The sequence below is a fragment of the Hymenobacter amundsenii genome (genome assembly GCF_002204745.1).
GTDB lineage: Bacteria > Bacteroidota > Bacteroidia > Cytophagales > Hymenobacteraceae > Hymenobacter > Hymenobacter amundsenii.
Map to the genome: position 1 here is coordinate 57,672 of NZ_NIRR01000007.1, position 57,521 is coordinate 115,192.

The following is a 57,521-nucleotide window of genomic DNA, read 5'->3' on the forward strand; positions in this document are numbered from 1 at the left end:
GCAGCTCGCCCCACTGGTTCACGAAGCCGTCGACCTGCGGTTTCACCGGGTTCCAGAAGTACTGCTGGCGGGTGCTCTGGCGCTGGCGCCCGAAATTGATGCCCCACACCTGCTCGGGGGCGTCGCTGAAGCGGATGGCCGAGTAGGGAATCCGGATTTCGGCTATCCAGTCGTTGCCCCGCAGCTGGGTGCGGCTCATCCACACGGCGTTCCAGTTGAAATCTTCGCCCCCGGCCGGCGAGTAGCGGGCATCGAGCTGCACGCCGCCGGGCGTCAGGAAAAAGCCGTAGCCGTTGAGCTTGTCGTGATAAGTATCAAGGAAAACGGCGAAGTAATCGGTGTTGCCCAAGTCGTCGCGCTGGCTCAGCTCCCGGAAAATGGAATCCGGGCTCACGTCGTGCATCACGGCCCCAATGTAGAGGGCGTCGTTGTCGTAGAGCAGGCGTACTTCGGTGGGGTGCTTCTCGGGGCGGCCGGGCGTGGGGCGGGTTTCCACGAACTGCGTGGCAATCGGGGCCTCCCGCCAGGCGGCTTCGTCCAGGTCGCCGTCAATTTTAATGGCTTCGCTGATGCGCGTAGCCTGAAACTGCCGCTTCGGGGCCGGCGCGGCAATGCTGTCGGCAGCGGCCCGGGTGGTGGTGGCCTTCTGCGCCTGGGCCGGGCCCGTCAGCACCAACAGAATCAGTAGGCCCAGCAGGGCACGATAAGGCTTCACAACGAAACAATAAGACGTAAAATCAATCAAACCAATCACTTATTAAAAGCGCTCAAACAACTCGCCCCCATCACGCCCGAAGGTCGGGCGGCGGTACCAACGGCAACGACAAGCCACGCGCATCAGCAACCCGGGCCCATAGATGCGGCCCCAGGCACAACCGTTGCCTCACTACCTGGAAAGTTGCCCGTAAAAAAACCGGCCGCCGTTGCAGCAGCGGCCGGCTACAGGGCTCATCACCCCTTACTCACTCACGGAAATCTGGATGTTGCGGCGGGTCTTGCCGTCGGCGTCGGGTTTCACGTCGAGCAGGCGGCGGTACTTGTCGGCCACGGCGGCGGGCTGCTGCTGGCCGTTAACGGTCATTCGCTCGCCGTTGAGCTGAAACTGGAACCCCTTGTCGGTGGCCCCAAGCAGCCCGTCGCGGCGCAGCTCGGCCCGAATGTCGTCGGTATCGAGGCGGGGCGGCATGGGTGGGGCTGGCGGCGCGAGGGGCGCGAGGGGGCGCGAGGGGCGCACGCGGGGCAGGCGGCATGGGGGCCGTTGGGGGCATGGGTGGCGTACGGCGGCCGTTGGTCGTCGTCGTGGTAGGGCCAGAGGTCTGGTAGCTCAGGTTATAGGCGCCTTTGAGGGGCCCACCCTGTTGCTTTTCTACCAGGCGCAGGTATTTCTGCTGGGTGGCGGCCGGCTGCTTCACGCCATTCACACTCAGGCTGGTCGCCGTGAGGCTGAACTGCAGGTTATCGGTGTTCTTCACGATACCGTCCTGGCGCAGTTGCTTCAACAGCGCCTCGGTTGCAGCCTCATGGCGGACCTGCTCAGCATCGCGGCGGACTTGGTCAGCATCGCGGCGGGCCTGGTCGGCGTCGCGGCGGGCTTGCTGGACATCGCGGCGGGTCTGGTCGGCATCACGGCGAGCTTGCTCGGCATCGCGGCGGGCCTGTTGCTGCGCTTCCCGAACGTCTTGGTCAACATCGCGGCGTTGCGCTTGCACGTCTTCGCGTTGCTGTTGCTGGCGCTCCTGCAACTCCTGCTGCTGCTCACGTAAGTCCTGCATCGATTCCTGAATTTGCTCCCGTTCCTCGTCGGTGCTGGCATTTTTGGCTGCCGTGCGCAGCTGCCGTTCGGCCTGCTGAAAAGCTTCGCGGGTGATGCGGTCCACATCTACATCCTGGAGGGCATTGTTGGCTTCGGCCAGCGCCAAACTCGATAGTTCGCGGGCATCGGCGGCGCTGGGAGTTCTGCCGTTCAGGGCCCGCTGCTGCATCCGCAACGAGAGTTCTTCCAGGCGCTGCTCCCGGCCAGTAGTGGCCACCAACTGGCCCGATGGGCGCAGGCTGCCGGCCGCGCCGTTTAACTGCACTATTTCTACTTGCTCGCCTTTTTTGCGGGCCGGCGCAATTTCAATCTGCTCGCCATTCACGTACAGTTCCGTTAGGCGGCCCTTTTTATCGCGCTTGATGATGACCGTACCCTGCTCGCCCGCCGCGCTGTTGCGGCTGCGGCGGTTGGCCCGCGACCAGCGCATAAGCTGGGGGGCCCGACTCGTGTCGAAGCTCACGGGCGTGGCTCCGATACGCCCCTGGGCCTGCCCGTCGGCCGAAACACGCAGGATGCGCAGCGGCTCCTGGCTCCAGGAGTTTTCGGCCGGCTCTTCCGTCGTCGGTACTGCGGCCGTAGCCGCGGGCACTTCAGGTAAATCGAGCATTTCGGGTGCTTCGATGGCCGCCCAGCTCGGGTTGTGGGCTTTCAGAGCTGAAACCTGCGGCCGGGCCAGGGCCACGGCGGTGCTCAGCACCACCAAACCCACCAGCACCACGCAGGCGGCCATAAAGCCCTCGGCAAACGTGGGCATTTGCTGGCGCTGCACCAGCCGCCGGATGCGGCCCAGCACCGACCCATCGGGCCCAAGGGCCGACAGCGCCAGCCGGGTACCCGCAGGCTCGGGCGCAACCGTGAGTTCGGCCAGTGCGGCTAGGGCCCGGGCAACCGTGAGCGGATTACCCCCCACCAGGGCCGTGGCCGCGTCGTCGCAGCAGTTTTCGCGCTCGGTGCGCAGGCAGGCCGACATAAACCACACGCCCGGATGATAGAACAGCACGGTTTCGACCACCACTTGCAACAGGTTCAGCAGGTAGTCGCGGCGCTGCACGTGGGCCAACTCGTGGGCCAGAATAGCTTCCAGATACACCGTACTCAGGCCCGTAACGGTACCCAGGGGCAGCAGCACCATCGGGCGCAGGTGGCCCACCACTACCGGCGCTTTCACCAGCGCCGATTCGAGCAGCTCGACCCGTTGCTTCAGGCCGGCGCGGTCGGCCAGCACGGCCAGCCGCTGCTGCCATTCCTGGGCCAGCGGCTGCACCCGATAGCGGCGCAACCGCTGCACGTAGGCCAGCGACCCAAGCAGCCGCAGCCCCATCACCAGTAGCCCCATCAGCCAGACGGTAACCACTAGCGGCAGGTTAGCCTCAAAGTAGCGCGCCCAGTTTTGCTGCCAGGCCGGCGCGGCCTCAGAAGCCACTACGGCGGTAGTAGCCGGCGCAACGCTTCCCAAATCCGGCGTCGAAACCGCCGCCAGCTCATCCACTTCCTGGTAGGCCGTGAGCTGACTAGCACCGGAAACGGGAGCATCGTAGTAGCGCCCGAAAGTCAGGCCCGCCAGCAGCAACAGCAGCAGCATAGCGGCGGCGGCCGTGCGGTAGCGCACCTGGGCCGAATGCTGGCGTAGCAGCAGCAGCAACCCGGCCAGGGCCAGGGCCACAACTGCTCCTTGCCAGAGCGAATGAATGAGCGTCCAGCCCAAGGCCTGCATTAGAGCGGGAGGAAGTACTTGTTCGAGCCAGTTCATCGCGTGGGGTCGGTTGAGGGTGGCGTGGTATCATTCTGAATCTCGATATCGTTGAGCAGGCGGCGAATCTGGGCCACTTCCTCGCGAGACGTGCGGCGGTTGCCCAGGGCCTGCATCACCAGCTTCATGGCCGAGCCCCCGAAGGCGGCATCCACGAACTTGTCGAGCAGCAGGCCCTGGGTTTCCTCTTCCCGCACTGCCGCCCGGTACACGTGGGTGCGGGCATCGTCGTCGCGTAGGGCCAGGCCCTTGTCGAGCATGAGCTGGAGCAGCTTGAGGGTGGTGGTGTAGCCCACCTCGCGGCGCTGGCTGAGCTCATCGTTCACGAAGCGCACGGTGCTGGGACCGTGTTGCCAGAGCACCTGCAAAATCTCCAGCTCCGACTCGGTGGGTTTGGGAATCATCTTTCTAGCCATTGGTAATCAGACAATAGAAGGTACGACATTTTTCGTACTTCAAACATATACGAATATCATCGTACTTCCAAATATATAGTACGAATTAATTCGTAATACTTGATTATCCAGTCAAAATCGCCTCTTTCCCTGCTACTGCTGGCCGCCCTGCTGGCTGCCGCCGCCCTTCACATCGTCGTTGCTGATGGTTTTGCGCTGCCGCCCGCCCCCGTTCTTCGCATCGCCGAAACGGTAGCCGAAGCTGAGGCGGAAAGACCGGCTAAACGCCCGATACTCACTGGTTTCCCGGAAGAAAGGCGTTTCCAGGGTGTTGCGGTAGGGCCAGTAGCGGGTGAAGGGGTTGGCCACGTTCAGCGTGAGGTCGGCCCGCTTATCCCAGAACGACTTCTTGGCCCCCAGCGAGTAGTAGAGGTTGCCCGAGCCCAGGCCCTGAATCTGAGGGTCGCGCAGCGAACCGTACAAGAAGGCTTGCAGCACTACCTCCTTGGGGAGTTTGTAGGAGGTGTTCAGGTTGAGGCCAGCCGTGAACCCGCTCCGGTTTAGGCCCAGTGCGGCGCTGCGGCGCGTGATGTAGCGCACGTTGGGGCCACCGCTCAAGTCCCAGTCCTTGGCCGGCTTCACCGAACCATACACGTTCAGCTCGTAAAAGGCATTGGCCGCCACGTTCCGGTAGGTCTGCTCCGTAACGTTGGCCTTGGGGTCGATGAGCCGGCTCACCTGCTCGATGGCGTTACCGGTGCGCCGCATCGAACCCGACACGCTCAGGGAGGCCGTTTTAATGGTCGTGTTGTAGCTCAGCTCGTAGGAGTTGGTCAGCTCGGCGTTCAGGGTGGGGTTGCCGAAGCTGACGACGTTGGGGTCGGACGTATCGCGGAACGGGTTGAGGTAGTAAATGGAGGGCCGCGTGATGCGGCGGCTGTAAGCCAGGCGCAGGCTGCTGGCCTCACTGAGCGTGTATTGGGCGTTGGCGTTGGGCAACGGCGAATAGTAGCTGCGCTGGAAACCCGTGCCGGTGGTGCGGAAATCGGCGCTCAGGGCCGTGCGCTCCAGCCGCCCGCCCACGCTGGCACTTACCTTTTTACCCAGCCCGAACGAGTAGGTCATATAGGCCGCCTGCACGTTTTGTTGGTAGTCGAAGTCGGTGCCGCGCTCTGGCAGGCGCACCAGCTCGGGGTTGCGGCCCTCGGTGAGGATATCGACGTAGGCCCGCGAACCGGTGCCGCGCCAGATGGCTTTCAGGCCGGTTTCGAGCTTGGCTTTTTTGGTTAGCGGCTGCACGAAATCGGTCTGCACGGTGGTTTCGGAGCCGGGTTGGCGTCCCCGGCTCCGCTCGCGGGCGCTGGCTTGCCAGGGTTCCAGGGGCACGAGCTGGCCGGCGTACTGCTCGAAATCGTACCCGCTGGTGCTGGGGCTGGACGCGTACTGGGCCAGCACGCTCCACTCGCGGCCCGGCTTCACGAAGGTGCGGGTGTAGGTGCCGGTTAGTTCGGCGTTGGTACCGCGGAAGCGGTTGCGGTTGTCGCGCACGAAATCGTCTAGGGTGCTCGTCGTACCGCCGGGCCGGGTCGTGCGGCTTACCAGCGTCTGGTCGCTACGGCCGCCCCAGCCATTGAGCGAGCCCGCCAGCGAGAACGAGTGATGCTCGGCCGGGTCGAAATCAAGCCCCACCGAGCCGTAGTACCAGCCACCCTTGTTGTAATTGTCGCTATTTTGGCGCAGCAGGCTGGCCACGTCTCCATTGGCACCATCGAAATTGGTCCGCTCCCGCACCGATTCTCCGGGGTTGTACCAGAGCCCGCTGCCCAACGACGAAGTAAAGCCAACCTTGGCGGTGCGGAAGTTGAGCGACGCGTTCAGGTTGGAGTTACGGTTGCCGCCGGAAGCGCTTATCCGGCCGTTGGGCTTCTGCTCGGAGCCTTTCTTGAGCACGATGTTGATAATGCCGGCCGTACCCTCGCCGTCGTACTTGGCCGGCGGGGTCGTAATCAGCTCCACGCTCTGGATTTGCTCGGCCGGAATGCTTTTCAAGGCCTCGGCCAGGTTCTTGGCCAGCGTGGGCGAGGGCTTGTTGTTGATGAGCACCCGGAAGTTACCCGAGCCGCGCATTTTCACGTTGCCGTCGCCGTCCACGGCCAGCAGCGGGGCCTTGCGCAGCACATCGGCGGCCGTGCCGCCCGTGTTCGTAATGTCCTGGTCGGCATTGTACACCAGCCGGTCGGGGCGCACTTCTACTACCGGCTTGCTAGCCGTCACCAGTACTTCGCCCAGGGCTGTACCGGCGGCGGGCAGCCGCAGCGGCGGGGCTTCGGTGGTGCCAGTGGCGGCCACGGTTACCGGCCGGGTGCGGCTGCCGTAGCCCACAAAACTGGCTTGTAAGCGGTAGGCGCCCGGCGTCAGCTTTTCGAGCACGAACCGGCCCCGCTCGTCGGCGGCCACGCCGGTCAGGGGTTTATCGGGCGGGGTGGCGGGCAGCAGCACCACCGTGGCGTAGGGCACCGGGGCGCCCTTTACCGAATCGAGCACTACACCCGTCAGGCGGGCGGTGCCGGCGGCTGGGGCGGGCGCTTGCTGCGCTTGGGCCCCGGGGCCAAACCAGAGCAGCATCAGGAGTAGGGCGGAAGTGTAGCGGTATTTCATTAGCGGTAACAAGAATGGTCTAACGTGTAATCAAGAAGTGCAATGGCCCGCGTAAGGTTGCCCGGCAGCCAGGATAGTCGGCTCAGCCGCCGGCACATAATTATTCTACAAAGAAGCGACGCGTTAGGCCGACAAACAATCCGGCCCCGCCGCCCGGCCCCGATAATTCAACCAACCCTCGAAACACGTCTACCAACCCGCCCTTTCCTCAGTTGTCAGGCACCGATATTTCCTGTCATTCCCAAAAATCCGGGGCTTCCAAACGCACCACTCCCCCACGCAACAGCTTTCTTTTGAGCAATTGCATGGGGGAGTGGTGCGTTGTTGGCGGTCAAAACGGCGCTTTGCGCTACGGCCGGCGGCGCTCCAGCGTAACGCGGGCACGGTGGCAGATGCCGCCCAACGGCGGATTGAACTTGGAAACGCACACGCGTACCCCGTTCACGTAGGGAAATTCAGCCAGTATCCGGTCGAGCACGCGGTGGCCCAGGTGTTCGAGCAAACGGGCCGGGGCCTGCATCTCCTCGGCCACCACCCGGTAAAGCACCTCATAGTTCACCGTTTCGCGCAGCTGATCGGAAGCCCCGGCCGCGTGCAGGTCGGTATCAATGAAGAGGTCGATACCATACTTATTGCCGATTTTCTGCTCCTCGTCATAATATCCGTGGAAGGCGAAAAACTCCATGCCTTCAAGTGCAATCTGACCCATGAGGTGAACTGAGTGAATAAGTGAATGAGTGACTTTGTGAGCAAGGCGAAGCCGCCACTCGGGGCCGGAAACAACGAAGCCCGCCCAGGGAGGCAGGCTTCGTTCTCAGGAGCACTTACGGACAGTCCGAAGCTGTAATCCGGGCAATTCGCCTGATCCAGACAGTGAGCAGTTAGAGCTCGTCGAAGAACGATTTTTCACTTAGTGCGGCCGGGGTAGTAGCCATTCCTGGCTGGCCGGGGTGGATAGACGGGGCCGGTTGGTTGATTTCGGGGTGACTGGGGCCGATGGGTTGGATGTCGGGAGCCGGGGGCTCCACGCGGTTCGGCGCCGGGTCGGGCACCCGCATGGGGCCGGGTGGGTCGATGTGGGGCGCGGGCGAGATGCCGGGGTTCTCATTTGGAGAACCCGGACGGTCGATTTCGGGACCGGGCTGCTGGGCTGGGGCACCACGGTCGGGGTCGTTATGCTCGGGCTCGCGGCTGGGGTCGGGCTGCTGGCCGGGCTTGGGGTTGTAGCCAGTGGTGGCCGGCTGGGCCACGCGGGCATCGGGGGTGGCAGCCGAGCCAGCATGCGCGGAGTAGGCCGGCGCCGGGGCCGCAATAGCGGCGGCCGAAGCGGTGGCAGTAGTGGAAACGTGCATGGTAGCGGGGGCGTCAAGAGTAGAAGGTTCGTCGGCCGAAGCCGGACGATTTACCTTTACGCTGGCTGCCCGCGAAAGGATGGCCGCCGTGCTGGTTTTTGGGCGGGCGCGGGCTTTTTCCACTTTTTCGAGGGCATCGGAAGCCAGGTGGTGCAGGTCGCGGGTGAGGCCGTCGAGCAGGTTTTCGAGGCGCTGGCACTCCTGGCCCAGGCCGCCAACTTCCTTCTTCATCTCGGCCACCGTGCGCTCGGCCTGCTGATAAGCGTCATCAACTACACTGCGGGCTTTCTGGCGGGCGGTGGCCAGCAACTGCTCGGCCTGGAGCTGGGCCTCGCGCACGCGCAAATCGGCGTCGCGCTGGGCCTGCTCCGTGATGCTGTTACCGGTGTCTTCGGCCGTTTTGAGGGTGCGGTAGAGGCTGGTTTCCACCTCGCGCATCTTGCTTACGTCCTGGGTAGCATGCTCCAGCTTGAGGCGCAGCTCCCGATTTTCGTCGCCCATTCGCTCCCACTGCTGCGAAACGGTCTGTAAAAAGGCCTGCACTTCGTCCTTATCGAGGCCGCGAAAGGCTTTTTCAAAGGTTTTCTGCCGGATATCGAGGGCGGTAATCTTCATTTCTTTTGAGCTGTTAGCTGAAAGCTGTTAGCTATTAGCTCAGGGCTAATAACCTTGAGGCAACTGGGTAAGCCGGTGGAGTTTTGGCGCGGAAGCTAACAGCTAACAGCTCAAATCACCCCACCTGCCAGACCGCCAGACTACGGTCGTCGCTACACGAAACTAGCCTATTCTGGCCGCCCGGCCAAAATAACTTGTTCACCGACGTGCCGTGGCCGGCGTGGCGGGCGCGGTCGACCACGCGCAGCAACTGCCCGGTGGCCGCGTCCCAGAGCTTGATGCTCTTGTCCATACTGCAGGTGGCCAGCAGGCGGGCATCGGGCGAAAAAACCAGGTGGTTGATAGTGAACATATGGGCCACTACGGTGCGCAGGGGCGCATAAGCGGCGGCCACGTCCCAGGTGCGCAGGTGGGCGTCGCGGCCGGCCGTGAGTAGGTGACGGCCGTCGGGCGAGTAGGCGCAGGTGAACACCGAGTTGGTTGCGCCTTCGATGGTGTGCTTTACTTCCAGCGAATCAAGGTCGAGAATGCGCGTTTTCCAGTCGGAACCGCCCACCGCCAGCTCGCCGCGCGTTTCGTGCAGGGCCAGGCAGCGCAGGCTTTTATCGGAGATGCGCCGCAGGGTTTCCAGCTTGAAATCGGTAGTACGCAATACCGCCAACGTGCCATCGGCCAGCGCCACGTACAGGCGTTGCCGGGCCGCGGAGTATTGGATATCGAAAATGGCAACGGGCGGCAACGCGGTGGCATGGGCCAGCTTTTTATTGGCCAGATCAATCACCTGCACACCCTGGTAATTGTGGCCTAGCGCCAGCAGATTTCGGCCAGGAAGCGGGCACAGCGCGTACACCGAATTCTCGACCCGCGCCACCAAATCGCCGTCGTGTTCGGGCGCGGCCGTATCCCAGGCCACCACCAGTCCGTCGGCCCCGGCCGAGTACACTGTTTCTTCCCCTACGGTGCCGGACAGCGCATACACGCAGTCGCGGTGGCCAGCAAGGGTGGCAATTTTCTGAACTGTCGGGCGCGTGGTCAATGAGTGAATGAGTGAATGAGTTAGCAAAGATACGGTCATCTGCTATCTGACCCTACCTTCGTTCACTCATTCACCGAGTCACTCCTTCACCGCCATCCGTGCCCCTGCATTCCCTCTCCCCTGTTTCCGCCAGCGCCGTGCTCGGGCTATGGCACCTCACGGAGCCGGCCGCTGCCCTCTGGGAGCGGCTGCCGGCTCCCACGCACTACCTGGCCCAGTTTCCCGACGGCCGCGACGAGTTGCGGAGCCGGCAGTGGCTGGCCGCCCGCGCCCTGGCCCACCAGGTACTGCGTGAGCTAACCGATGCCCCCGCCACCCTCCAAAACGACGCCAACGGCCGGCCCCACTTCGCCGAACTGCCCGCCTACGGGGTGTCGTTGTCGCACTCGGGCGAGTGGGTGGCGGCCCTGGTTTCGAGCCAGCAGGCCGTTGGCACAGATATTGAACTGATCCGACCAAAAGCGCAAAAGTTGGCCCGCCGGTTTCTAGCGGAAACCGAGCAGGCCGATGCCGGCGACGATGCAACCAAGCACTGTCTTTACTGGAGTGCCAAGGAAACGCTCTACAAGCTGCATAGTCGCCGGGGCCTAGTGTTTAAAGAGCAGTTACTGCTCAGTCCGTTTGAGCGGCGGGAGGCAGGTGTTTTGACGGGACACCTGCTCGTAGAAAACCCCCGCCGCCAACACCAGGTCCATTATTTGTCGCCCGCTCCCGACTACGTCCTAACCTATTGCGTAGGTTGAAGTAGGGATATGGCAAGCTGAATGCGGCCTCAACGTCTTGCGCGTAGTTCGCTTTGGCCTTTGTCTTCCGCTTGCTTTTACCTTCACTTACCCACTCACTCGTTCCCCCGCCGCCATGTCTTTCCGCCGTATTTCCCTGCTTGCTGCCATCGCTTTGCTGCTCGGCACCGTTGCCGTGGGCACAGCACGCGCGCAGGGCCGCTCGGTAGCCGATTTCAGCCTTAAAAACGCCGCTAACACTGAAGTAACCCTCAAAGGCTACTCGGCCGATAAAGCCGTGGTGGTGGTCTTCGTGAATCCCAACTGCCCCTTCTCCAAGCTCTATCAAAACCGGTTGGCGGCTCTGAATTCCAGTTACGGCAGCCGGGGCGTGCAGTTTCTGTTTATTGATACGCCCATCAACATGGAAGCGTCCGTGGACGCGAACGAGGCGGAGAAAGTTAAAATCAAAGTGAGTGGCGGGGCCAGCTTGCCCCTGTTCACCGATGAGGGCCAGACCGTCAGCACCCTGCTCGGGGCCACCAAAACGCCCGAAGTTGTGGTACTGCAACCCGAGGGCGGCAGCTTCGCCGTCCGTTACCGCGGCGCCATCGACGACAATCCGCAGGTAGAGAATTACGTGAAGCAGAAGTACCTGGAGCAGGTGCTTGACAACCTGCTGGCCGGCCGCGCCGCCGGCGTACCCGACAAACGCGCCGCCGGCTGCCTGATCAAGCGGTTTTAGTTTTTAAGCACCAAGCAATAAGCCGATGTTCGAATTACTGGGACTAGTTCCGAGTAATTCGAACATCTGCTTATTGCTTGCCGCTCATCCTTTCCTATTCGTTCGGGTCCGCGTCGGTATCGGCTGACTGAGAATCATCGAGCAGGATAGCCAGTAACTGGGCCACTTCGGCGGCTTTAGCGGGCTCCTGAAGCTTTTCGAAGCTGACCTGCAGGTTGCGCAGGGCTCGGCGCACAATGTCGAGGTGGGAACACGGCTCGAAAAAGATGTCGTTGGGGGTGAGGTTGAGCTGCTGAATGTAGTGCTCGATATCGGTGCGCGAAAGTACGAGGCCGCGGTTGTAGCAGTTGATGTAGAAGGGCTCCAGCGGCGGCTCCAGCTGATAAGTGAGTACAAATAGGTTGGGCAGATTCACGCCGAACACCGGCAGCTTAAGGCGCTGGGCCACTAGCAGGTAAATTACGCAGAGCGTGAGCGGGTTGCCGCGCCGGGTTTCCAGCACCCGATGCAGCATGGAGTTGGCCGGGGAGTGGAAATTCTGGGTGTTGGCCGCGAATTTGTGCGCCCGAAACAACACATGGTTAAGAGTTTGCACCTGGTCGGCGGGGTGCATTTCGGGCTGCAGCAGGGTCCAGACCTCAAACCGCAACTGCTCAATAGCCCGGTTCAGGCTCTGAAAGTCGGCATCGGGGTATTGGTAGGAGTTCAGCAGCCACATGCCTTCGAGCAGGTTCTCGGCGCCCGACTCGCGCCACACCCGCAGGCGCTGCTGCAACCCCTCGAACTGCAGGTGATGGATTAGATCCTCCAGGCGCTGCTGCTGGCGGGGGTCGAGGCTTTCCTCCCAGCTTTCTTCCAGAAACGGAATGATGGTTTCGCCCAGGGTCTGAATCTTGTCCTGAATCTGGGGAGCAATTTCCGGGTCGTCGAGCAGGGAAATAAGGGCTTTGATTTCGCGGTTAGTCATGGAGCGGCGGGGCAGTGGCGGGCACCGGGGAAGGCAGTAAGAGCAAATAAACACAACCCACGCGGTTTTATCACCGCTGGTTGCCGGCTAGACAACAGGACGAATGGGTCAGTTTGTTCTTGATTGGAAGTGGTTACTCTATTTATCCTCCGTTGGCTGAACGCGGCGGCCCTTTCGGACCCCTAGTTTCTGCGGGGCCAACTGCTGGTCTCCAATCCCTGCTCCTCCCCCCGCTCAGCCGTGCAGACTGCCCGAAGCAGCAAGGTGGCCTACCCGCGAGTTGCTGCTCGTAATCGGTAACGGATACCAACTTCCGAAAGTGTGGCAGAAAGGAAGTAATAACTCTTTTTGCCTTTTAGTATAGCAGCATGTACTAATCCTCCGTTCCCGACCAGAGCTAAACTACAGCCTGCCGCCCGCCCCACCGTGGCGGTGGGGCGGGCAGCAGGTTTGATGAGCGGCGTGACTACAGCAGCGCCGTTCACCCGGTAGTATAATAACACGAAAGCCGCCCCAGAATTAACCGGGGCGGCTTTCGCATCATATAATATGGGATATCTACTTTAATTAGAGAACCGACTTTCGCCAACGAACAGCGGCTAAACCTGGCAGCAGAGAGGTATTATGCTATCATCACACACGAAGAATCACACACGATAGAATATTGGTTGCTAGTTGGCTATTCCCTCATCAGGGGCCAGGAAATGGCGTCGGTATCTGGGGTGGGTGGTTAAGAGTTGAAGGGAAGTGTTGAAAGTGGGCGAGCAATTCCGGGAACCCAACCGGCGACCCGACCAGCTTCTACTCGCCTAGCGTTTTCTATCGGCAGCCGGGGCACGTCATGGTTGCGGGTACCGCAGCGGATACAGGTACCACCTAAACCAGCATTCTCCCGATTGCAGCCAGAACATTTCATAGAACACCGAAATAAGTTTAGGCCTCAAAGATGCGCGGATACCCCCCAATCCCGCAAAGGCCAAAAATTTCTTTTCTTTAGCACCCAAATCTATCCTGCCCGTTAGTGCCCCGTCTTACCCCACCACTTCAAGCAGCTTTGCGTGCGGCTGTGGCCGCCCGCTTTGGGCAGCCCTTGCGCTACCCCAGCCACTGCGACGCCCTCGAAGTGGAGTTGCGCGAAGCCACTACCGATGGCCGGCGACTAAGCCCTAGCACCCTACGCCGGTTTTTTGGTCTTGTGGGCAAGGAAGGTGGCTACCACTTACACACCCTCGACACCCTGGCCCGCTACGCCGGCCACACCGATTTTGCCGACTTCGGCCAAGCTGTAACCCGGCAGGCCGAAGCTAACCCCACCCACCCAACCGACATTCCGGAATTACTGGCCATGGAACAGCTCGCTCACCCCGAGCGGCTGTTGCTGGGTTATTTTCTGGGTCGCATCACGCGCCCGGCCGTGCCCACCGCCCCGGCGGCACCCCTGGCGTTGCGGCTGGCCGCCCATCCGGCGGGGCAGCAGTATTTCGTGGAATCGTTCGTGGATCTGGCCTACCTCAATGGCGCTTATGGCCAAGTAGTAGCCGAGTATCTGCGCCATAAGCCTACCCCCCAAGCGCAGCTTTTCGGGCACTGCGCCCTGTTTCTGGGCGAATTTTTGGCTCAGAACGAACCGGCCTGGCGGCGGTGCCTGGCCCAGCTGCGGGCCCTTCCCGTACCCGCCGACGTGCATGCATTTCCGCGGGGGCGGCGGGCCTTTGCCGAACTAGTGGCCGCCTGGCACGATGCGCCAGCCAACCCGCAGTTGGGGCCGCTGCTGGCGCAGTTTCGGCAGGAAGCGGGTGCCCTACCCCGGCCGGCAGTACCCACCTCCCCACTTCCGGCCTTCTACAACCTGTTTCCGGCTGGTTTCCATTTTCTGGTCGCCGAAGCCCTGTTTCTGACCGGCCAGTTCGCTGATTTACGAGGTTGGGTTGAGCTGATCTGGGCCGACTACCCAGAGGTGGCCCACCTGGAGCACAACGTATACGCCGAGTTGCTGCACGCCTTCGGAGCGGTGGCCAACCAGCGCCTTGGCTTACCCGCCGTTGCGCCCACGCGCCTGCGAGGCCTTTTTGCGCTCGATAGCCACAGCTGGCTGCTCGACTACTACCGCGTCCACTTCTGGCTCGCGGAACTACACTTCGCTACCGAAGCCACCAAGCAGCAGCAGCTCCAGGAGCTCATCAGCACCTTCGCCCACGAGCACGGCATGCCGCTATTCCGAACTCTGGCCAACCAGTTGGTTCCAGCTTCCGGCCGCTAGAATCGCATCAGCAGCGGCCCATTTCCCGTCTTCAGAATTCGATAGGCTTTCAGGAACTCCTTGAGCGCTGCCGGGTCCTGTCCGCAACGCTCCACATCAGTTTCCAGGCGTTGCACCTTGGCCGTCAGGCCTGCCTTCATGTGCTGGAAATCCAGCTCCATGGCGGCGGGCGAGGCAGTGTAGTAGTAGGGCTTGCCGGTGAAGGCCGACAGCTCCCGCTGCTCCAGGGCCTGCTGCTGCTCCAGCTCGCGCACTTGTTGGCGCAAAAGGGTATTGTAGTGGCGCAGCTGGGCCTCGGCCAGGTTTTCAAGGTGCTGCTGGTCGATGCGGTTGAGTTCCAGCTGCAGGCGCAGCAGCGTGAGCAGCTCGTTGGCTTTGTAAGCGGTGGTTACGCGCTTGAGCAACTCGGTTTTACGGAGCTTTTCGGCTTCGTCGGGTTCCCGGTCGGGGTGCAGGTGCTTCACCAGGTCCATGTACAGGGTGCGCACCGACTGGGTGATGTTCTGCTCCTCGGCCTTTTTCTTGTCGGCGGCGGCCTGCTGCTTGGGGCTCTTCTTGCGCTTGGGGCGGCGCTCCTCGGCCGCCGCCGCCTGCCGTTCGTAGTCCTGCTGCCGGTCAGCCAGCTGCTGGTTCACGTAGTTTTGGAGCTTCTCGGGCGTACTCACGTCGGCCTCGGGGTCAAACTCGATGCCGTACTGCTCCTGGAAGAAGTCCTTCATCAGCTCGGCTTCCCGCGCGTCGGCGGCAGCGTTGGCGGCCTCAGCTTCGGCAGCTTCCTGATCAGTCAGGGGCGGGTCATATTTATCGAAAATGGCCTCCAGGTCGTCGTAGCCCCGGTCCAGCAGGTCAAAAAAGCCATTGAGCAGCAGGTTCACGAGCTTTTTCCGCTCGGTTTTGGTGAGCTTGTAGGTATCGTGGGCGCGGTCGAGCATCCGGACGAATTGGGCGCGCAGGTCGTTGTGCTGCTGTTGAAGCGGGCGGTATTCCTGTTGCACCCGCTGGCGCAGGACCGTGGCGGCGGTCCGGAAATCCCCAATTTCCGTTTCCAGCTTACCGATGCGCTTGCTGAGCCGATTAAAGGCTTTCTGTTCCTTGGAAAGCGCATCGGAGGCGGTAGTTGGGATGTGGACGAGGGCTGGTTGGGCGGCAGTCGGTTTCTTGGCCATGAACGGAGGCAGTCGGGATGAGCGGCCAAATTACGGCGGTTTTCGGTTTTCGTCATTCACCTTATTTGGCTCCTCCCGCGTTGCATTACTTCGGCAGTAGCCCTATGCCGCGACTAGTAGATACGCAGTTGCAACAGCATTGCGCGGTACTCCCCGAACCCGGTAGAAAGGTTCAAGCGTGCCTTTACCAGCTCCCAAAACGCCAGCGGCCCGCCGCCCCGGAGGGTACGAGCGGGCCGGAGGTAATAGTCATTCAGTTTTTATTTTCGACTATTTCGATAGCCTCATCTGAGAGAACGTAAAAGCAATTTGGAGCTTTGTCTTTTATGGTTTGCTCCGCTATACAGCGCAATACGGGCACTCTGTCAGATAACGGGCGGCTCGCTACTAACGTCCATTCCTCAACTGTTGGGACGTAAATAATAGCGACGCAATTACCTCCGCAAAATTCATAATTGAGCTTCAAACGGCCGACCTTATCCTTATACAGAATATAGCCCGTACGCCCTTGACTCAGGTATTCCTGCTGAGGTTCCATATTACTAATCACACCTGAATCACGCCCACGTTGTACGCCTTCTCAATCGGGGCGTGGTTGGCCATGCTGATGCCCTGGGAGATGACTTTACGGGTTTCCAGCGGGTCGATAATGGCGTCGACCCAGAGGCGGGCCGCCGCGTAGTAGGGCGAGAGTTGCTGCTCGTAGCGGGCCTTGATGGTATCGAGCAGCTCCTTCTCGGCTTCGGGCGTGATTTCCTGGCCCTTGGCTTTAAGGGAGGCCACCTGAATCTGGAGCAGGGTGTTGGCCGCCGCCGCGCCGCTCATCACGGCCAGCTGGGCCGTAGGCCAGGCCACAATCAGGCGCGGGTCGTAGGCTTTGCCGCACATGGCGTAGTTGCCGGCCCCGTAGCTGTTGCCGATGATGACTGAGAACTTGGGCACCACCGAGTTAGCCATGGCATTCACCATTTTTGCGCCGTCCTTGATGATGCCGCCGTGCTCACTCTGTGAGCCCACCATAAAGCCCGACACGTCGTGCAGGAACACCAGCGGAATCTTCTTCTGGTTGCAGTTCATGATGAAGCGCGCCGCCTTGTCGGCCGAGTCGGAGTAGATGACGCCGCCCATCTGCATGGCGCCCTTCTTGGTCTTCACGATTTTGCGCTGGTTGGCCACGATGCCTACGGCCCAGCCCTCGATGCGCGCCAGCCCGCAAATCAGCGTCTGGCCGTAGAGGTCCTTGTAGGGCTCAAACTCCGAGTTATCGACCAACCGGTTGATGATGTCCATCATGTCGTAGGGCTTGGCGCGGTCGGCGGGCAGCAGGCCCAGCATTTCCTCGGGGTTTTCCTTGGGCGCGGCGGCCTCCTTGCGCGAGAAACCGGCCGTGGCCTGGCCGCCCATCTTGTCGAAGATGTTCTGGATGTGGTCGAGGCACTGCTCGTCGTTTTCGAACTTGTAGTCCGTGACGCCCGAAATTTCGGAGTGGGTGCTGGCCCCGCCCAGGGTTTCGTTGTCGATGGATTCGCCGATGGCCGACTTCACCAGGTAGGAGCCCGCCAGAAACACCGAGCCGGTGCCGTCCACAATCATGGCCTCGTCGCTCATGATGGGCAGGTAGGCCCCGCCGGCCACGCAGGGGCCCATAATGGCGGCCAGCTGCACAATGCCCATAGAACTCATCACGGCGTTGTTGCGGAAGATGCGGCCGAAGTGCTCCTTATCGGGGAATATCTCGTCCTGCATGGGCAGGTACACGCCCGCCGAATCGACGAGGTAGATGATGGGCAGCTTGTTTTCGATGCTGATTTCCTGGGCCCGCAGGTTCTTTTTGGCCGTAATCGGGAACCAGGCCCCAGCCTTCACGGTAGCGTCGTTGGCCACCACCACGCACTGCCGGCCCTGCACCCAGCCAATCACCACCACCACGCCGCCGCCGGGGCAGCCGCCTTCCTCCTGGTACATGCCCTCGCCCGCAAAGGCTCCGATTTCTACGGTTTCCGCGTCCTTGTCCAGCAGGTAGTCAATCCGCTCCCGGGCCGTGAGTTTGCCTTTCTCCTTGTGCTTGGCAATACGCTTCTCGCCGCCACCCAGCGCCACGCGCTTCAGGCGCTGGCTGAGCTGGAAGTTGAGTTGTTTGATGCTGTCTTCGTTCTTATTGAATTCGAGGTTCATGGGGTGGGAATGGGTGGGTGAGGGTAAGCGAGGTGAGCGGGTAGGTAGTTCAGAGGTAAATAACTGTCATGCGCTACATGCTCAGCATGACGTTGTTGTTACCAGTCTTCAAACCAGCTAAAACCAAAAAAATCTGCCTGGAAGGGCAGATTTCAAAGGTAAGCAGATTGTCGAATAGCCCGCCGGGCTATTTCACAGTCGTTTTGGTTTCGGTTTCAATAACTGCGCCGTTAGGTTTCGTGAGGGTGGTTTCAACCTCTTTCTTGGTCTTGTCTTTACCGCCGCCGAACACCGAGAAATGCACGTATTTCTTGGGGTTGGCCTGCAAGTCCGAAATCAGGGCGTTGGAGCTGGCAGCCGTCGCGTTGAGGTTACGGTACAAGGTCGAGTCGTTGAGTAGCATGCCGAGCGAGCCATTCTGATCGGAGAGCGAGCGGTTGAGCGTGGTTATGGCGCTCTGGGCTTCGGTCATGGTGGCGTTGAGCTTACGCATGGCCGGCCCCACCGGAGCGCGCTTGAGCGAGTCGCTGAGCACGGCAAAGTTGGTGGCAATCCGGTCGAACTTAGCGCTGGTCTTGTTGAGGTCGCCCGTGAGCTTGGCCATGTTCGTCGTAATCTGGTTGATGTTGCGCTGGTTGGCCAGCAGCAGATTTTTCAGGGCCTCGGTGCTGCCCTGGGCGTTGAGCAGCGTGGCCTGCAGGCTCAGGCGGGCGTCTTTGCTCAGGAAGCTGTTCACCTTAATCAGCGTCGAGTCGACGGTACCGAGTACGGGCAGGGCCTTGGCCTGGAAAGCGTCGGTGATGCTGGCCACGGTGTAGGACTTGAGCTCCTCTCCCCCATCATACACTTTCGAGTTGCGGCCCAGAAACAGGGTAATCGTTTTCGAGCCCAGCAGCGAACCGCTCAGGCTGGCCACTGTCGAGTCGCCAACCGTGACGCCTTTCTGTAGTTCCACGGATACCTGCACACGGTTGCCTTCTTCGGGCAGCAGCTGCATCTGCTTCACCTGGCCCACCTTAATACCATTGAGGATAACCGGGTTGCCCACGGCCAGCCCATCGACGTTATCATACTTGGCAAAGTAAGTCCGGTCAGACGACAGGATATTACTGCCTTTCAGGAAGTTGAACCCCACAATCAGCAGAGCCACGGCGACGATGCCCAGTAGGGCTACTTTTATTTCTTTTGACACGGGAGGTCAGTGCTTAATTGGAGAGAGAGTCAGGAAAGAGAGCCGGCAGTTGCCGGCTCGGTAGCCTAGTCACCCGAGCCGGCTTCCAACTCGTGCCGGTAGTCGCGGAAGGCCTGGTAGATACCCGAGGCCATATACGACTGATTGGTTTTATCGTTGAGGTAAGCTTCTTCCTGGCGGTTGGTCAGAAAGCCCGACTCGATGAGCACCGACGGCATAGCCGATTTCCAAAGCACCAGAAAGCCCGCCTGCTTTACGCCCCGCGAGGGCCGCTGGAGCTTGGTGCGGAACTGCCGGTCGACCTTTTGGGCAAACCGGATGCTGTTGACCATGTAGGCGCTCTGAAACAGGCTGAACAGGATGTGGCTCTGGGGCGAAGTAGGGTCGAAGCCGTTATACTGCTCCTTGTAGTTGTCTTCCTGAAGAATAACCGAGTTTTCGCGCTTGGCCACGGCCAGGTTGGCGTCGGTTTTGTGCGGGCCCATCGTCCAGACTTCGGTGCCGTGGGCCGAGGGGCTGCTGGCGTTGCAGTGGATGGAGATGAACAGGTCGGCATTGTGCTTGTTGGCGATGCCGGCCCGATCTACGAGCTCCACGAACACATCGGTTTTGCGGGTGTAAATCACCTTCACATCGGGCATATTCTCCTCTATTTCCTTGCCCAATGCCAGCACGAGCTTGAGGGCCACATCGGCCTCGCGGGCTTTTACCCCGGCACAGCCACGGTCTTTGCCGCCGTGGCCGGCATCGAGCACCACCGTGCGCAGCTTGTAGCGCACGGGCGGTACGGCCACCGGTGCAGGGGCCGGGGTGAAGGGAGAGGTGAATTCGGCGAAAAGAATCAGGGCCGCCGTGCCCAGAGCGACAATATTCCGCACGGAGTTCGTTAGTTGAGGTAGCTACCCGCTACCTTTGCAAACAGCCACAAAATAAACGATAAATAACTACGTGGCCCCACTCGCGCCTGTGTTTCATCCCTTAACGCATTTGTTGGCGCTGCTTTTGCGGCCGGTTTTCGTGCTTACGCTGCTGTTGAGCGTAGGGTTGGCGCTGACGGCCCAGGCGCAACAAAAGCCGATACCCGCCCAGCAGGTCCCTCACCCTAACCCGCAGCCGGCCACCAAGGTTTCGCCAGCTACCCGCGTGGCCGGCGACGTGCGCCCGTTGCCCACCATCGTGAACCCGCCCAAACCCAACGGGACGGTGCGCGACACGGCCGGCCTGCGCCTGAGCGGCACGCCCGATTCGCTACAACTCGGGGCCGGCAACGGCAAGGGGGCCGTAGAAACCACCGTCAGCTACAAGGCCCAGGACTCGATCCGGTTTGAGGTGCAGAACAAGCGCGCCGTACTTTACGACAAGGCCGATGTGGATTACGGCGACATGAACCTGAAGGCGGACCGGATTACCGTCGACTACAGCCGCGACCTAGTAACGGCCGAGGGCGCGGCCGACTCGACGGGTAAGATGCAGGGCCGGCCGCTGTTCAAGCAGGGCGACGCTACCTACCAGGCGGGCCGCATCGATTACAACCTCAAAAGCCGCCGGGGCCGCATTACCGACGTGATTACCCAGCAGGGCGAGGGCTACATCCACGCCGAAACCATCAAGAAGAATGACCGCAACGAGCTGTTCGGGGTAAATGGACGCTACACCACCTGCAACCTGGAGGACCCGCACTTTTACATCCACGCCACCAAAATGAAGGTGATACCCGGCGAGCAGATCGTGACCGGTCCCTTCAACTTAGTTATTGGTGATATTCCGACGCCGCTGGGCTTTTTGTTTGGCTACTTTCCGACGCCAAAAAGCAACAAGCGGGCCTCGGGGCTCATCATTCCTACGTACGGGCAGGCTGCCGACCGAGGATTTTTCCTGCGCAACGGCGGCTACTACTGGGCCGCCAACGACCACATCGGGGTACGCCTGACGGGCGACATCTACTCGGGCAACGCCGACCGGTTTGGCGGCTGGGGCGGCACGGCCGAGATGCAGTACATCACCCGCTACAAATACCAGGGCCTGTTCACGTTTCAGTACGACTCCCGCCCTACCACCCGCCTGCTGGCCTCCAACGATGCCAATACCAACCCCACCTACAACCAGCCGCTTTCGTCGCGCTCCTTCCGCCTGGCCTGGAACCATACGCCGGTGCCCCGGCCGGGTGGCGGCCGGTTTTCGGCCAGCGTGAATGCCAGCAGCAGCAACGGCGCCTACTTCCGGCAGAACTCCTACAACGCGCGCAACTACCTGAGCCCGGCGTTCCAGTCCACTATTTCCTACTCCAAGCAGCTGCGCAACGCGCCCATCAACTACGCACTGCAGCTCAGCCAGAGCCAGAACACCCAAACCGGGACGATGGACTTTACCCTACCCGACCTCACGCTCGGCGTGGCCCGGCAGTACGTGTACGACCTGCTGAAAGTCCGGCCCCGCCCGGCCTACGAGCAGTTTGCCGTGTCTTACGACCTCACGTTTCAGAACAAAATCTCGAACAACATCCCGGCCCGCCTGCTCAACAACGGGGCTATTCCGCTGGTGGGCGGCTCGCGCGAGCCGTTTGTTACCCCCATCAGCCTGGGCAACCTGGGCAGCCTGCTGCGCACTTCCCAGACTGGTATGCGCCACAACTTCGGCCTCACGCTGGGCAGCTATACAGTCAAGCACATCAACATCACCCCCAGCGTTTCCTACAACGAAATCTGGTACTTCAAGCGCCTCGATTATAAGTATGATTCTACGGCCCGGCGTTGTTATCGACACCACCGTCAGCTTCAATCGCCTTTACACTACCTCGGCCAACCTGAACCTGACCACGACGTTCTACGGCACGTTTATCCGCAAGGGCACCCACAAAATCCAAGCCTTGCGCCACAAGGTTACGCCGGTGTTGGGCTTCAGCTACGCCCCCGGCACCGGCCGCAACGACCCCACCTTCCAGAACCTGGCACTCCCGGGCCTGCGCGACCCCGTTACGGGTCTGCTCTACGAAGACACCCAACTTTACAAGGATAATAGGGGCTTCCTGCTACCCCGTTACAACGGCTTTATATATGGTGCCCCGGTCAACCGTTCGGCCCGCCTACTGACATTCAGCCTCCAGAACGCGCTGGAAATGAAGGTGCGCGACGACCAGGACACGACCGGCACCACACCTTTCAAAAAAGTGAGCCTGATTGACGGGCTAGACTTCAACTCGGCCTATAACTTCGGCGACTCCACGTTCCGGCTCCAGGACCTGAACGCGGTATTCCGCACGCAGGTGGCCCGCAAGCTGAGCATCATCATCAACGGCAACTTCAGCTTTTACCAGCAGGATTCGCTGGGTCGCCGGATCAACAAGTACCTCTGGGAGCAACAGAACGTGCGCCTGTCCCGCCTGACCGCCGCCAGCCTGACGATGGGCTACCAGTTCAACCCCAGCCAGGGCGCCCAAAAATCAGTTATTAAGCGCGAGGCGGCCCCGGTAAACGATCCGCAGCTGGGCTTGCCCCAGCAAATCAACCCCTACGAGGACTACGTTAATTTTGCCATTCCCTGGGAGCTGAATACGGCCTTCACGGCTGCCTACGTTAACCAGGGGCCGCTGCCGGGCCGCCGGGCGGTGCCGCGCCGCTCGCCCTACACGTCGGCCTCGCTCAACCTCAACGGCTCGGTTAAGCTTACCGAAACGTTGCGCTTCGGCTTTAGCACCAACTACGATTTTATCAACCAGGCCCCGGCCTTCACCCGCCTCGACATCACGAAGGACCTGCACTGCTGGCAGATCAACGGCACTTGGAACCCGTTTGGCCCCACCCGCGGCTACTTCGTAACCATTGCCGCCAAATCGGCACTGTTGCAAAGCCTCAAGCTCAGCCGCAACCGCACCTTCCTCAATAATTAGGGGCTTGGGAGGACCTCTTGACCGGGGCAGTTTCCGGGCGTCTTTGGGCATATTTCTGAGCGGCAATTCGCGGGGGAGGCACAGGTTTTCTAAAAAATCCGCAGCTTTGGCCCGTGAGTTGGCCAAGTAGTCAGGCCGAGACCTCAGACGCTAAGTTCTCCAGTCCTTAAGTTCCTGTTTCCCATGTCCCAACACAAGGAAGTCAAACTCGTGACCACGCACCAGTTGCTGGCCATGAAAGAGCGCGGCGAAAAGATATCCATGCTCACGGCCTACGACTTCTCGATGGCCCAGATTCTGGATGGCGCCGGCATCGACGTACTGCTCGTCGGCGACTCGGCCTCCAACGTTATGGCCGGCCACGAAACGACGCTGCCCATCACCCTCGACCAGATGATTTACCACGCCCAAAGTGTGGTGCGGGCCGTAAAGCGGGCCTTCGTGGTGGTCGATATGCCGTTTGGCTCCTACCAGGGCAACTCGTCGGAGGCCCTGCGCTCGGCTATCCGCATCATGAAGGAATCGGGCGGGCACGGCATTAAGCTCGAAGGCGGGGCCGAAATCAAGGACAGCATCACTCGGATTCTGACCGCCGGCATCCCCGTGATGGGCCACCTGGGGCTTACTCCGCAAAGTATCTATAAATTTGGCACGTACTCGGTGCGGGCCAAAGAAGAAACGGAGGCGCAAAAGCTCATCGAAGACGCCCTGCTGTTGCAGGAAATCGGCTGTTTCGCCCTCGTACTGGAGAAAATCCCGTCGGGCCTGGCCAAAAAAGTGGCCGAGCAACTCACCATTCCGGTTATCGGCATCGGGGCTGGCCCCGACGTTGATGGACAGGTGCTGGTGGTACACGATATGCTGGGTATCACCAAGGAGTTCAAGCCCCGCTTCCTGCGCCGCTACGCCGACCTCGGCGACGCCATGCACGACGCCGTGCAGCGCTACATCCAAGACGTAAAAGCCCGCGACTTCCCTACCGCGGACGAAGCGTATTGATTTCAATTCAACTAAAGAATCAGCGGTTAAAAACTACTCCGTTGGCCCCTTGCAAACCGCTTTTCAGCGCCGGGGCCAACCGTTGGTTTTTAACCGTTGATTTTCAATTTTCTCCTAAGTGAATCGTCCGAATTTGTGGTCGGAGCGGAAGGAAATTCTGTTCGAAGACAACCATTTGCTCATCATCAACAAGCCAGCCGGCCTGCTCGTGCAGGGCGACGCCACCGGCGACGAACCACTCTCGAACAAGGCCGAGGAGTACCTGCGCTTCAAGTACAAGAAGCCCGGTGCCGCCTTCGTGGGCGTGGTGCACCGCCTAGATAGGCCGGTGAGCGGCATCGTGGTGCTGGCTAAAACCAGCAAGGCCCTGAGCCGCATGAACGAGCTGTTCCGCGACAATAAGATTCATAAGACTTACTGGGCCCTCACCGGCAAGTGCCCCGCCCCTATCGAGGGCCACCTGACGCACTGGCTGGTGAAAGACCCCATCCGCAACGTCACGAAGGCCTACCCCGAGCGCCACGGCCAGGGCCAGAAGTCGGACCTCGACTACAAGGTGCTAGGCCAAGCCGGCAGCCGCTACCTGGTGCAGGTGAACCCCATTACGGGTCGCCCCCACCAGATTCGGGTGCAGCTTAGTACCGGCCTGGGCACGCCCATCGTCGGCGACGTGAAGTACGGTTTCCTTGCCCCGCTGCCCGACGTGAGCATCGCCCTGCACGCCCGCGAGCTGGTGTTCAAGCATCCCGTCACGAAGGAGGAGATGCGCATTGTGGCCCCCCTGCCAGATATTGCCCACTGGGAGCCTTCTGAGGCGTATTATTAAGAAAATGTAGGCGCAGGCCCCAATAACATTATGGCCTTTTAGGGAGGCTCATTGGACTGAGGCGGTGCCTGGCAGTAGTTTTGCACTGCGGCGGCTGAACTTATATAGGAGTTTCGCGCTTTTCAGCCTTGAAACCCCGACCGCTCCTGGTTTCGACCTTTAACTTCTTCTGCCCACATGGCAATACTTGTTTTCTTCGTCGCGCACTATTACCTGTCGCTGTTCACGCAGACGTTCTACCTGCACCGCTACGCGGCGCATAAGATGTTTACGATGAACAAGTTCTGGGAGAAATTCTTCTTCCTGTTCACTTACATCTGCCAGGGTTCTTCGTTCCTGTCGCCGCGGGCCTACGCGCTGCTGCACCGCATGCACCACGCTTACTCCGATACGGAGCTCGACCCGCACTCGCCGCTGTACTCGTCGAATGCCTTCACGATGATGTGGAAGACCAAGAACATCTACAACGCCGTGCTCAACCGCGACTATGCGGCGGCCGAGCGGTTCGAGGGCGACTACCCCGAGTGGAGCCTCATCGAGAACTTGGGCGACAAGTGGTATTCCCGGGTAGCCTGGGGCACGTTCTACGTGCTATTCTACGTCAACTTCGCCACGGCTTGGTGGCAATTTCTGCTGCTGCCCCTGCACTTTTTGATGGGCCCGATTCATGGCGCAATCGTGAACTGGGGCGGCCACAAGTATGGCTACCAGAACTTCGACAACCACGACCACTCCAAGAACACGCTGCCCTTCGACTTCCTGGCCTTTGGTGAGTTGTTCCAGAACAACCACCATAAGCTCCCCATGCGCGTCAACTTTGCCGTACGGAAATGGGAGCTCGACCCCACCTACGCCTTCATTTGGGCTTTGGATAAAGCCAAAGTGGTGAAGATTAAGCGCAAGTGGCAGGAGCCGGCGCAAATGGCCGCGTAAGGCATTTGCTGGTCTATTTACCACGTCAGACTTATAAAAAGAGCCGTTCCCTGTTGGGAACGGCTCTTTTTATATGGCACTAGAAGTAGCTGTGTTAGTTCGGCGCAAGTCTAGGCATCGGCGAAATCACGACTAATCAGTGGAAATCAGTGATTACCTTTTAATCTGGGTAAACTCTGAGTACCTTTGCACCTCATTTTTCAACCAGACGCACGGGATGCGTCGCTTAACCAAACCGGTTTATGGCAGTTAAAATTCGCCTCGCCCGCCGCGGCCGCAAGAAGGCCGCAATGTTCGACATCGTTATTGCTGACTCGCGCTCACCCCGCGATGGTCGCTTCATCGAGAAAATCGGTACCTACAACCCCCAGACCAACCCCGCTTCCATCAACTTTGATGGCGACAAGGCGTTCGACTGGATCATGAAGGGTGCCCAGCCCACCGATACCGTACGGGCCATGCTCTCGTACCGTGGTGTGCTCTACCGCAAGCACCTGCAGCTCGGTGTAATCAAAGGCGCTATTTCGCAGGAAACTGCCGATGAGCGTTACACCGCCTGGAAAGAAGACAAAGACGCTAAGATCGAAGGCAAGCGCACCAGCCTCGGCACCGCCAAAGATGAAGCTCGTCAGCAGCGTCTGGCCGCCGAAACCAAGGTGAAGGATGCCCGTGCTGAAGCCCAGCGCGCCAAGCAAGCCGCCATCGACGCTGCCAACGCTCCTGCTCCCGTAGCCGAAGCCGAGGTAGAAGAGACGCCGGCCGCCGAAGGCGAAACCGCTGAAGCTGCCGCTCCGGCCGCCGAGTCCACCGACGAAGCCCAAGCCTAAGCTGCGTTAGCAAGCGGAGAAGTTAGCCAGTTAAGAAGCCCTTCAACTGCCGAATTAGGCCTTTGGAGCAGCTTTTCAACCGGCTGGCTTCTCCGCTTTTTAACCTAGTTGCCTAACTCCTCCATTTATGACACTCGACGACTGCTACCAGTTGGGCTCCCTCGGGAAGCCGCACGGCCTGAAAGGGTTCGTAGTGGCCTTCTTTGACGTGGATGACCTCAACGATTATCGCAAGCTCCAGTCGGTGCTGCTTGAACTGCCCACGGCTCCCGGGAAACTGGTGCCTTACAGCGTCGAGAAGTTTCAGCCTCAGACCGATAAAAAGGTCCTGTTCAAGCTGAAGGGCATCGACCGGATCGAGGACGCGGAGCCGTTGCGCAATGCCAAGCTGTGGCGGCCTCTGGCCGAGCTGCCGGCGTTGTCCGACGACCAGTTCTACTTCCACGATGTGGTAGGCTACACGGTAATTGATGAGGAACTGGGCGAGCTGGGCGTGGTAGAAGCTTTCTACGAACTGCCTAAGCAGGACGTACTGGGCATGCGCTACCAAAAGCAGGAAGTGTTGATTCCAGTGGTGGATGAGTTGGTGCGCCGCGCCGACCAAGCCACCCGCCAACTGTTTGTGCGTCTGCCCGCGGGCCTGCTCGACGTGTACCTGAGCCCCTCCTCGCAACAGCAGGAGGAGCCTGATGACGACGACGAGCCGACCCCGGACGGCGCGGCCTAACGGTTTGTATGCGGATTGACATCGTAACGTGCCAGCCGGATTTGCTGGTCAGCCCCTTCGCGCATTCCATTGTGAAACGCGCACAGGATAAAGGCTTGGCCGAAATCTACGTGCACGACCTGCGCCGCTACGCCATCAATAAGCACGGTCAAATTGACGATTACGTGTTTGGGGGCGGGGCCGGCATGGTGTTGCGCGTGGAACCCATTGCTGCTTGTTTCGACGAGCTGCTGGCCCAACGCACTTACGACGCCGTTATCTACCTCACGCCCGACGGCAAAACCCTGCGCCAGCCGCTGGTCAACCGTCTGTCGCTGGCTGGCAATTTGTTGCTGCTCTGCGGCCACTACAAGGGTGTCGATGAGCGGATTCGCCAAGCCTATATCACCCACGAAATCAGCGTTGGCGACTACGTACTGAGCGGGGGTGAGCTGGGCGCGGCAGTGCTCGTAGATGCTGTGGTGCGGTTGCTGCCCGGCGTGCTGGGAAACGAAGAATCGGCCCTGAGCGACTCGTTTCAGGACAACTTGCTCTCGCCGCCCATCTATACCCGGCCTGCCGAATGGCGGGGCCATCTGGTACCAGATATTCTGCTTTCGGGCAACACCCCGAAAATTGATATCTGGCGCCACGAGCAAGCTTTGGCCCGCACTCAGGAGCGCCGCCCAGACTTGTTGGAGTAATGAAATAGTGATTTGGTGAAATAGTGAGTTCATGTTTAATCGGCGCCAGTAGTGCAATTAGACTCAATTGAACACAAAACTCACTCCCTCACCACCTCACCATTTCACAATTTAAAAACAGAGCGCTATATTTGCGCCTCTTTACCAGAAACCCCTTGGGGCGCGCGACCGTCCTTTACAGTTTTTACAGCCATGAGCGTACTACTCGATTTCATTGAGCAAGAGTCCCAGGAGCGCCGCGCCAGCTTCCCCAAATTTGCCGCCGGCGACACCGTAAACGTCCACGTGAAGATTCGCGAGGGCAACAAGGAGCGTGTGCAGCAGTTTCAGGGTGTTGTGCTCCAGCGCAAGAACACCAGCACCAACGGCGAAACCTTCACCGTTCGTAAAATCTCCAACCAGATCGGTACGGAGCGGATTTTCCCTTTGCTCTCGCCAAACATTGAGAAAGTAGAGGTTATTCGCCGTGGTAAGGTGCGTCGCGCCCGTCTATACTACCTGCGTGGCCTATCGGGCAAAGCCGCTCGTATCAAAGAGCGTCGTTTGAATGTAATCGCCAAGTAAGCAGCCGCGTTTGCAGCAGCTTCTTTCGAGCATATAAAAAGCCGGCTTCCCTTGCGGGAGGCCGGCTTTTTCTTTCGTTGCTGTCGCCACATCCTGAGCAAAACGAAGGATGACAGACGGTTTGATATTAGCCGTTCTGGGCCGAGTCCTTCTTCAGATCCTGAGCGGGAGTGTTTTCATTGCTCTGCAGCTGCTTGGCAGCCGCGCTCAGGGCCTCGCCCAGCTTAGTGATGCGCTCGGCCGTGTTTGGGTTCTCGGCGAAAGCGGCGGCTTTCACGGTATTGGTACCGAGGCGGCCCATCAGGCTCGTAACGGTGTCTTTGTTAACGGCTCCGCCGCCGAAGTGGGCCTTCAGGTCCTGGAGGTCGACCACCAGCTGGTGCAACTCGGGGTTGTTGGCATCCTTGAGGTCTTCGATCCAGCGCTGGAAGTGGTTGTCGAGACCTGCTCGGTCGGCTTCATCCTGGAGGTTATTGCTAAGCAGGGTGGTGGCACCGTCGAGGTGAACTTGGTGCTGGGTATCGTCTTTGGGGATTTTGTGGAAGGACATGGGGTCTCGGTTAGGTGTTGAGCCGCAAAGCGCGGCAGTACGGTAAAGAATATCTGTGCAAACGCGGGGGTTTGGGAAAGGTTGTGGCGCGGCATCCGGGCCGAAGGGGTACTTTTGTGGAGTAACCTAACTCATTTTGTTTCTTTCCCTCGCATGAAGAGAATCCTTTACTTATTCGTTATGAGCCTGCTGCCCGGGCTGGTCGCCGCCCAGACGCCGGCTGCAGGCTGGCAGCAACAGGTCGATTATTCTATTGACGTAAGCCTCGACGACCAGCAGCACGTGCTCACGGGCCGCGAGGAGCTGGTGTACATCAACAACTCGCCCGACGCGCTGCCCTTCCTCTGGTTCCACCTCTGGCCCAATGCCTACCGCGACAACAACACGGCCTTTGCCCGCCAGCAGCTGCGCAACGGCAGCCGCAAGTTTCAGTTTGCCACGCCCGCCCAGCGCGGCTTCATCGACGGCCTCGACTTCCAGGTAAACGGGCAGCCCGCCCAACTGGAGTACGACCCCAACAGCCCCGATATGGCCAAGCTGCTGCTGCCCACGCCGCTGGCGGCGGGGGCGCGCATTACGATAACGACGCCGTTCCGGGTAAAAATCCCGGACTCGTTTTCCCGGTTTGGGCACGTGGGCCAGGGCTACCAGATTACGCAGTGGTACCCCAAGCCTGCCGTATACGACCAGCGCGGCTGGCATCCCATGCCCTACCTCGATCAGGGCGAGTTTTACTCCGAGTTCGGCTCGTTTGATGTGCGCCTGACGCTGCCGGCCAACTACGTGGTGGGCGCCACTGGCGTACTCCAGAACCCCGAGGAGCAACAGCGCCTCGACGCGCTGGCCACTGCCGGAGCCGCCAAGAAAACGGCCGCCGACTTCGGCTCCGACCTGAGCTTCCCGGCTTCCAGCCCCGACACCAAAACCCTGCGCTACGTGCAGGACCGGGTGCATGACTTCGCCTGGTTTGCCGACAAGCGTTTCAACGTGCTCAAGAGCGGCGTCACGCTGCCCTCGGGCCGGCAGGTAGACTCGTGGGTCATGTTCACGAACAAGGATGCCCTGAAGTGGGTGAAAGGCCTGCAGGACGTGAAAGATGCCCTTACCTACTACTCGAAGTGGGTGGGCGAGTACCCCTACGCCGCGGCCACGGCCGTGGATGGGGCCCTGAGCGCCGGCTCGGGCATGGAGTACCCGATGGTGACCGTGACCCAGCCCGCAGCTATTGTGCATGAGGTGGGCCACAACTGGTTCTATGGCATTCTGGGCTCGAACGAGCGGGATTTTCCGTGGCTCGATGAGGGCGTGAACTCGTACCTGGAAAACCGGGTGGCCGAGCGCGACGACCCCAACGCCGGCCAGTTCGACTTCCTGACCAAATCGAAGAAACTGGCCGGCACGTTTGGCGTGCAGGGCCTGCCGGCCGCCGCCCTCAACCAGGTGCCCTACCAGGCCGTGGCGGCCCGCAACCTCGACCAGCCCGTGAGCGGCGTTACGTCGGCTGACTATGGCAAGCTGAACTACGGCATCATCGTGTACGGCAAAACGGCCTCGTTGCTCAAGTACCTGGCTGGCTACCTGGGCCAGGAGCGCTTCGATGAGGCCATGCACGCCTACTACCAGCAGTGGCAGTTCCGCCACCCCTACCCCGCTGATATGCAGGCCGTATTCGAGCAGACCAGCGGGCAGCAGCTCGATTGGTTTTTTCAGCAGATGCTCACGACCCAAAACCACTACGAGGCTGCACTAGCCGATTTGCTGGTGCAAGGCGAAACCCTGAAGGTGCTGGTCCGCAACGATTCGCCGGCGCCGTTTGCCGTGCCCGTTTCCACTCTCGACGCCCAGGGCCAAGTGCTGGAAACCAAGTGGACGCCCGCTTTCGGCGGCACCGAGGACGATACCCAGGACGAAACCCAACTCAACTTCAAAGCGGCCGGCGTGGCTGCCGTGGTGGTTGATGCCGGCTACCTCACGCCCCAGCTTAACCGCCGCGACGACCGCATGAAGCTCACCGGCTCGCTGCGCCGCTGGGAGCCGCTGGGCCTGCGCCCGCTGGCCAGCGTGGAGCGCTGGGACCGGCAGTTCATCAATTGGGTGCCCGTGGTGGGGGCTAACACCTCCGATAAGTTCATGCTCGGGGCGGCCTTCTACAACAATCCGCTGGCTCCTAAACGGCTCAGTTACCTGGCCATGCCCATGTTCAGCTTCAACCAGCGCGAGCTTAACGGCATCGGCCAGCTCACGCTGAACGTGCTGCCCCGCACGGGCGCCCGCCAGTTGCTAACCAGCCTGCAGGTGATGCGCTTCGAGCGCTACGTGAAAACGGAACCCAGCCTAACGCTGCTCCTGCCCCACTCGGCCTTCAACCGCGTTCAGCACCTAGTGCGGGCCGCCAACACCAACGTCCGCGACCAGGACCTAGGCCGCACCAGTAGCATCCAGACTCTGGAATACCTGGCGCGCGACGGCAACGCCCTCCAGAACTGGTCGGGCCACCTGGAATTCAACTACCTCGCGCCCACTAACGGCGAGTCGGGCACTTCCCGCCAGCAGGCCGCCCTGCTACGGGCCACGGCCACTTATGCACGCTACTACAACCCTAAGAAGCAGGTGCGGCTGCGGCTGTTCGGGGGCGGCTTCCTGAAGCAGGGTAGCGAGAGTCCGTTTGCCATGGGCCTGAGCGGCAGCTTCGACTACCGCCGCCAGACGGCCTTCCTTGACCGCCAGCAGATTTCGGACGCCTTCACCGCCCAGCGCCACCAGACCGACGACCGCGACGGCGGCTTCAAGTCGTTTCAGCCCGTGGCCAGCCGGCATTGGCTTACCACGCTGGGCCTGGAAGCCGACCTGCCGGTAACGTCGCTGGCCGTTTTCGCCGATTTGGGCGCGACCAAAGAGAAGTTTGCCACCCCGGGCCGCGACGCCCACCGGGCCTACTACGATGCGGGCCTAGTGGTGCCGGTAGCCGGCAAGTTCCTGCGTTTCTACCTGCCGCTGGCCGGCACCCAGTACGCTAACGGCTTGCCCAACAGCCGCCAGGATTTCACCAACCGCATCCGTTTCGTGCTGCATTTGGAGCAGTTGAACCCGTTCCGCCTCATTAACGAGCAACTAGCGCAATAGCCGTTCAAATCAGGCTTGTATAGAACCCGGTTTGCCCGGTGGTAGCGACCCGCGGGTAGGCAACCACCGGGCAAACCGGGTTTTTAACTGGCTGCAGCCTTGCCCCGGGCATAGTGTATCTTGCCAAAAACCGGGAACCCAACAAGCCAGTGGCGTTTACCGGCCCGGCGACTTACCTGATTTCAACCCAACTCATGCGCCTTGCTTCTCGCCGTTTTTTGCTGTTTTCATTGCTGCTGGGCAGTGAGTTACTGGCGGGTTGCGGCACCCGTTACGCCGACTTACCTACATTTTCGGCCGATCATCAGCTGTTGCAGTTAGTGGTGGAGATGCCGGCTGGCTCCAACCACGAGTTACGCTACAACCCCACCACCAACGAATTTGAACCGCGCCGCCTAGCGGGCCTAGAGGCCGTGGTGGAGTTTTTGCCGGCTCCGGGCAACCTGGGTTTCGTACCCGGCACGAGCGGGGCCGCCGTACCGGGCGGACCGAGCCAACCGCTGCCGGCCCTGCTGCTGGCCGAAAGCCAGCCCGCCGGCACGATACTCGAAGTGCTGCCCGTAGCCCTGCTCACGCTCGACGTAAACGGGCAGCTCCAGCCCATCCTCGTGGCCGTACCCGCCCGCCCAGGTCAGCGCATTTTGCCTCGGGCCACTACCTGGGTCAGCCTCAACCAGTACTATCCCAACGTGCGGCCCTTCCTCAACCTTTGGTTCCGCCACCGCGCCCCCAACACCCGCATCGTGGGCTGGAAAGATGAGCAGGCAGCCAGCCAGGAGGTGCGCCGCTGGATGAAGTGAGAAGTGAGAAGTGAGAAGTGAGAAGTGAGAAGTGAGAAGTGAGAAGTGAGAAACGGTACGGGAACTGGGAGCATATGGAACGTCATTCTTCGCTTCGCTCTGAATGACGTGCTTTTCCTCTGCGCAACAACTGCGGCTTTAAGCGCAACCGCACTGCGGTGGCCTTCCCCAATAAGCAAACAGCCCCGCCGGCCAATGCCAACGGGGCTGTTCGGGTACTCATTAGTAGGGCGAGGCCGACTACTCGATTTTATTGAGACGCTCCTTGACGGCTTCCAGGGCCACGCGCATGTTCACGATGTCGGCGCGGGCAGCTTCCTGCTCCTTCAGATTCATGTCGATCTGGTTGTTGAACTGCTGCAACTCAGCCGCGTTTTGCGCCAGCGCCTGCTGAATCTCCATTTTCTTCTGCTTGTTCTTGTCGATGTCGCGCTTCACGGCATCACCCTTGGCAATTACGGCCATGTGCTGATCCTGGGCCTGCATGAGCGACTTTTCGGCCGATGCTACCTGCACCGCCATATCTTCACGGTAGAGCTTGCGCGAAAAGTCCTTCAGGTAACCTTCGGCCGACTTCCACTGCACGGGCGTGGCGTCCTTGCTCAGATAAGCATTGCCGAGGTCAATCGACCACCAGATGGTCGTACCGGTTGGCACAGCGTCTACTTTGCTGATAACGCGCACCGGAGTTTTGGAAACGGCGTCAATTACCACCCCGTCCATCGTGTAAATGCCTTTATCAGCTTTCACTTTGCTGCCGAATTGCTCGTCGAGCTGTTTTTTCCACGAATCCTCTACCCGCTTGCTGTCGAGCTGCATTGATACGCGCTGGCCTTTACGGGGAATCCCCTTAATGGCCATATCCGTTTCGTCGACGGGCGAGTTTTGTGCTAGGCTCGTGACCGATGAGGCCAATAGCAGCAGCAGAGAAAAAAGTACGCCTCGTTTCATATAAGATGAAATTGGGTGAAAAAGAAGAGGTTGAGCAGGATATAAACGGCCGGTGATTCTGACTCCGACTGACCAAATTTAACCAGACTCGCTGCATGTTGCTATACCTCAGATTGTTTTTTTTCAAGAAACATGACTTTTAGAAGAAAATTAATATTAAGCCTAATTTATATACCAGCACTAGCGGCTTTCGGCTTCGGCCCGAACAAAACGCTGGCTCGTAGGGTTGGGTGCTAACTATGACCGTTACCATCTGCCGCCAGGAGCACTTCAATGCTGCTCACCGTTTGCACAATTCTGCCTGGACCGACGCCCGCAACGAACAGGTGTTTGGCAAGTGCAACAACCCCAACTACCACGGCCACAACTACCGGCTCATCGTGCGCCTGACAGGCGAAATCGACCCCGAAACGGGCTACGTGTACGACATGAAGCGGCTGAGTGACCTTATTAAGCGCGAGATTCTCGATATCTTTGACCACCGCAACCTAAACCTGGATACGGCCGAATTCCGCGACCTTAACCCCACGGCCGAGAATATTGCCGTGGTAAGCTGGAACCGGCTGCGGCCCCACGTGGCGTCTCACCTGGCCCTATCGGTCACGCTGTATGAGACCGAACGCAATTCTGTAGAATATCATGGATAACCCCTTGTCTGCGGCTACGGCCGTAGCCGGTGGCGCCGCCGCCGCCACCGCCGTTGATGCCCAGTTGCCCGCCGACCTGCGCACGCCCCTGCGGCCCGATGCGTTTGCCCTCGACGAAGAAGCCAAGATTGAGGCCATTGCCGGCCATTTCCGGGAAATCATGCAGGTGTTGGGCCTCGACCTGACCGACGACAGCCTGAATGGTACGCCCCGGCGGGTGGCCAAAATGTACGTGCAGGAGTGGTTTCGGGGCCTGAACCCCGAGTACCGGCCCGACGTGCGCCTGTTCGAAAACCGCTACCAGTACCAGCAGATGCTGGTGGAGCGCGACATTACGCTTTTCTCCTGCTGCGAGCATCATTTCGTGCCCATCATCGGCAAGGCCCACGTGGCCTACCTGCCCGGCGAACATGTGGTGGGCCTGAGTAAGCTCAACCGGGTGGTGCAGTATTTCGCCCGCCGCCCGCAGGTGCAGGAGCGCCTCACGCGCCAGATTGCCGAGGAACTTAAAAATGCCCTTCACACCGACAACGTAGCCGTGCTCATCGAGGCCGACCACCTCTGCGTGATGAGCCGGGGCGTGAACGACACGAGCAGCAGCACGCTCACGGCCGAGTACGGCGGCGTGTTCGGCCAAGATGCCGCCCTGCGCCAGGAGTTTCTGCGCCTGATTGGGAAATAAATCAGTTGCCCGTGACCAGTTGCCCGTTGTCAGTAATTGGCACGCAACTCTGTAGTAGCTTGCGCCCCCGCTTGTCGCCAACCTACCCGAAACTGGCAATGGGCAACTCATCACTGGCAATTGAAAGAACATGTCTCGTAAAGTACTGATTACCGGTGGCACCGGCCTGATTGGCACCCGACTAGCCGAACTACTCATTGATGGGGGTTACGAGGTAGCCCTGCTGAGTCGCACGCCCGGTAACAACCGCTACCCCAGTTTCCGCTGGGAGCCGCTGGCGGGCACCATCGACGAGGCCGCCGTTCCGTACGCCGACTATATTATCAACCTGGCCGGCAGCAGTGTGTCGGATGGCAAATGGACCCGGGAGCGGAAGCGCGAAATTCTATCGAGCCGGCTGGCGGGTACCCAACTCATTGCCCAGGAGTTGCGCAAGGGCAACCACCACGTCCGAGCCTTCGTGTCGGCTTCGGCTATTGGCATTTATGGTGACCAAGGCACTCGGGTGCTGACTGAAGAAACCTCCCCGGACCCCGACGACTTTCTGGCCGACGTGTGCCAGCAGTGGGAGCAGGCCGCCGAATACGTGGAGCAGGACGGCATCCGGACGGCTATTGTGCGCATCGGCATTGTGCTCAGCCCCGAGGGCGGGGCGTTGGTACCGCTGGCCCGCACCGTGAAGCTGATGGCCGGTGCCCCGCTGGGCTCGGGCAAGCAGTACATGTCCTGGATTCATCTCGACGACTTGTGCCGGCTCTTTATTCAGGCCTTGGAAGACGAGCAGTGGAAGGGCGTCTACAACGCCGTGGCCCCGAACCCAGTCACGAACCAGGAGTTCACCGAAACCCTGGCTGAGGTGCTGCACCGCCCACTGGTACTGCCTAAAGTGCCCGAGTTTGGCCTCAAGCTAATGATGGGCGAGATGAGCGAAATCGTGCTGGCCTCCCAGCGGGTAAGCGCCGAAAAAGTACTGAGCAAGGGCTTTCAGTTCGAATATCCGACCCTGAAACTGGCCCTGAAGTCGTTCTACGGCGAGGATAAGTAGCCCGGGCACGTATGCGGCGGTTTCTGCAAGGCCTCCTTTTACTGCCGTTGCTAGTGGTCGGATACTTGAACTGCCGTCTGTTTTATGCCCCGGATTTCAGCCCGGTAGCCGGCCGTTCCATCAACCAAGACGTGGTGGCCCAACTGCGGTTTTTGCGCGGGCCGATGCACGATGGGGCGGGCCTGCAGATGCAGGAAATCTACCCGGAGGGCTTCGTGTACCTGAACTCCCTTTATGCGCTGGCTTGGACGGAACTGCTGCCGCACCTTTCTCCCCAAAGCGCCCTTTACCAGGAAGGACTGGCGGAAGCTGGGTGGGCCGTGCGGGAAATCCAGTCGCCGGCCGGACAGGCGCAGTTCTACGATACCGACCTACTGCTGCCGCAGGGCGCGTTTTATCAAGGCTGGTCGGCCTACGTATTGGGGCGTTACCTGGCCGCCCACCCCCCGGCCCGCCGCGACACGGCCCAGGCACGACAGTTTCGGCAGCAATGTGCTCTTATCGCCTGGGCGCTGCAAAACAGCCATACTCCTTACCTCGAATCCTATGCCGGGGCAGCCTGGCCTGCCGATGGCGTGATGGGCGTGGCCGCTTTAGCCTGGCACGACCGACTGTATCCGCCCGCTTACCAGCCCCTCATCCGGCAATGGGTCCGCAACGTGCAGGGCCACCTGGATTCGCGGGGTTTGCTGCCCCACCGCACGGCGGCTGGCACCGGACAATCGGTGGAAGATGCCCGGGGCTCGTCGCAGAGCCAACTACTCAACTTTCTGGTCGAAATCGATTCAACTTTCGCCCAGCAGCAATTTCGGCGCTACCGACGCTATTTTCACGCCTCGCGCCTGGGTTTGCCCGGTATCCGCGAAGCCGCCCTCGGAGCCCGACCCACCAACGACATTGATTCGGGTCCGGTTATCTGGGGCATCGGCGGGGCGGCCTCCCTGGTCGGCCGGCGCACCATGCAGCGCTACGCCGACACCACGGCGGCAGTGGGCTTGCGCAACAGCATCGAGGGGTTTGGGGCAGCCGTTACTTCCTCGGCCGGTAAGCGTTACCTGTTTGGCCAGCTGCCCATTGCCGACGCCTTCATTGCCTGGGCGAATTCGGTGGAGGCCACCCGCGAGATTCGGGGAGTTGCGGGCTGGCGCGGGCGTTTTCAGTTGCTGTCGACGCTGGTGGCGGCGGGGCTAATGGCCGGGATGATGGGGCTGGAGCGTGAGCGGCGGCGCTAATGGTTATGTGCGCCGGCAAATAGGCCGTTGTGGTTGATGCCCTGCGGCAAATGCTCCGTTTATTGCCGTAAACCGCCTTATTTTGCGCCTCTACTTCCTCCCTTAGCGCGCGTTATGACCAAGCCTTCCCCACGTCCCTACATTCTGGCTGAAACTACCTGGCAAGCCGTTAAAGACACTTCTGTGGAGGTCGTGGTGCTGCCCTGGGGCGCCACCGAGGCCCACAACTACCACTTGCCCTATGGCACCGATAACTACCAGGCCGACTACGTGGCCGCCGAGGCAGCCCGGGTGGCCTGGGAGCAGGGCGCGAAGGTGTTGGTACTGCCCGCCATTCCGTTCGGCGTGAACACCGGCCAACTCGACATCACGCTCGATATCAACCTTAACCCGAGTACCCAACTAGCCATTTTGCGCGACGTGGTGCAGGTGCTGGCCCGCCAGGGCATCCCGAAGCTGGTGGTGCTCAACGGCCACGGCGGCAACGACTTTCGCCAGATTTTGCGCGAGTTGCAAGCCGAATTCCCGACCGTGTTCCTGAGCACCGCTACCTTGTTTCGGATAGTTGACCGCAACCAGTTCTTTGAGGCCCCCGGCGACCATGCCGACGAGCTGGAAACGAGCGTAATGCTCCATATTGCGCCCCATTTGGTGCGGCCCTTGGCCGAAGCGGGCCCGGGCGCCGCCAAGCAGTTCCGCATTCGGGCCTTGCGCGAATGGGCTTGGGCCCAGCGCGAGTGGAGCCAGGTAACAGCCGACACCGGCGTGGGCAACCCGGCCGCCGCCACCGCCGAGAAAGGCGCGGCCTTCCTGGCGGCAGTTACGGCCGAGTTGGGGCAGTTTCTGGTGGAGCTGGCCGCCGCCGATTTGCACGACCTATACGAGTAGGCGCTCCTAGCCGCCCCCCAAGCTGTCCGGCAGCTTCAGCAGGCCACGGTTGAGCTTTTCCAGCAGGTCGTCGACCACGATGCTGTCGACGGGTTCGGGGCGGCGGCGGGGTTCGGCGGTGATGCAGTTGTACTTTTTGGTAATCTTAACTGTGGGCTGGGGGAAGGGGCCCATCTTGATGTCCAGTTCGGGGTCCTTGTAAAGCTTCTCCATGTAGGAGCCGAAGATGGGCAGCGCCGTGCGGCCGCCCTCGCCCTGCTGCGAGCCCACGAAATGAATGCTGCGGTCTTCGCCGCCCACCCACACGCCGGTTACCAGATCCTTGGTGATGCCCATGTACCAGCCGTCGGAGTAGTTGCTGGTGGTACCGGTTTTACCGCCAATCTGGTTGTTCTTTCTCCAGAGCTCATAGTCCCAGAGGGCCTGCGAAGTGCCGCCCGGCTCCTCCATGCCACCGCGCAGCATGTACGTCATCAGCCAGGCCGTTTCGGCCGGAATCACGCGCTTCTGGCGGGGGTCGAACTGCACCAGCACGTTGCCATTCTGGTCTTCGATGCGAGTGATGAGCATGGGTTCGGGCCGGAAACCCTGATTGACGAATGTGCTGTAGGCGTTTACCATCTCGTACACGCTCACATCACCACCCGAGCCTAACCCGATGCTGGGCACGGCCAGCAGCTTGCTGCGGATGCCGGTTTTGTGGGCGTACTTGGCCACGTTGGCCCACCCAACTTTCTCGGTGAGTTGGGCCGTGACGGAGTTCACCGAGCGGGCCATGGCGTAGCGCAGCGTCATGTTCATGCCGGTGTACTCACGGGTCACGTTGTCGGGCTTCCACTCCATCGGCTCACCGTTTTCCACGTAGTTGATGGTCACGCGCTCATCCCGAATTCGGTCGCAGGGCGCGTAGCCGTTGTCGAGGGCCGTGAGGTAAACGAAGGGCTTGAAGGTGGAGCCGGCCTGGCGCTTGCCCTGCTTCACATGGTCGTACTGAAAAAAGCGGTGGTCGATGCCACCCACCCAGGCCTTGATCTGGCCCGTGAAGGGGTCCATCGTCATCAGGCCGGCGTGCAGAAAGTGCTTGTAGTAGGCCAGCGAATCGAGGGGCGAGAGCAGCAGCGTGGTATCCCGGTCGCCCTGCCAGGTAAATACCTTGATGGGGTGCTTGGCATGCAACACCGAGTCGAGCAGCGCGGGCTGGCCCTGGTACTGCACGGCCAGGCGCTTGTACTGCTGGGTGCGCTTCATCTGGGTTTCGATGAAGTTGGGAATCACCTTGCCATCCTCATCCACCCAAGGGTCGGTGCCGCGGTTACGCCAGAAACTGTCGAAGGACCGTTGCAGGCTCTTCATCTTCTTATCCACCGACTCCTCGGCGTAGCCCTGCATGCGCGAATCGATAGTCGTGTACACCTTCAGGCCGTCGCGGTACAGATCGTAGCCGTTTGCCTTGCACCACTCGTTGGCTTTCTGGCTGACGGCCCCGCGGAAGTACGTTTCGGGGCCATCGACGTGCTTTTCGACCTGGTACTGCAGCACGATGGGCGTGGCCTGCTGGGTTTGCAGCTCGGCGGCCGTGATAACCCCGGCCTGGCCCATGCGGGTCAGCACTAAGTCGCGGCGGCGCTTGGCGGCTTCGGGGTGGAAATTGGGGTTGAAGGCCGTAGGGTTGTTGAGCATGCCCACCAGCATGGCCGCCTGCTCGATGGTAAGCGAGTCGGGCGAGGTGCTGTAGAACGTTTTGGCGGCCACCTTTACTCCATAAGCCTGCGAGCCGTACTCGACGGTGTTGAAGTACAGGGCCAGAATTTCGTTTTTGGTATAGCGCCGCTCCAGCTCCACGGCCGTGAGCCACTCCTTGGTTTTGCTGATGATGGTACCCACCAGCGGCACCCGGCCCAGCAGCCCGACGTTTTCTTTGCGGCGGGTTTTATACAGGTTTTTGGCCAACTGCTGGGTGATGGTGGAGCCCCCGCCCCCGCTGCCCCCGGTAACCACCCCGGCCACGGCCCGGGCAATGGCGATGGGGTCGATACCCGAGTGGTCCTGGAAACGCACGTCTTCGGTAGCCACCAACGCCTTAATCAGCCAGGGCGACATTTTGCTGAGTGGCACCGGGCTGCGGTTTTCGCGGAAGTAGCGGCCCAGCAGCACCCCGTCGGCCGTGAACACCTGCGAGGGCTGCTCGACGCGCGGGTTCTCCAGCTCCTCCAAACTCGGCGACTTGCCAAACAGGAACATGAAGTTCATGCTTACCAGGATCGGGTAGAGCAGAAACAGCCCCAGGCCCACCACGAACCCCGCCCACAGCAGGCGGGAAAGCCGGTTGGGCCAGCGGCGGCCGGACTTGGGAACGGTTGAGGAAGCAGTTGTTTTCGTGGGCTTGGAAGCGGACATGCGGGGCGCAGTGAGGCGGGCGCGGCCGGGCAACCCGGCAACGGAGCCGCAAATATACCAGTTGCGCGCGGGCCGCCGGTAACGGCCCGGCTACCGGGCCGCCAGGGCGGCATCCCCTCGGCGGGTGGCCCAGGTGGCCAGCACCAGCAGCAGGCCCTTCAGCCCGTCGAGCAGCAGGTTGTCGAAGCGCCCGTATACTAGATACAGGCCCAGCCCAATGCCCATCCACCAGAAGCCCAGCAGGTAGCACAGGGCCACGTAGCCGGGGTTGCGCTGCCACACCCAAACCAGGGCCAGCACAATGACCAAGCTCACGAACAGCAGCAGCCAAGCCACCACGAAAGCCAGAAACCGGGTATCGGGCGTCACGCCGGCCCCGAACTGGGTCAGGAGACTGGCGGGGGCAATAAAGCCGCCTATGGTCAGCAGTAACTCGAATAGCAGGGCCACAACAAGCAGAATCAGGAGAAGCGTACGGGCCATGCGGGGGCGGTAACGGGCCGGCGGAGTTACCGAGCGCGGGGCCGGTAAGCTAGCGAATTCGCACGGGCCAGACTACATCAAGCCGACCAGCAAGCCAAAGATCAGCAGCAGTATCGAGAGAGCAGTCGCTCCCAAATAAGCTACGAAAGCAACCATTTGCCAGAATCCCTGCCACCACCACCCTTGCACACGTTGGCGCACAAGCTGGGCCGTGCGGGCTCCCAGCCACGGTAGCAAGCCCAGATTGACAACCAGCACCACAACAAACCAGCGTTCCGCCTGCGGGAAGTGCGGCCACAACTCCTCCAGACCAAGTAAATTCAGCCAGCAGAACACCGCCAACCCCAATACCAGCCACGCCACGCGCGGCACGTTCGGCACTACTACGGCCCAGAAAAACCGCCAGACCTGACTGCTGTACGATTCGGCCGCGCTCATAGCCCCAACGGATTCAGGGGCAGCCACCCGGCCCCGATGAGCAACAACAGCAGCAGGCTACTGAGGTGAAACACCACGCAGAGCCAGAACACGAAATCGGCCAAGTGACGCGGACGGTCGAGCAGCGAGGCCGGGTCGGCGGGCAACGCCAGTGGCAGCGTAGCCTGGTAGAGCACCACGGCGTTGGCGGTGGCCAGCAACAGCGCCACCAGTACCGGCTGTTGCCACAGATGAACCAGCCCCCCGAGAACAGCCGCGTCATCGGAACCCAAGCGGTACCAGGCAGGGAGCTGCCAGCCCGTCCAGAGCACGGCCCCGGTTGCCAGTAGCACGGCCAGGCAGCGGCCGGGGGAAGGAGAGTAAGAAGCAGTTGAGTTTGTCATCGTGGTTTGAGGAAGCACGTTTAATCCAGCCCCTGGGCTACCAGCCAGAGCAGCCCGAACGGGGGCGTGAGCAAGTGAAATAACAAGCACGGCACCAGTACCACGCCCCTTGCCATATCCTGGCGGGCCGTTGGACGGATACCGCGCCACAACGGGCGGGTAGCCCCCAGAAACACCAGTACATTCAGTCCGCCGACCAGCAGCACCAGGACCGTTCCGTAAGTGGATTCGGTGAGCAGCTCCCGGGGCAGCAGCAGGTATAAGCTCAGCAGCAGAATAGCGCCCGCTACTGTCAGCAAACAGTGGATAGTTGGTCGATAATCAGGCATCAGCGGGAGTAAAACGGATTATTATCACCCGAAAACATCGAGCATAAGGCCGAAAACCGGCCTTGTCAGGAGGGCATCACCGTACCGCCACCGCCGCCGCCGCCGGGCCCCAGAGTAGCATCACGTGCAACAGCGTCCAGAGCACGGAGCCCAACAGCAGGGCCGCCGCGGGTAGCACCACGGCCAGAAGTCGGCGGGTACGCTCGGGCGGGGTGGCGGCCAGTTCGCGCCAGGTGAGTAGCGCGGCCAGCGCGGCAACGCTGCCGCCGCACCAAAGCAGGCCGAGGAAAGTGAGGAAGAGATTCATGGTTTTGAGCTGATAGCTATTAGCTGTTGGCTGATAGCTCTTTTTGAGGATGAAGAAGCACTAGTGGGGCCGCCCGAATGGGTGCTAACAGCTGTCAGCTAACGGCTAACAGCTTCAAAAAAAGCTGCCGACTCAGCCCGGGTCCAGCTTTGCCAGGTGCGGTGGCGCGGATAGGTGTGCCGCCAGTTGATGAGCCGTCGCTGGATGGCGGCGCGGGCTTCGGCGGGGGTGGCCGTTTCCTCGTTATAGCTGCCGGGCGGGCTGATGATGATGCGGCTCATGCCGTCGAGCACCGGCTGGCGGGCGGCCAACTCGGGCAGTACGCGGGCGGGCATTTCGAGCAGAAAGCCCAGATCGAGGGTTTGGAAGCGGGCGTTGAGGTTGTAGCGGGCAATCCAGATTTCCCAGTTGCCGAGCGCCAGCAGCAGCAGCAACCCGTAGGCGGCCAGCCCGTTGAGGCGCACCAGGGCGAAAGCCGAGCGGCGCTGCCAGATCTTGAGCAGCACGGTAATCAGCCCGAAAAAGGTCAGCAGCAAGAAACCGTACACCCCGATGCGCTTGTAGGCCAGGCCCGTGTACTGGATGTAGTAGTAATTGCGCAAGCCCACCGACACGGCCAGCACCGCGTTCTGCACCACCCATACCGTGGCGCCCCAGCGCAAAGCCGCCAACCCGGGGGCGTAGAAATTCAGGTTGCGCCGGAAAAACCACAGCACGATGCCCATGGCCAGCAGAATGCTGAAAATGAGCACGTAGGTGCCCTCGTGCACGAATTGCGTGAGGTCGAAGCCCGGCGTGGGCACGAAACCGAACCAGATCCAGCGCACGTCAATAACATTAACGACCAGCAGCAGCAGGTTCACGAGGCCGAACACGGCCAGGGCCGCCAGGTACTCCTTGCGCAGGTCGAGCGTGCCACGGTCGCGGGCCCGGAAATCGGGTTGGCGCACGCCCAGCGAGGCCACCCGGTCGCGCTGCCGGCGCACAAACTCCCCGAAGCGCGACTCCTGATCCTGGAAAAAGTGGAACGGCACGACTACCAGCGCCCCGGCCGTGAGCATGAACCCGATCAGAAAGAACAGCAAGTGCGCCAGCGAGAAACTCGGCCACAGCGCCGCCAGCCACTCGCCCAACTGGCTGAACACGGCCCCGACCAGCGCCGCGTACCGGGGGTTGGCCAGCACGAACAGCCCATGAAATCCCACCAGCACCAGCAGCGGCAGTACCAGTAGGCGGCTATAGAAGCGGGTACGGCTCCGGTGGGCACCTCCGTTTTGGGGCAGGCGCAGGTAGGGCAGCAACCCCGGCACCGCCCGCGCCGCGCCGCCCAGGGCCGTAAGCAACGCGTAGGCCACCAGCTTTAGGTGGGGCTGATTGACGAAGCCCAGTAACATCAGCAGCGACGCCACGCTGGCCAGCGCCCCCGCTCCCGAGCCGTACCAGGCCACGGCACCCGCGCTCAGTATCGTGCCGGCCAGCAGCAGCCGGAAATAGCCCGAGCGCCAGGCAGCAGCGTGCCGGGGCAGCCCGACTACCGTAGCGGCCACCACAAACAACGTGTATAGAGCTAGGTTCAGGCCCACGCCCTGCCGGTAAAACAGCACATCGAACAGCACCGCGCCTGCCGGAATCAGCAGTTTCTGGAGGGCTGTGAGCGGCAACGGGAGGCGGCGCGCCGAACCCGTGGTGACAGGCAGCGCGGCGGAGGAAGCAGTAATTGTCGTCATGATAATTATTTTAAAAGAACTTTGTATTTCAAAGTTTAGGGGCAAAAAAAGAGCGTTTATCCCCGCAGTAGCTTTTCCAACGTGGCCAGATGCTCCTGGAAAGCAGCTTTGCCTGCCTTGGAGGCCGAGTAAGTGGTGTTGGGCTTCTTGCCTACAAATTGCTTGCTTACGCTCACGTAGCCCGCTTTTTCGAGGGCCGCCACGTGGCTGGCCAGGTTACCATCGGTCAGGTCGAGGGCTTCCTTGAGTTCAGTGAAGCTAACCACCTCATTCGCCATCAGCACGGCCATTACGCCCAACCGTACCCGGTTGTCGAAAGCCTTATTGAGCGTGTGAATGAGGTGCTTCAAGAGAGTGAATGAGTGAGTCGGTGAATGAGTGAGTGCTAAAGAACGGGGTCATGCTGAGCGAAGCTGGAGCCGAAGTCGAAGCATCTCTACTGCTTCGTTGTCATGGCAATCAACCCATAAAATTAGCATTGCGGTAGAGATGCTTGACTTCGGCTCCGCCTTCGCTTAGCATGACACGCTTACCCACTCACCGCTCGTAACGATTATACATGAGCAAGCCGTAACCAATGTGGCCCAGGCCAAAACCAAGTGCAAAGAACACCAGTCCGAGACCGGGAAGCAACATGGCCACTAAGCCAAGGCCGATTTGGGTGAGGCCCAGCCAACGGATTTCGTCGAGCGTGTACTTGCTGGCGTTGAGCAGCGCCAGCCCATAGAACAGCAGCATGCCGGGCACGACCAGACTCACGGCGCCTTGCAGAAACAGGGCCAGGCAAAACAAGCCGCCCGCTACCAACGGAATAGCCAGGCTCAGGGCCAGCCGTCGGCCCAGCGCACTCCAGAGCGGCTGCCCGTCGCGGCGGGCCCGGCGGACGGTGAAGAACATGGCCACCAATAGCGCCAAGGCGATGATGCCGGCCGCCAGCCCAACCAGAAACGGCAGCACCTGTTGCCGCTCGGCGGCCGTGCTTTGCAGCAGGCGCATATAGCCAGCGTACGGGTACTGCCGGCTCAAGTACCAATGCCCGACGCCAGCTCCGGCCAGCGCCACCACACCCGCCCCTACCCCGGCCAAACCGCTGAGTGAAATAAAGCGCGATGACCGCTCCATGATGGCGCGAATCTCGGCGAGTTGGGCAAGGGGGTCGGTGGGGGACTTAGCCATACAGATAAAGAACTTTGTGTTACAAAGCACGCTATATTCTCTCAGTTTCCCAAAAACCAGGTCTTCTTTTTTTTGGCTTCGCTGATAGGAACACTGTTTTTTCGGGCAACAAGCATCACCAATCAGTCGATGCCCGGCCGAACTGTCCCAATATGGGGTATCGATGCCAACAAATAGCCAGTAGCCGGCCCGTAAAAGGGCCCTTTACCCCTTTGCAGACCTTTCGCAGTCAACTCATTTTGAAACAGCACTTTCCCAACAAAAACCTGACTTAAATCAAACCGACAGGAACTTTCAAGGCGTAAGTTCTTCACCGACTGCTTCCGCATCGAAGCTCCATCTACCTATCATTTCCCTAATCGTTTACTCCTATGACGCTTCCTTACACTACCGCCAATTACTCCACTATTACCCGTACGTTTGTCCTCTGGCTGCTGAGCAACGTTGGTGGCACGCTCTGGCTGTTGCTGGATTTTGCGTACGAGCGCCTCAACGATTACCCGATTGCCCTGATGGTGGGCCTGACGGCGGCGCTTATCTCGTTGGCCATTGTGCCGTTGGTAGTGCCCTTCTTCGCCCTCATGAGCCGCCTGCAAACCGACTGGTCGCGCCGCACGGTAGCCCTGACGGGTATTGTACTGTTTTTCCTGCTAGCCAACCACCTGTTGCTGGGCCTGATTCCGCTGGAATCGGTGACCGATTTGCTGCCGTTTTCCTTGCCCTACGGTATTGCCGCGGTGCTGGGGGTGCTCTGGCTTTATGGCCCGGCCCGGCACGTGGCCACTCCCCGGTAGGCCGCCCGCTAACACCGCGCGCTAGCAATGCCGGCCCCAGACCGCCCAACGCTACGCCTGCCTACCGCGTAAAGCCGGCACATGAAACTTCGCCTGCAGCTGTTTGAGTTCGAGGATTTGCCTTGGTTTCCGAAGGTAATTAGGGCCGGAATGATGGACTACCTTCGGTTCATGATTTCGGCCCTGGGCACCTACCGGCCCATTGTGCCGCTGCTGCTGGCCGCCCTACGCCACACCGGCAGCGCGCGCGTGCTGGAGCTCGGGGCCGGGGCCGGGGGTGGCACGGCCGGCGTGTTGCGCGAGTTGCGCGCCACCGGCCTGCCCGACGCCCGCGTCTGCCTTACCGACCTGTACCCCCAGCCCGCCGCCTGGCAGGCCCTGCAAGCCGCCAACCCGGGCCTCGATTTCGAACCCACGACCGTAAACGCGCTAGCAGTGCCTGCCGCGCTGCCTGGTTTCCGCACCATTTTTTCGGCGTTCCACCACTTCCCGCCCACCGCAGCCGAGGCCCTGCTGGCCGATGCCGTGCGGCGACGCTCCGGTATTGGGGTGTTTGAGGGCGCGGGCAAGCACTGGGCCGAGCTGCTGCTGGCCGTTACGGTGCTGCCGGTGGCCCAGCTGCTCATCACCCCGCTCATCCGGCCCTTCCGGTTCAGCCGGCTGTTTTTCACCTACGCCGTGCCCCTCATCCCGCTTTTCACCATCTGGGACGGCTGCGTGAGTATCCTGCGCATGTACCCGCCCGCACAACTGCTGGCCCTGGCCCACCGCGCCGACCCGGCCGGCACCTTCACCTGGCAGGCCGGTACCGTCCGCCACTGGTGGGGCCCGCGGGTTACGTATTTAATTGGGGTACCGAGAGGGAGTTGAGAAAGAACGTCATGCAGAGCAGAGCGAAGAATGACGTTCTTTCCCAACTCCCGTAACTTTAGCATTTCCCCCTCCCCTCACGCACCCCACCTCCCTTGCCCCTCGCTCCTTATAGGAAAGTATTGCCACTGCTGCGGATTCCGTTTTCGGTGTACCTGATGCCGGTTTTCTGGTTTGGCCTGAGCGCTTTGCGGGAGCCATTCAGTCCCTGGCGGGCCGTGTGCGTATTCGTGGTGCTGCACCTGCTGGCCTACCCCGCCTCCAACGGCTACAACAGCTACTACGACCGCGACGAGGGCAGTATCGGGGGTCTGCGCACGCCTCCTAAAGTGTCGCCCGAGCTGCTGCACCTGGTATGGGTTTTCGATGCGCTGGCGGTGGTAGGCGGCTGGCTGTTGAGCCCGGTTTTTGCGGGGCTGGTGGCCGTGTACCTGCTCGTATCGAAGGCGTATAGCTACGAGGGCATCCGCCTCAAAAAGTACCCGCTCCTGAGCACGGCCGTGGTCATTGTTTTCCAGGGAGCCTACACTTTCCTGATGACCCAAATAGGGGTAGGGGCCTCCAGCAGCCAGCTCTTGGCCTCCGACAACTTATTGCTAGCCCTCGTGAGCAGCCTGTTTTTGTGCGGCTCCTACCCGCTTACCCAAGTGTACCAGCACGCCGAAGATGCCCGCCGGGGCGACCGGACACTGAGCTTGCGCCTGGGCATTCGGGGTACGTTCGTGTTTGCCGGACTGGCCCTGGCCGCCGGGGCTGGCTTGCTGGCCTTCACCTACCTGCGCCGCCACGAACTCCTGCACTTGTTGCTGTTTCTGGTAGCCACCGGGCCGGTAGTCTGGCTGTTTGGGCGCTGGGCCTGGGCCGTGTGGCAGAACGAAGCCGCTGCCGATTTCGACCACACGATGCGGATGAATCAGGTGTCGTCGATGTGCCTGAGCCTGGCTTTTGGGCTGATGCTGCTTTTTTAAGCAGGGAGGAAGTGGTGGTAGGGCATCAGCAGGGCTTGTTGCCGGTTGCAATAGTGACTTGCTAACACTTCTATTTGCTTTACGTTAACCTGGTTCCCATCCTATTCCACCCACGATGCGCCCGTTGCTCCTGCTCCTGCTGTCTCCACTTGCCATGGCCTGCTCCGGGCCAGCCAGCCAGTCTGCCGAATCGGTGACGGCGGCCCCGGAAGTAGCCGCCGACTCGGCCGCTACCGCCCCGCTAGAGCCGCTCGATACGGCTCGGGCTGCCACCATCGATGCCCAGGCCGACACCCTGCTTACGGCCCGCACCCGCCACGTATTCTCAGCCCCCGGCTCGCCCGACGTATTTTCGCTGGTGTTACGCGGCCCGATGGTGCTCAGCGCCGAGGCAACCTTCACCATTACCACGGCCGATGGGCAGGTGATTTTCCGGGAAGTCCTGACTGCTCCCGACCTGGAAGCGGCGCTGGTCTACGAAATGAAGAACAGCACGGCCACCCAGGCCGAGCGCGAAGCCTACGTCCGCCGCCGCGTGCGTGAGTTCTTCGCCGCCCAAAACTTCCAGCGGCCCGCCCTTGCCCAAACGGCCCCCTACCCCACTCCGGCCCCCGTTAGCCCCGACCGCGCCACCTGGAACGACCTGCGCCAGCGCCCCGATGCCGTGAGCTTCCACTACCTGATCGGCAAGGAAGACCGCCGCCGCCTTGCCTGGTCGCCGCTGAGCAAGCAGGTAGTACGCTTACCCTAGCCTCACCCCACCCAATCTTTGAGTTCCCACCAGCAGCGATGAAAGCCACTACAGCTTTCGATCCGGCCTTGCTGGTAGTCAAACCGTTCTGGTAGGACTAGTCGCCCTGCTCCTCGGCCACCTGCGCCAGGGCCTGCTCCAGGTTGCGTGCGAAAACGTCGTAAGGCTGAAAACCTCGGCTGAGGACGTAGCCCTGGGAGCCGGCCCGCAGAATGATGGTGGGAAAACCCTGTACTCCGATGCGGCCCACGGCCTCAAACTCGCGGCGCACGGCGGCCCCGGTTTCGGGCAACTCAAATTGGCGGCTGAATTCCGGCACATCGAGTCCCAGCGCCTGCACCAACGGCCCATAAGTCCGCGCGTCGTTCAAATCCTCGCCCCGCTCAAACAGCGCCAGCTGGACTTCATGGGCGAAATCCAGCACCCGGCCCTGGGCATCGAGTTGGCGCACCACGTACAGGGCCCGGCCCGGGGCTTCGGAATCCTGGAAGTAGCTGCCGGCTTCGCCCAATTGTTTGTAGGCTTCGCCGAACCGCACGCCGGTAGCCTGCTCGACCTGGGGCATGGCGCCTACGATGTAGCCCCAGCCGGCCCCAATGGACTCGGCCCGCTCGCCAGCCAGCATGCCGCCGCTGAGCACGGCTACGGTGAGGCTGCCGGCAAAATTGGCCTGTACGCGTTGCATCACCGGGCTCATGCCATAGCACCAGCCGCAGTAGGCGTCATAGATATAGAGCAGCTCGGGTAAATCGTTGGGGGTGGGTTGCATAGGTGGCAAAGTACCGGCCCGAAAATGATTTGGCCAAATCGGGCTGAGTTGGTAGCAGCAACCCGGACATGTCAAAACCTGTTATATATCATTTTTATTTAACTTTTTCAATATTATTTTATATTTATAATAAATATAAGCTATAATTTTCTTATATTAGGTATACGATGAACCCCTTTATCAAGAATTTCTCTCCCTCTCCTTCAATTCGCCAACTGAATGATTCGTCATGAAAACCTTCCTCTCCCCCCTGTTTATAGCCTTGGTGCTGCTGCTGGCAGGCACCCAAACCGCGCTGGGCCAATGCCGTTACACCACCAATACAGAGGTCCCTCCTGGTGGCAATTTTTCTGAGGCTTCTACCTGGACCAGGACTGATGAGACTTGCCCGCCTGTGCCGACCTCTTTCAGTATCATCACCATCGATCGGCCGGTTACATTCAACCAGGACTTCACTGTATCGGGATCTACTAACGGCAAAACAGCGGGCAGCATGACCATTACCTCGGCCGGGTCGCTTACTGAGAATCCTTTGACGCCCACGCAGCACTTTACCCTCACCATCGACCACGGCATTCTGACCATAGACGCAGTTGCTAACCGGAGTGTGCCGCGGCTGAACGTGTCGGTTCTCGGCGTAAATTATACCCAACGGGGTATTTTTGTGGCCAAGGCAAATATTGGTGCCAATTCGACTGTAAATGTTAACTGCCTGATGTTAGGCAACCAGGGCGGAATTGAACTAGGCAGCAATGCTATGCTCAATATAGCAGCCAACATTGATGTGGCGACCGGCAATGGCTCTATTGTAGGCACCAGTTCGAGTTCGCAGCCAGCAGAGGCACGTATTGCCGGGGTTTTCACGGGAATCAACGGAGGCACCCGCAACGTGTTTAGTGGCAACCTAAAATGGTGCATGGTTGGTGGGGAGTTCAGCAGCTGCATACCTACCGGACCAGTGCAAACACCCCCGGCAGGCGGCGACCCCGCCTGCAGGCCTCTGCCCGTTACGCTGGTCAGCTTCACGGCCCAGGCCCAGCCTACCAGTGTGAAGCTTAACTGGGCCACGGCCACCGAACTCAACAACGCTTACTTCGAGGTGCAGCGCAGCCCCGATGGCCAGGCCTTCGCGGCCCTCGGCCGGGTCCAGGGCGCCGGCACCACCAGCACCGGAGCCGCATACAGCTTCACCGATGCCCGCCCCCTCACTGGGGCCGCTTATTACCGCCTGCGCCAGGTCGACCATGACGGCACCGAGGCCTTTTCGGCCGTCGCGGCTGTTACCAGCAGCAGCAAGCCCGAGGCAACCTTCTTCCCCAACCCCGGTAGCACGGCCATCACGCTGCCTTCGGGCGCGGGTCAGCTAATTGAATACCGTATTTACACGACCACCGGCCGCACAATACTTACGGGCCGCGTGGCGGGCGGCACCTCTCTCGACGTGCAGCAGATTCCGGTTGGGCTCTACCTGCTTGAGCTTAGCACAGACGGCCAGCGCAACGTGCAACGCTTTGTACGGCAGTAGCCGATTTGGTTTCCCAACAAAAACGCCCGATTCGCACAGTGCGAGTCGGGCCGTTTTCGTTGGGAAAGATTGATGGTCTCTACATTACTATAAATACGAAAGTGCAATATAGAATAGACTTAATGCCAAAAATATAGCTACATTCGCCCTGCTGCCGTAATCTTACGCAGTGCTTTCTTCTCTACGAACTGTCTAATTCATTGCACCCATGAAGCAAAAAATACTGTTCTGTTTGCTCCTCATTTGCCCGTTATTGGGTCTGAGCACCATTCCGTCGTTGGCTCAGTGTTTATACAGCACTACATCAAGTGGCAACTTCAACTCCGTAATTATTGTAGGAGCCCCTACTAATGCAAACAACTGCCCTGCTTCCCCTTTTACCACTACCACTACTACCACTGGCGGCATCACTCTAAATACTTACACCATTGCAGCTAACGCAGTCCTGACTATCAATACTCAAGTTACGCTAAACGGTAACCTCTTAATACCCAATAACGCCACTCTTATTATTGGAGCAGGTGGTTCGCTCATTGAAGATGGCACTGCTCGGACTCTCACTGTTGATAAGGGAACTCTGACCGTAGCGGCCGTAAGCGACCGTTCTGTCCCTCGCTTGCGGGTATCTATCCTTTCGATAGGAGCCAATAATACTGGAAGTGCTCCACCAACTGTAACTATTGGTGACAATTCGGCTATCCAAGTTGGTTGTTTCACGCTAGAAAACCAAGGCGGAATTGTTTTAGGCAACAATGCGCTACTCAACGTTTCTCGTGACGTTACCATAACTAATGGCAACGGATTAATTCAAGGACCCACCACTGGCGCGCCTGCAGGCATACGTGTGCAAGGGAGCTTTAGAGGTGTTGGAGGAGGCACCAATAATACCTTTACAGGTCTTATAACAACATGCTATCAACGGAATCCTGCTGTAATACCCTGTAACAACGGCACGGCACAGGATTTCCCACAAGGCAGTGCTGTTAATAATGACCCGACCTGCCGCAACGTACTTCCCGTCACGCTCACCAGTTTCTCTGCCACGGCCAAACCCGTAGGCGCACTCATCAGCTGGGCGACGGCTACAGAAGTGAACAATGCCTATTTCGAGGTGCAGCGTAGCGCCGATGGGCAGTCGTTTGTGGCTATTGGCAAGGTGCAGGGTTCGGGCACGACCAGCACCGGGGCCAAATACAGCTTCTCGGATACCCGGTCGCTGACTACTATGACCTATTACCGGCTGCGGCAGGTGGATCTGGACGGTACGGAAGCCTTCTCGGCCGTCGCTACCGTTGCCGCTAGCAGCGGTAAGCCCGTAGCCACGTTCTACCCCAACCCCGGCAATACGTCCATCACGCTGCCCAACACCCCGCAAATGGTGCAGTACCGCGTGTACACCACCACCGGCCGGACGGTGCTGGCCGGCCGCGCCGCGGGTGGCACTGAACTAGATGTGCAGCGGGTACCCGCCGGGCTCTACTTCCTGGAGTTGATTACTGATGGGCACCAGAACGTACAGCGCTTCGTGCGCCAGTAGATATTCCCCGTAATAAGCCAAACGGCCCGCTTCGCACAATGCGAGCGCGTTTGCTTATTACGGGGTTTACGTTTATCGATATGTTCTCATGCACTACACCGTTCGGTTCTGGCCTCTACCGCAGTAGTTCCCACCATGCTTTCCCATTTCTTCGACGGAATGCGGATTGACTTCGTGTTGGAACAGGGCTTGATGAGCGGCAGCCTTGAGCTGCTAAAACGGCCGTAGCGCGAAGCTCCGGCTTCGCGTATCGCTGCTAACGACCGCACCGGGCGGATTCGTTCAACGATACGCGAAGCCGGAGCTTCGCGCTACGGCCGTTTTAGCGGTCGGCGCTTAGCCGTTCATAGCCAGCAGGAACTCTTCGTTGTCCTTGGTGCCTTTCATACGGTCCTTGAGGAACTCCATGGCCTCGGCGGCCGTCATGTCGGACATGAACTTGCGCAGCACCCAGATGCGGTTGAGCTCATCCTTGCTCATGAGCAGGTCTTCGCGGCGGGTACCGGAAGCGGGCACATCGATGGCGGGGAAGATGCGCTTGTTGGCCAGTTTGCGGTCCAGCTGCAGTTCCATGTTGCCGGTACCCTTGAATTCCTCGAAGATTACCTCGTCCATTTTGGATCCGGTTTCGATGAGGGCCGTGGCGATGATGGTCAGCGAGCCGCCGTCTTCCACGTTGCGGGCCGCGCCGAAGAAGCGCTTGGGCTTATGCAGGGCGTTGGCATCGACACCACCCGACAGGATTTTGCCCGAAGCCGGCTGCACCGTGTTGTAGGCGCGGGCCAAGCGGGTAATCGAGTCGAGCAGAATGACCACGTCGTGCCCGCACTCGACGAGGCGCTTGGCTTTTTCGAGGGCGATAGTGGCAATTTTCACGTGGCGGTCGGCCGTTTCGTCGAATGTCGAGCTGAGCACTTCGGCCTTCACAGTGCGGGCCATGTCGGTTACCTCTTCCGGCCGCTCATCAATGAGCAGAATCATTAGGTACACCTCCGGGTGGTTTTCCGAAATGGCGTTGGCGATTTCCTGGAGCAGGACCGTTTTACCGGTTTTGGGCTGGGCCACAATCAGGCCCCGCTGGCCCTTGCCGATGGGAGCAAACAGGTCCAGAATCCGGGTGCTGTACTGAGTTGGTTTAGTAGTGAGTTTGAGGCGCTCTTCGGCAAAAAGCGGGGTGAGGTTGGTGAACGGAATCCGGTCGCGGGCTTCTTCTACCGAGCGGCCGTTCACGCCTTCCACGCCCACGAGGGCGAAGTACTTCTCGCCTTCGCGGGGCGGGCGAATAGTGGCTTTCACCGTGTCGCCGGCCTTTAGGGCGAACTGCTTCACCTGCTGAGGAGCCACGTAAATATCGTCGGGCGAGGCCAAGTAGTTATAGAACGGGCTGCGCAGGAAGCCGTAGCCACCATCGGGCATCATTTCCAAGGTACCCGCACCGGGAATCACGAGGTCCATTTCCGGCAGCTTGTTGCCGCGTTGCTCCTGGCCCCGCTGCTCCTGACGGTCGTTACGGTCGTTGCGCTGGTCCGGGCGCCCCGACTCTGGCCGAGGGGCCTCAGCGGTGCCGCCGTTGCTCTGGCGCTCAGCCAGGCGCTGCTGGCGGGCCAGTTCGCGGGCGGCGTAACGCTCTTCGCGGCGCTGCTCCCGGGCCTCCCGGCTGTCGGAACGGCCGGCTTCGCGCTGGTTGCGGCCTTCGCGGGGCTGGTCGACGTTGCGGTCGGTTCTTTGCTGGTCGGGGCGTGGTTGGTCGCGGTTTTCACGAACGTCGCGGTCGGGGCGGTTGTCGCGGTTGTCGCGGCCGTCGCGGCCGTTCTCGGAGCGGCCTTCGCGGGGCTGGTACTCGCGGCCGTCGCGGAAGATGCGGGGCTGATCGGCGCGGCCGTTGCGGGCCGGCGCGGTAGCGTCGCCTTCGTCAGCGGGCTCAGGAGCCGATTCCAACGGAGCCACATCGGAAATGCCAGCCTCGGATACTGTTACGTCGGAGAGGGCTACGTCGGAAGCAGCAATAGGGCGGCCGGCGCGGTCGGTGCGGGCCCGGCGCTCGGGGCGCTGGTAAAGCTTCACTGGCCGATCCATTTCGGGAGCGTCCGCAGTAGTGTCAGAAGTTGACGCAGCTTCCGTTTCGGTAGAAGCCGAAGTTGAGGCAGCCGCTTCAGGAGCCTTTTCAGCGTCTGGCAGGGCCATTGCCGGAGCGGCCGGCGCAGCAGCAGCACTAACCGGAGCCGGAGCTTCGCCAACTACTGCTGGCGCTTCTTCAGCGGCCGAGGCGGCGGCAGCTTTCGTGCGGCTGGCGACTGGGCGGGCGGCCGCGGTCCGGGTGGCAGGTTTCTTGGGAGCCGCCGCTTTGGCCGCACGGGCGGCTTTAGGAGCCGGAGCCTCAGCAACGGCAGTTTCCGGGCTGGCAGGGGCGGTGGCGCGGGGAGTGGGCGGAGTGCCAGGCGCTTTGGCTTGGTGGTCCAGAATCTTGTAAATCAGGTCCTGCTTGCTTAGCTTCTTGAAGTTGCCGACCTGTATATTCTCGGCTATTTCCTTCAACTCTGACAGCAAGCGGTCCTTCAACTCGTCAATAGTGTACATAATAAGGTGGGGGGGCAAAAAAGGGATACGGGGCCGCACACACCCCGCGTAAGCGCGGGCAGGGCCATTCCGGGTACAAAAGGCTACCGCAACGCGGCACCTGATGCAGGAAAAAGCGGGAAATAAACGAGGGTGGAGCCGACTGGGGCTAGGCAGATACGGGCGGGGCGCGGTAAAAAAGAAAAGCTAACGGGCCCGCCGGCCAGGGCCGACTTGTAGTGCAATGTTAGCGCAATAAGGGGGAATTGCCAAATCGGATTTCGATTCGGCCGGTGCAGCCGCTACGCAAGCACTTGCCAGCCGCTGTTTTGCCTGAGCAAGCGGCTAAAAGCAGCCGCCCGAACTGGCGTTTTGCCTTTACGAGGCGGGCCCTAAAAAGATATACGGCTCGGGTTTGCCAACCAGCGCGGGAGACTTAGCGCCAAGTTGGCTGCCCCGTTCGTCTTTCCGGGTTAACTGCTATTTCGCCCCGCTGGTTCCCGGGTCCGGGTGGGCAGTATTTGCGGGCCGAAATAAGCCAAGGCTTTTTCTCCGGAATCAAACGGCTATTTTTACACCTTCTAATTCGCGTTTTCCACCTGCCGATATGCTGCAAGTTGCCGTCCTGAGAGAACAAACCGCCGCCGTGCTAGCGGGCTTGGCCAAACGAAACTACCCCACCGGCGAGGCCGACGTGCAGGCCGTACTCGACCTCGATCAGCGCCGCAAGGATCTGCAAACCAGCCACGATAAGGCCCAGGCTGAAGCCAACGAGCTGGCCCGCCAGATCGGAGGCCTGATGAAAACCGGCGACAAGGCTGGGGCCGAAGTGCTTAAAGCCCGCACCACCGAACTCAAGCAGCAAACCAAAGCCCATTCCGAGGAGCTGACCGAGGTAGAAAAAACCTTGCAGCAACAACTGTACAAGCTGCCCAACCTGCCCCACGAGAGCGTGCCCGCCGGCCGCTCGGCCGACGACAACGAGCTGGTGCGCGAATGGGGCACCAAGCCCGAGCTGCCCGCCGACGCCAAACCGCACTGGGACCTGATTGAGCAGTACGACATCATCGATTTTGCGCTAGGCAACAAAATTACCGGGGCCGGTTTCCCGGTGTATAAGGGCCAGGGGGCCCGGTTGCAGCGGGCGCTCATCAACTTTTTCCTTGATGAAGCCCGCGCCGCTGGCTACCTTGAAATTCAGCCCCCGATTCTCATTAATGAAGCCAGCGGCTACGGTACCGGCCAATTGCCCGACAAAGAGGGCCAGATGTACCACGCCACCGCCGATGACCTTTACCTCATCCCGACGGCCGAAGTACCCATCACCAACCTCTACCGCGACGACATTATTGCCCCCGACCGGCTGCCCATTCGCAACGCCGGCTACACGCCCTGCTTTCGGCGTGAGGCGGGCTCCTGGGGCGCGCACGTGCGGGGCCTCAACCGCCTGCACCAGTTCGACAAAGTAGAAATAGTACAAATCACGCAGCCCGAAAACAGCTACGCGGCCCTCGACGGCATGGTAGCCCACATCGAGGGGCTGCTGCAAAAGCTGGAGCTCCCCTACCGCGTGCTGCGCCTCTGCGGCGGCGACATGGGCTTTACCTCGGCCATCACCTACGACCTCGAAGTGTGGAGCGCGGCCCAGCAGCGGTGGCTGGAAGTGAGTTCGGCCTCGAACTTTGAAACCTTCCAGGCCAACCGCCTGAAGCTGCGCTACCGCCCCGATGGCGGCAAAACCCAGCTCCTGCACACGCTCAATGGCTCGGCTCTGGCCCTACCCCGCATCGTGGCCGCCCTGCTCGAAAACAACCAGACGCCCGAAGGCATCCGACTGCCCCAGTCCCTCCACTCCTACTGCGGATTCGACACGATTAAGGGCGAATAAATGAGTATCTGAAGCGTTATACCGCGCAACTTTTCAGGCACTTATATCCTGACCCGCTGCCCAAAGCCTGCTTCAGCATAAAGCCCCCGACGTGCGTACGTTGGGGGGCTTTATGCTGAAGCAGGCTTCTTCTAAAAGGGCCTCTGCCTATGATTCTGGTGCCTGAACGATCATACCAATGTCGTGACGATGCGCAGGCCAGCTTCCAGGGTTTTCTGCACCGGGCACTTGGAGGAAATGGTTTCCAGCCGTTGGCGCTGCTCGGTGGAGAGTGGGCCCAGCAGGCGCAGTTCCTTATCCACCTGCTCCAGTGTCTGGCCGGCTTTCTCGCACTGCTCGCAGTCCTGGGCGTGCACGCGGCCGTGGCGCAGGCCCACCTCAATACCTTCGAGGGGCCATTTTTTACGGGTG

General features: G+C 60.6%; 52 protein-coding genes and 2 pseudogenes (2 of these 54 cut by a window edge). 26 read left to right on the forward strand and 28 right to left on the reverse strand.

Going from position 1 to position 57,521, the window contains the following annotated elements; translation table 11 throughout:
• From CDA63_RS06590 to CDA63_RS06620, 9 genes and pseudogenes are all read right to left on the reverse strand, one after another.
• Positions 1-715 carry the start of a DUF5916 domain-containing protein gene (locus CDA63_RS06590; protein ID WP_165768218.1) on the reverse strand. The gene continues 1,886 nt to the left of window position 1, outside the view, so 715 of the gene's 2,601 nt are visible here — the first part of the coding sequence; it begins with the start codon at positions 713-715; the stop codon falls past the left edge of the window.
• A 243-nt stretch (positions 716-958) separates the two neighbouring features.
• Positions 959-1,081, reverse strand: coding sequence for a hypothetical protein (locus CDA63_RS21545; RefSeq protein ID WP_262490648.1), 123 nt, complete (start codon positions 1,079-1,081; stop codon positions 959-961).
• Positions 1,071-3,566 carry a M56 family metallopeptidase gene (locus tag CDA63_RS06595; RefSeq protein WP_088463657.1) on the reverse strand — a complete coding sequence of 832 codons (2,496 nt, stop codon included), beginning with the start codon at positions 3,564-3,566 and terminating at the stop codon, positions 1,071-1,073. Before CDA63_RS06595 ends, CDA63_RS21545 begins: the two co-directional genes overlap by 11 nt.
• Positions 3,563-3,970, reverse strand: a complete 408-nt coding sequence (locus tag CDA63_RS06600; RefSeq protein WP_242434583.1) for a BlaI/MecI/CopY family transcriptional regulator — start codon at positions 3,968-3,970, stop codon at positions 3,563-3,565. Before CDA63_RS06600 ends, CDA63_RS06595 begins: the two co-directional genes overlap by 4 nt.
• Before the next feature lie 144 nt (positions 3,971-4,114).
• Positions 4,115-5,911 (reverse strand): outer membrane beta-barrel family protein, encoded by a 1,797-nt coding sequence (locus tag CDA63_RS06605; RefSeq protein ID WP_394335386.1) that lies wholly within the window; start codon positions 5,909-5,911, stop codon positions 4,115-4,117.
• A 24-nt stretch (positions 5,912-5,935) separates the two neighbouring features.
• Positions 5,936-6,619 (reverse strand): annotated as a pseudogene (locus CDA63_RS21850) (carboxypeptidase regulatory-like domain-containing protein); the annotation flags it as partial.
• Between the two features lie 349 nt (positions 6,620-6,968).
• On the reverse strand, positions 6,969-7,328 hold the full coding sequence (gene folB, locus CDA63_RS06610; protein WP_088463660.1) for a dihydroneopterin aldolase: 360 nt from the start codon (positions 7,326-7,328) through the stop codon (positions 6,969-6,971).
• A 172-nt stretch (positions 7,329-7,500) separates the two neighbouring features.
• Positions 7,501-8,586, reverse strand: a complete 1,086-nt coding sequence (locus tag CDA63_RS06615) for a DivIVA domain-containing protein (RefSeq protein ID WP_088463661.1) — start codon at positions 8,584-8,586, stop codon at positions 7,501-7,503.
• 115 nt (positions 8,587-8,701) lie between these two features.
• Positions 8,702-9,622 carry a WD40 repeat domain-containing protein gene (locus CDA63_RS06620; RefSeq protein ID WP_242434586.1) on the reverse strand — a complete coding sequence of 307 codons (921 nt, stop codon included), beginning with the start codon at positions 9,620-9,622 and terminating at the stop codon, positions 8,702-8,704.
• A 98-nt stretch (positions 9,623-9,720) separates the two neighbouring features.
• Here CDA63_RS06620 and CDA63_RS06625 point away from each other — a divergent pair, with 98 nt between their 5' ends.
• Entirely contained in the window at positions 9,721-10,365 is a 645-nt protein-coding gene (locus CDA63_RS06625) for a 4'-phosphopantetheinyl transferase superfamily protein (RefSeq protein ID WP_165768219.1), read from the forward strand.
• A gap of 115 nt (positions 10,366-10,480) precedes the next feature.
• Complete coding sequence (locus CDA63_RS06630) at positions 10,481-11,089, forward strand: redoxin domain-containing protein (RefSeq protein ID WP_088463664.1); 609 nt, start codon at positions 10,481-10,483, stop codon at positions 11,087-11,089.
• A gap of 94 nt (positions 11,090-11,183) precedes the next feature.
• Here CDA63_RS06630 and CDA63_RS06635 read toward each other — a convergent pair whose 3' ends face one another.
• Complete coding sequence (locus CDA63_RS06635; protein ID WP_088463665.1) at positions 11,184-12,056, reverse strand: transglutaminase-like domain-containing protein; 873 nt, start codon at positions 12,054-12,056, stop codon at positions 11,184-11,186.
• Positions 12,057-13,122: 1,066 nt separating this feature from the next.
• Here CDA63_RS06635 and CDA63_RS06640 point away from each other — a divergent pair.
• Entirely contained in the window at positions 13,123-14,316 is a 1,194-nt protein-coding gene (locus tag CDA63_RS06640; protein WP_088463666.1) for a hypothetical protein, read from the forward strand.
• Here the strand turns inward: CDA63_RS06640 and CDA63_RS06645 are convergent.
• From CDA63_RS06645 to CDA63_RS06660, 4 genes are all read right to left on the reverse strand, one after another.
• On the reverse strand, positions 14,313-15,482 hold the full coding sequence (locus CDA63_RS06645; protein ID WP_088463667.1) for a hypothetical protein: 1,170 nt from the start codon (positions 15,480-15,482) through the stop codon (positions 14,313-14,315). The two genes, CDA63_RS06640 and CDA63_RS06645, sit on opposite strands and share 4 nt — an antisense overlap.
• A 546-nt stretch (positions 15,483-16,028) precedes the next feature.
• Positions 16,029-17,657, reverse strand: a complete 1,629-nt coding sequence (locus tag CDA63_RS06650) for an acyl-CoA carboxylase subunit beta (protein ID WP_088463668.1) — start codon at positions 17,655-17,657, stop codon at positions 16,029-16,031.
• Between the two features lie 187 nt (positions 17,658-17,844).
• Positions 17,845-18,849: an MlaD family protein gene (locus CDA63_RS06655; RefSeq protein WP_088463669.1), complete on the reverse strand. Its 1,005-nt coding sequence runs from the start codon at positions 18,847-18,849 to the stop codon at positions 17,845-17,847.
• Between the two features lie 65 nt (positions 18,850-18,914).
• Positions 18,915-19,727, reverse strand: a complete 813-nt coding sequence (locus tag CDA63_RS06660) for an N-acetylmuramoyl-L-alanine amidase family protein (RefSeq protein ID WP_394335385.1) — start codon at positions 19,725-19,727, stop codon at positions 18,915-18,917.
• Between the two features lie 823 nt (positions 19,728-20,550).
• On the opposite strand from CDA63_RS06660, the pseudogene CDA63_RS21550 reads away from it, so the two are divergent.
• The 9 genes and pseudogenes from CDA63_RS21550 to rplS form a co-directional block, all read left to right on the forward strand.
• Positions 20,551-21,573: pseudogene (locus tag CDA63_RS21550) on the forward strand (putative LPS assembly protein LptD); the annotation flags it as partial.
• Between the two features lie 7 nt (positions 21,574-21,580).
• Positions 21,581-22,735 (forward strand): putative LPS assembly protein LptD, encoded by a 1,155-nt coding sequence (locus CDA63_RS21555; protein ID WP_262490649.1) that lies wholly within the window; start codon positions 21,581-21,583, stop codon positions 22,733-22,735.
• 183 nt (positions 22,736-22,918) lie between these two features.
• Complete coding sequence (gene panB / locus CDA63_RS06670; protein WP_088463671.1) at positions 22,919-23,734, forward strand: 3-methyl-2-oxobutanoate hydroxymethyltransferase; 816 nt, start codon at positions 22,919-22,921, stop codon at positions 23,732-23,734.
• A 118-nt stretch (positions 23,735-23,852) separates the two neighbouring features.
• Positions 23,853-24,560: an RluA family pseudouridine synthase gene (locus tag CDA63_RS06675; RefSeq protein WP_088463672.1), complete on the forward strand. Its 708-nt coding sequence runs from the start codon at positions 23,853-23,855 to the stop codon at positions 24,558-24,560.
• Between the two features lie 177 nt (positions 24,561-24,737).
• Positions 24,738-25,493, forward strand: a complete 756-nt coding sequence (locus tag CDA63_RS06680) for an acyl-CoA desaturase (RefSeq protein WP_088463673.1) — start codon at positions 24,738-24,740, stop codon at positions 25,491-25,493.
• 242 nt (positions 25,494-25,735) lie between these two features.
• The gene (locus CDA63_RS06685; protein ID WP_088463674.1) at positions 25,736-26,320 is read left to right on the forward strand and encodes a 30S ribosomal protein S16; all 585 of its coding nucleotides are present in this window, start codon (positions 25,736-25,738) and stop codon (positions 26,318-26,320) included.
• Between the two features lie 127 nt (positions 26,321-26,447).
• Entirely contained in the window at positions 26,448-27,047 is a 600-nt protein-coding gene (gene rimM / locus CDA63_RS06690; RefSeq protein ID WP_088463675.1) for a ribosome maturation factor RimM, read from the forward strand.
• A gap of 8 nt (positions 27,048-27,055) precedes the next feature.
• Positions 27,056-27,730 (forward strand): tRNA (guanosine(37)-N1)-methyltransferase TrmD, encoded by a 675-nt coding sequence (gene trmD, locus CDA63_RS06695; RefSeq protein ID WP_088463676.1) that lies wholly within the window; start codon positions 27,056-27,058, stop codon positions 27,728-27,730.
• Positions 27,731-27,922: 192 nt separating this feature from the next.
• The gene (rplS, locus tag CDA63_RS06700; protein WP_088463677.1) at positions 27,923-28,294 is read left to right on the forward strand and encodes a 50S ribosomal protein L19; all 372 of its coding nucleotides are present in this window, start codon (positions 27,923-27,925) and stop codon (positions 28,292-28,294) included.
• Positions 28,295-28,421: 127 nt separating this feature from the next.
• Here the strand turns inward: rplS and CDA63_RS06705 are convergent, their stop codons facing one another.
• On the reverse strand, positions 28,422-28,844 hold the full coding sequence (locus CDA63_RS06705) for a hypothetical protein (RefSeq protein ID WP_088463678.1): 423 nt from the start codon (positions 28,842-28,844) through the stop codon (positions 28,422-28,424).
• Positions 28,845-29,024: 180 nt separating this feature from the next.
• Here CDA63_RS06705 and CDA63_RS06710 point away from each other — a divergent pair, with 180 nt between their 5' ends.
• Positions 29,025-31,967, forward strand: coding sequence for a M1 family metallopeptidase (locus tag CDA63_RS06710; RefSeq protein WP_088463679.1), 2,943 nt, complete (start codon positions 29,025-29,027; stop codon positions 31,965-31,967).
• Positions 31,968-32,161: 194 nt separating this feature from the next.
• Positions 32,162-32,767 (forward strand): inorganic diphosphatase, encoded by a 606-nt coding sequence (locus tag CDA63_RS06715; protein ID WP_126546759.1) that lies wholly within the window; start codon positions 32,162-32,164, stop codon positions 32,765-32,767.
• 240 nt (positions 32,768-33,007) lie between these two features.
• Here the strand turns inward: CDA63_RS06715 and CDA63_RS06720 are convergent, their stop codons facing one another.
• On the reverse strand, positions 33,008-33,718 hold the full coding sequence (locus tag CDA63_RS06720) for a hypothetical protein (protein ID WP_088463681.1): 711 nt from the start codon (positions 33,716-33,718) through the stop codon (positions 33,008-33,010).
• Between the two features lie 239 nt (positions 33,719-33,957).
• On the opposite strand from CDA63_RS06720, the gene CDA63_RS06725 reads away from it, so the two are divergent.
• From CDA63_RS06725 to CDA63_RS06745, 5 genes are all read left to right on the forward strand, one after another.
• The gene (locus CDA63_RS06725; protein ID WP_088463682.1) at positions 33,958-34,365 is read left to right on the forward strand and encodes a 6-pyruvoyl trahydropterin synthase family protein; all 408 of its coding nucleotides are present in this window, start codon (positions 33,958-33,960) and stop codon (positions 34,363-34,365) included.
• Positions 34,358-35,047 carry a GTP cyclohydrolase I FolE gene (gene folE / locus CDA63_RS06730; protein ID WP_088463683.1) on the forward strand — a complete coding sequence of 230 codons (690 nt, stop codon included), beginning with the start codon at positions 34,358-34,360 and terminating at the stop codon, positions 35,045-35,047. The genes CDA63_RS06725 and folE overlap by 8 nt, the downstream gene beginning before the upstream one ends.
• Before the next feature lie 130 nt (positions 35,048-35,177).
• Complete coding sequence (locus CDA63_RS06735) at positions 35,178-36,092, forward strand: TIGR01777 family oxidoreductase (protein ID WP_088463684.1); 915 nt, start codon at positions 35,178-35,180, stop codon at positions 36,090-36,092.
• A gap of 65 nt (positions 36,093-36,157) precedes the next feature.
• The gene (locus tag CDA63_RS06740) at positions 36,158-37,324 is read left to right on the forward strand and encodes a hypothetical protein (protein WP_088463685.1); all 1,167 of its coding nucleotides are present in this window, start codon (positions 36,158-36,160) and stop codon (positions 37,322-37,324) included.
• 114 nt (positions 37,325-37,438) lie between these two features.
• Entirely contained in the window at positions 37,439-38,212 is a 774-nt protein-coding gene (locus tag CDA63_RS06745) for a creatininase family protein (RefSeq protein WP_088463686.1), read from the forward strand.
• Positions 38,213-38,218: 6 nt separating this feature from the next.
• On the opposite strand, the gene CDA63_RS06750 is transcribed toward CDA63_RS06745, so the two are convergent.
• From CDA63_RS06750 to CDA63_RS06790, 9 genes are all read right to left on the reverse strand, one after another.
• Positions 38,219-40,609 (reverse strand): transglycosylase domain-containing protein, encoded by a 2,391-nt coding sequence (locus CDA63_RS06750; RefSeq protein ID WP_242434587.1) that lies wholly within the window; start codon positions 40,607-40,609, stop codon positions 38,219-38,221.
• A gap of 90 nt (positions 40,610-40,699) precedes the next feature.
• On the reverse strand, positions 40,700-41,092 hold the full coding sequence (locus CDA63_RS06755) for a hypothetical protein (protein ID WP_088463687.1): 393 nt from the start codon (positions 41,090-41,092) through the stop codon (positions 40,700-40,702).
• A 72-nt stretch (positions 41,093-41,164) separates the two neighbouring features.
• On the reverse strand, positions 41,165-41,530 hold the full coding sequence (locus CDA63_RS06760; protein WP_088463688.1) for a hypothetical protein: 366 nt from the start codon (positions 41,528-41,530) through the stop codon (positions 41,165-41,167).
• Entirely contained in the window at positions 41,527-41,913 is a 387-nt protein-coding gene (locus CDA63_RS06765; RefSeq protein WP_126546760.1) for a hypothetical protein, read from the reverse strand. Before CDA63_RS06765 ends, CDA63_RS06760 begins: the two co-directional genes overlap by 4 nt.
• 20 nt (positions 41,914-41,933) lie before the next feature.
• Positions 41,934-42,242 carry a hypothetical protein gene (locus CDA63_RS06770; protein ID WP_126546761.1) on the reverse strand — a complete coding sequence of 103 codons (309 nt, stop codon included), beginning with the start codon at positions 42,240-42,242 and terminating at the stop codon, positions 41,934-41,936.
• 76 nt (positions 42,243-42,318) lie between these two features.
• Complete coding sequence (locus tag CDA63_RS06775; protein WP_088463691.1) at positions 42,319-42,549, reverse strand: hypothetical protein; 231 nt, start codon at positions 42,547-42,549, stop codon at positions 42,319-42,321.
• Positions 42,550-42,647: 98 nt separating this feature from the next.
• Positions 42,648-44,276, reverse strand: coding sequence for a DUF4153 domain-containing protein (locus CDA63_RS06780; RefSeq protein WP_088463692.1), 1,629 nt, complete (start codon positions 44,274-44,276; stop codon positions 42,648-42,650).
• Between the two features lie 56 nt (positions 44,277-44,332).
• Positions 44,333-44,626, reverse strand: coding sequence for a winged helix-turn-helix domain-containing protein (locus CDA63_RS06785; protein ID WP_088463693.1), 294 nt, complete (start codon positions 44,624-44,626; stop codon positions 44,333-44,335).
• Between the two features lie 187 nt (positions 44,627-44,813).
• The gene (locus CDA63_RS06790; RefSeq protein ID WP_088463694.1) at positions 44,814-45,452 is read right to left on the reverse strand and encodes a hypothetical protein; all 639 of its coding nucleotides are present in this window, start codon (positions 45,450-45,452) and stop codon (positions 44,814-44,816) included.
• Between the two features lie 371 nt (positions 45,453-45,823).
• Between CDA63_RS06790 and CDA63_RS06795 the strand changes: the two genes are divergently transcribed.
• The 4 genes from CDA63_RS06795 (at position 45,824) to CDA63_RS06810 (ending at position 48,835) form a co-directional block, all read left to right on the forward strand.
• Positions 45,824-46,246 (forward strand): hypothetical protein, encoded by a 423-nt coding sequence (locus CDA63_RS06795; RefSeq protein WP_088463695.1) that lies wholly within the window; start codon positions 45,824-45,826, stop codon positions 46,244-46,246.
• 81 nt (positions 46,247-46,327) lie between these two features.
• A complete protein-coding gene (locus tag CDA63_RS06800) occupies positions 46,328-47,116 on the forward strand; it encodes a hypothetical protein (RefSeq protein WP_088463696.1) in 789 nt (262 codons plus the stop codon).
• A 95-nt stretch (positions 47,117-47,211) separates the two neighbouring features.
• Positions 47,212-48,084 carry a UbiA family prenyltransferase gene (locus CDA63_RS06805; protein WP_088463697.1) on the forward strand — a complete coding sequence of 291 codons (873 nt, stop codon included), beginning with the start codon at positions 47,212-47,214 and terminating at the stop codon, positions 48,082-48,084.
• Between the two features lie 115 nt (positions 48,085-48,199).
• The gene (locus tag CDA63_RS06810; RefSeq protein WP_088463698.1) at positions 48,200-48,835 is read left to right on the forward strand and encodes a hypothetical protein; all 636 of its coding nucleotides are present in this window, start codon (positions 48,200-48,202) and stop codon (positions 48,833-48,835) included.
• A gap of 97 nt (positions 48,836-48,932) precedes the next feature.
• On the opposite strand, the gene CDA63_RS06815 is transcribed toward CDA63_RS06810, so the two are convergent.
• Complete coding sequence (locus CDA63_RS06815) at positions 48,933-49,604, reverse strand: DsbA family protein (protein WP_088463699.1); 672 nt, start codon at positions 49,602-49,604, stop codon at positions 48,933-48,935.
• 394 nt (positions 49,605-49,998) lie between these two features.
• Here CDA63_RS06815 and CDA63_RS06820 point away from each other — a divergent pair, with 394 nt between their 5' ends.
• Complete coding sequence (locus CDA63_RS06820) at positions 49,999-51,129, forward strand: T9SS type A sorting domain-containing protein (RefSeq protein ID WP_165768220.1); 1,131 nt, start codon at positions 49,999-50,001, stop codon at positions 51,127-51,129.
• A gap of 1,090 nt (positions 51,130-52,219) precedes the next feature.
• Positions 52,220-52,666 carry a T9SS type A sorting domain-containing protein gene (locus CDA63_RS20785; protein ID WP_165768221.1) on the forward strand — a complete coding sequence of 149 codons (447 nt, stop codon included), beginning with the start codon at positions 52,220-52,222 and terminating at the stop codon, positions 52,664-52,666.
• A 336-nt stretch (positions 52,667-53,002) separates the two neighbouring features.
• Here CDA63_RS20785 and rho read toward each other — a convergent pair whose 3' ends face one another.
• A complete protein-coding gene (gene rho, locus CDA63_RS06830; protein ID WP_088463702.1) occupies positions 53,003-55,243 on the reverse strand; it encodes a transcription termination factor Rho in 2,241 nt (746 codons plus the stop codon).
• 586 nt (positions 55,244-55,829) lie between these two features.
• Here rho and serS point away from each other — a divergent pair.
• Positions 55,830-57,110: a serine--tRNA ligase gene (serS, locus tag CDA63_RS06835; RefSeq protein WP_088463703.1), complete on the forward strand. Its 1,281-nt coding sequence runs from the start codon at positions 55,830-55,832 to the stop codon at positions 57,108-57,110.
• A gap of 170 nt (positions 57,111-57,280) precedes the next feature.
• Here the strand turns inward: serS and CDA63_RS06840 are convergent, their stop codons facing one another.
• Positions 57,281-57,521 carry the 3' portion of an OsmC family protein gene (locus tag CDA63_RS06840; protein ID WP_088463704.1) on the reverse strand. Its footprint extends 197 nt past the window's final position, so 241 of the gene's 438 nt are visible here — the last part of the coding sequence; its start codon lies beyond the right edge, outside the window; its stop codon occupies positions 57,281-57,283.

Bases quoted from the DNA above. Each gene is read 5' to 3' on its own strand.
- rplS (WP_088463677.1), top strand. From the start codon at position 27,923: ATGAGCGTACTACTCGATTTCATTGAGCAAGAGTCCCAGGAGCGCCGC.
- trmD (WP_088463676.1), top strand. From the start codon at position 27,056: ATGCGGATTGACATCGTAACGTGCCAGCCGGATTTGCTGGTCAGCCCC.
- CDA63_RS06615 (WP_088463661.1), bottom strand. From the start codon at position 8,586: ATGAAGATTACCGCCCTCGATATCCGGCAGAAAACCTTTGAAAAAGCC.
- CDA63_RS06710 (WP_088463679.1), top strand. From the start codon at position 29,025: ATGAGCCTGCTGCCCGGGCTGGTCGCCGCCCAGACGCCGGCTGCAGGC.
- CDA63_RS06600 (WP_242434583.1), bottom strand. From the start codon at position 3,970: ATGATTCCCAAACCCACCGAGTCGGAGCTGGAGATTTTGCAGGTGCTC.
- CDA63_RS06745 (WP_088463686.1), top strand. From the start codon at position 37,439: ATGACCAAGCCTTCCCCACGTCCCTACATTCTGGCTGAAACTACCTGG.
- CDA63_RS06765 (WP_126546760.1), bottom strand. From the start codon at position 41,913: ATGACAAACTCAACTGCTTCTTACTCTCCTTCCCCCGGCCGCTGCCTG.
- CDA63_RS06685 (WP_088463674.1), top strand. From the start codon at position 25,736: ATGGCAGTTAAAATTCGCCTCGCCCGCCGCGGCCGCAAGAAGGCCGCA.
- CDA63_RS06760 (WP_088463688.1), bottom strand. From the start codon at position 41,530: ATGAGCGCGGCCGAATCGTACAGCAGTCAGGTCTGGCGGTTTTTCTGG.
- CDA63_RS21545 (WP_262490648.1), bottom strand. From the start codon at position 1,081: ATGACCGTTAACGGCCAGCAGCAGCCCGCCGCCGTGGCCGACAAGTAC.
- CDA63_RS06735 (WP_088463684.1), top strand. From the start codon at position 35,178: ATGTCTCGTAAAGTACTGATTACCGGTGGCACCGGCCTGATTGGCACC.
- CDA63_RS06790 (WP_088463694.1), bottom strand. From the start codon at position 45,452: ATGGCTAAGTCCCCCACCGACCCCCTTGCCCAACTCGCCGAGATTCGC.
- CDA63_RS06705 (WP_088463678.1), bottom strand. From the start codon at position 28,844: ATGTCCTTCCACAAAATCCCCAAAGACGATACCCAGCACCAAGTTCAC.
- folB (WP_088463660.1), bottom strand. From the start codon at position 7,328: ATGGGTCAGATTGCACTTGAAGGCATGGAGTTTTTCGCCTTCCACGGA.
- rho (WP_088463702.1), bottom strand. From the start codon at position 55,243: ATGTACACTATTGACGAGTTGAAGGACCGCTTGCTGTCAGAGTTGAAG.
- CDA63_RS06750 (WP_242434587.1), bottom strand. From the start codon at position 40,609: ATGTCCGCTTCCAAGCCCACGAAAACAACTGCTTCCTCAACCGTTCCC.
- serS (WP_088463703.1), top strand. From the start codon at position 55,830: ATGCTGCAAGTTGCCGTCCTGAGAGAACAAACCGCCGCCGTGCTAGCG.
- CDA63_RS06775 (WP_088463691.1), bottom strand. From the start codon at position 42,549: ATGAATCTCTTCCTCACTTTCCTCGGCCTGCTTTGGTGCGGCGGCAGC.
- CDA63_RS06725 (WP_088463682.1), top strand. From the start codon at position 33,958: ATGACCGTTACCATCTGCCGCCAGGAGCACTTCAATGCTGCTCACCGT.
- CDA63_RS06755 (WP_088463687.1), bottom strand. From the start codon at position 41,092: ATGGCCCGTACGCTTCTCCTGATTCTGCTTGTTGTGGCCCTGCTATTC.
- rimM (WP_088463675.1), top strand. From the start codon at position 26,448: ATGACACTCGACGACTGCTACCAGTTGGGCTCCCTCGGGAAGCCGCAC.
- CDA63_RS06595 (WP_088463657.1), bottom strand. From the start codon at position 3,566: ATGAACTGGCTCGAACAAGTACTTCCTCCCGCTCTAATGCAGGCCTTG.
- panB (WP_088463671.1), top strand. From the start codon at position 22,919: ATGTCCCAACACAAGGAAGTCAAACTCGTGACCACGCACCAGTTGCTG.
- CDA63_RS06720 (WP_088463681.1), bottom strand. From the start codon at position 33,718: ATGAAACGAGGCGTACTTTTTTCTCTGCTGCTGCTATTGGCCTCATCG.
- CDA63_RS06810 (WP_088463698.1), top strand. From the start codon at position 48,200: ATGCGCCCGTTGCTCCTGCTCCTGCTGTCTCCACTTGCCATGGCCTGC.
- folE (WP_088463683.1), top strand. From the start codon at position 34,358: ATGGATAACCCCTTGTCTGCGGCTACGGCCGTAGCCGGTGGCGCCGCC.
- CDA63_RS06780 (WP_088463692.1), bottom strand. From the start codon at position 44,276: ATGACGACAATTACTGCTTCCTCCGCCGCGCTGCCTGTCACCACGGGT.
- CDA63_RS06650 (WP_088463668.1), bottom strand. From the start codon at position 17,657: ATGAACCTCGAATTCAATAAGAACGAAGACAGCATCAAACAACTCAAC.
- CDA63_RS06630 (WP_088463664.1), top strand. From the start codon at position 10,481: ATGTCTTTCCGCCGTATTTCCCTGCTTGCTGCCATCGCTTTGCTGCTC.
- CDA63_RS06715 (WP_126546759.1), top strand. From the start codon at position 32,162: ATGCGCCTTGCTTCTCGCCGTTTTTTGCTGTTTTCATTGCTGCTGGGC.
- CDA63_RS06795 (WP_088463695.1), top strand. From the start codon at position 45,824: ATGACGCTTCCTTACACTACCGCCAATTACTCCACTATTACCCGTACG.
- CDA63_RS06680 (WP_088463673.1), top strand. From the start codon at position 24,738: ATGGCAATACTTGTTTTCTTCGTCGCGCACTATTACCTGTCGCTGTTC.
- CDA63_RS06645 (WP_088463667.1), bottom strand. From the start codon at position 15,482: ATGGCCAAGAAACCGACTGCCGCCCAACCAGCCCTCGTCCACATCCCA.
- CDA63_RS06800 (WP_088463696.1), top strand. From the start codon at position 46,328: ATGAAACTTCGCCTGCAGCTGTTTGAGTTCGAGGATTTGCCTTGGTTT.
- CDA63_RS21555 (WP_262490649.1), top strand. From the start codon at position 21,581: ATGATTCTACGGCCCGGCGTTGTTATCGACACCACCGTCAGCTTCAAT.
- CDA63_RS06770 (WP_126546761.1), bottom strand. From the start codon at position 42,242: ATGCCTGATTATCGACCAACTATCCACTGTTTGCTGACAGTAGCGGGC.
- CDA63_RS06635 (WP_088463665.1), bottom strand. From the start codon at position 12,056: ATGACTAACCGCGAAATCAAAGCCCTTATTTCCCTGCTCGACGACCCG.
- CDA63_RS06815 (WP_088463699.1), bottom strand. From the start codon at position 49,604: ATGCAACCCACCCCCAACGATTTACCCGAGCTGCTCTATATCTATGAC.